The sequence below is a fragment of the Corynebacterium sp. HMSC078H07 genome (genome assembly GCF_001812805.1).
Classification (GTDB): Bacteria; Actinomycetota; Actinomycetes; order Mycobacteriales; family Mycobacteriaceae; genus Corynebacterium.
The window spans coordinates 99,632-140,333 of the sequence record NZ_KV810490.1 but is presented as its reverse complement, the minus strand read 5'-3'; the positions used below and the strand labels follow the sequence as shown (position 1 = coordinate 140,333).

The window sequence follows — 40,702 nt, the reverse complement described above, 5'->3', positions numbered from 1 at the left end:
TTTGATATGACCGACCCGGCAGACCGCGACAACACTGACGGTGGCGATATTCCCTTCTAGAAGGTTGGGCCGGCGATGCGGCTGGCTTGCTCGTCGAACTAAACGACGACGATGAAGCGGGTGGGAACCCGGCGAAAAAGTGAGACTTGGAAATCGGTGATTTTTCCTATCATCGTCAGAAACGACGAACCCATGCTTCGCCAAAACGATTTGAGACAAGCGAGCTGATCGTCGTTTAATACGACGTCGGGGTTGGTCTTGTGGTTAGGGTTTCGCGCTACCCCCAATGAAGGATTCTCCGGGTGACATTCGCCTGCCGTCCAAGTGGTAGTGGCCGTGGCCCTCTTTTTCGTCGAAAATGACGACGATTGGGGTCGCGTCCCGCAATGGTGCAGTATCCGATTTTCTTTGATGATTCATGGTCGATTTAGCTGATGCGTGAGGATTTGAGCTTCTGCCTTTTAGTGAACAGTTTCGATAATGTTCCGTACATAAGCATACTTTTACCTCGTGGCTGACAGTGCTTGGCGTTGCTTGCGGAAAACATCGATTTAAGAAAAATACTCGCTCAATGCATCGACCGAAAAAGCCCAGCTCATCTACTTTCACTATTGTAATTCGGGGGTACCCGTTTAGATTTTTGCAAATTAGATCCATCTAATTCTTCCGGCCGGATGGTTGTCTGTGTCACAGTGTCTAGCCAGCACCTATTGGTTAAATTTCTAATAGTATTTATTGATAATTCTCGTCGATTGAGCAAATTCTTAAGTAGTTCATAGATTCTGCCGAGACAGACCGTGGTTTTTCGTGCATTCTTGTTTCCGAAGCCGCTCACGGAGTCCGCTCCGGAAGGTGGCTTCGAAAAGTCAGAGAGATTGGTTGAGAAGGGAAACCATGAAGCGAATCGGGGGCCTTGTGCTGGTGGCGGCTTGTATGGGGGTGCTATCGAGCTGTGCATCACTGCAGGGTCTGGGTGTTCGTTCTCATGGCGTTGGTACCGGGGGTTCTCACGATTTCTCTGATGTTAAGGATGGCGGTGACTCAGCGGTCTCGGGGGTCGCTGATGTCACCGCCACGGGGGAGAGGGGGAATGAGACTGCAAGTGGGGTGGGGCAATCGGGAGGTGGGGTGCTGCCGCCACTCGGATCTTTTGATCGAACTCAAGCTGGATTTAGGGTCTTTGACCCGTGTGAAGAAATATTAACTGAAGCTCTTGAGCCGTTGGGCTTGGAGCGGTCAGGAGAACCTCGAAAAAGAAGTGGTTATCGATCTTGTGATTTCGCTTTTATCTCGGGGGCAAGCACGGCGAGCGTAACGGTAGAAGCTCGTCAAGAAACAATGGATGAAATAAAGAATGCATTTCCAGAATCGTTTAGTGCGGTTCAGTTCAGGACTCCTAACGCATATGGAGTTGAAGATGAATTCATACCTAACGCAACCTGCACGGTATTTATTGAAACGATTCGAGGAATAGTTTCGGTTTCTTGGACTGAAATACGTGCTGATAAGACTATGTCAGAAAAGTGCTTGTCGGCCGATCGAATCCTTTTTTCGTTAATGTAAGACAAGAGGTAAGATGAATATTAATCAAGAAAGTTTTGAAAGTCAGATTCAAAATGTAAATCGCCTCAGCAGAGAGATTACTATTTTAGGGCAAGGTACGCATAGCCCGCTTGACGGGGGATTTTCTACAGTTACAGGCCTAAGTGAAGTCGGTGCGATCCACCAGCGTGTGTTGGCGACGGATCCGGGTTCTGCGCGAAATTCGCTTGACGGATTTAGGAGTCAGGTCGCATGGTTAGGGGACACACTGCAAACCGAGCTAGCTGGCTTCTCGTCGCAGGATGAACTGAATAGCCGTGGGCTCGACGTCGCGGATGCTGGAGGCGGCGGTGGAGCGGAAGCAATGCCTATCGTGGAACAGCCGGACCCGGGGTACAGCCCGTTTGGGTTCACGATGCCGGTTGTGGATCCGGGTCCTTCGATTATGGGGCTGGCCTCCGATTTGTTCACTACGAGATTTTGGGATGTCTCGGAAGCACAAGCGCGCTGGAGTTCGTTGAGCACGGAAGTTGGGGACATCGTTGAGGGGCTCCATGCTTCGGCGGCGTCGTTGGAGTCGGAGAATGACTCTGAGCCAACGACGAGGGCGGCAGCAAAGATCCGCGAGGTTGCCCAAGCTGGTACGCACTTCATTGCGAATTCCGCGGTGATGCAGCAGAAGCTCTTCGGCTTGCAGGCCCGCATCATGAGTACCCAGGCAGAGGCAGTTGCGCTTGCCTTCGAGGTGATGGCTATCCCGGAGCCTGCTACGCGCGCAGCGGCGGAAGAGGCAGCGTTACTTTATATGCAGGGGCTGCTGCAAGAGGGCGTTGTCATGGCGATGCCGTACCAACACGCACTGATGGATGCAGCCCCGCCGTCTGGTGGTGGCGATGTAAGCACGGAATTCGGAGCAGTGGCTGGGGATGGAACGCAGTACAACACCGACGGTGTTACCTGGCCCAAGCAGATAGCAGAGGCTATTGAGAACGGCGAGGTTGGTCCAGGTTCTTTTGACGCTGCGAAAGGGCAGATGAAGGGGCTGTCGGAACTGGGAATGGACGCGGCAGAGGCTGCGCAGTTCCAGTCAGATTTGCGCAACCGAGGGCGCAGTATCTTGAGCGAGCTGGGGTTTGGTGAGGCGCTTGAGCCTATCGACGCCTCACAAATGGACACTTCAGCAGCCACCGCTGGGGTTAGTTCCGTGAATCCATTAGGCGGCGTTCAATCGGGAGTCGGACAAACCCTGTCGGCGGCCGGCTTGGGAAGCGGCACCGGTGTGGGAGCATCCGGTATGGGAGCCATGGGGCTGCCTGGAGGCCGTGGCGGTACGGCAGGTTCGCGGGCAGGCGGAATGCCGAGCGGCATGAACAGTGGTTTGGGCAGAGGGCTTGGTCGTATTCCTGAGAATCCAGCGACCTCGGCAGCAGGTCTCGGGGGATTGGGAGCATCTGGCACCGCGCCACAAACCGGAACACATCCCGTTATCGGCGGACTGCCGGGAGCAGCGGCGACTGGTGGGGCGAAGGATGGAAGGGCGTCGGCAAGCGCAGGCGGAGCTGGTGGATCCGTCACTGGCCCTATTGGGGGTGCGGTTGGAGGCGCAGGAAACAGTGGCGCCGGCGTAGCAGCTAAGACTGGGGCACAGGTGGCGAAGGGCGCTGCGGGCCTCCGCATGATGCCCATGATGGGCGGCGCGGCCCGTGGAGGAGAGAATGAAAAGCGGATCAAATCCGTGACCACGCAGGTTGAGCGAGATCCCAACAAACGTGACCTGCTTGGAGAATCGCCGGCGGTGCTTCCGGGCGTGATTGGGGAATGGGCACGGGACGCGGACTAAGCTACGACGAGCAAAACGCAAAAAGCGGCACCACAACAATCGTGGTGCCGCTTCGGCGTGAAGCTAGTTGGTTACAACTTCGGAGCCAGTCGCAGGGGCAACTTCGGTGGCAACCTCGGTCACGGTTTCGGTTGCGGTTTCCTCGGAAGCACCGGCGCCCGGAGCCTCACCCTCGAAGGTGACAGCAGTATCGACTTTTTCATCGGAATCTTGCTGGCTCGGCGGGTGGCAAGCGGCGAGAGTAAGGCCAGCGGTGACGGCCAGACCGGCAGCGGCGAAACGAGTGAACTTCTTCATGGGATAGAACTCTTTCTCAGAAAACGGTGATGTAGAGCAGTATAAGTTAGGACTGGCGCGGCGTGGCGGCCTTTGCAGAATCATACGGTGCTGCAGAGACCACGGTGACTGACAAAGTCTTGCCGTTCGGAGCGGTGTATTCGCGGGTCTCGCCCTCGGCGGCGCCCAGCAAAGCGGCGCCCAGTGGGGACTGCTCGGAGTAGGTTTCCAGATCCTTGTTGTCGGAGGCAGCAGCGCGGGTACCGATGAGGAAGGTCTCGCGGTCGTCCTCATCGCCGTTGTAGTAGACGTGAACAACGGAACCGATGTGGGCGACACCTTCCTGGACGGCGGTGCGCTCGGTGGTGGAGTTAGCCAGAACCTCAGAAATCTGCTTGATGCGGGCCTCTTCCTGGTCCTGCATCTCACGCGCGGCATCGTAACCGGCGTTCTCCTTGAGGTCACCCTCCTCGCGGCGCTCGTTAATCTCGGCAGCGACGACCGGGCGGTGATCAATGAGGGCCTGCAGTTCGGCCTCGAGCTTGGCCTTGGTTTCCGGGGTGATGTACTGCTTCTGCGGCTCAGCCATGGTGCAACCTTCCGTTTACGGATAACTTCTCAAAAGAATGGGTGCAAAAGCGCTGGTGGCGCGGCCCATTCAGAACGCTCAACATACTAGCATAGCTGGGCTTTTAGCTATCTGTTGCCTCACCCGTGAATTCGACAGAATCCATGGTGTCGATGTCCAAGTATGAAGGGATATTGCCGGAACAACCGTAGGCGCCGCCAGCTACCGCGCGGTGGTTCGTAGGAACGTCGATAGCCACGCGCTGGGCTTCCTCACCGCCAGCGGGGACGGCGATTTCGCGGCGGCCGACCTCGGCCTTGGAGTAATCGAAGGCCTGAACAATGCAGTACGCGGGTTCTTCCACGCGGTTGCGGGTAATGTCGACCCAGATTCGGGCCGTGTCATCAGAAAGAATCTCGTGCGAGACATAGGAAATGTTCGCATTGACCTTTTGCTGAGTGCGGAAATACTGCACGCCAAAGAAAACCATGGCGATGAAAACAGCTACAAAAACAAGGACGATGGCGCGGTTCGTCCATGAACCCTTGCTCTTAGTGGAAGAGCCATAACGGGACTGGGAACGGGAGGCAGGACGAGCGGAACCAGCGGAAGACATGAATCTGATTCTAGCCAACCTTCGACCAGAACAAACTATCCACTAGACTGAGCCATTGTTTAAGACGACGGTAAAGGGAGATGTATCACCTAGTGACTACCAAGCGCCTGTTAGCTATTCACGCGCACCCAGACGATGAATCCTCGAAAGGTGCCGCCACCACCGCCAAGTACGCCGCCGAAGGCGCAGAGGTCCTCGTAGTGACCTGTACCGGTGGTGAGCGAGGGGACATCATTAACCCAGCCATGGATCGTCCCGGGGTCCTGGAAAACATGGGCAGCATCCGCCGCGAGGAGATGGCCGAGGCTGCGGCAGCATTGGGTGTCCAACACAGGTGGCTAGGTCATATTGACTCCGGTTTGCCGGGTAATCCTCTAGCCCCCAATATTAAGGACCTGCTCCCTGAAGGTTGCTTCGCCCTCATGGACGACGATGATGTGGCGCAAGAACTGGTGAAGATCATTCGCGAGTTCAAACCACAGGTCATCATCACCTATGACGAGAATGGCGGGTACCCCCACCCGGACCACCTTATGGTGTATCGCTCCTCCATGATTGCGTGGGACAAGGCTGGGGATGAGTCCTACCACCCCGAGCTTGGTCAGGCCTGGGAGCCTCAGAAGCTGTACTACAGCCACGGGTTCGTGTACCAGCGCATGAAGATCTTCCACGATTTGCTGCTGGAGGAAGGCAAGGTGAGCCCCTACGAGCCTATGTTGGCGCGCTGGGACACAACGTTTGGTGACATTATGGCGCGCGTGACCACCCAGGTGGAGTGCGCGGACTACTTCCAGAACCGTGAGGACGCTCTTCGCGCGCATGCCACTCAGATTGATCCCGCAGGAGCATTCTTGGCGACGCCCGTGGAGGTCCAACAACAGCACTGGCCTACGGAAGAATTTGAGTTGGCTAAGACGCGGGTATCCACGGAGCTGCCCGAAAATGATTTATTTGCAGGAATCCCGGAAGTAGGGGAGTCTTAGAAGCATGAACGCTTTGTACTTCGCGGCACACGACGTCGCCCTTTTGGCCCAAGGCGCGCAAAGCGGGCCGGTGGGGCCGGAGTTTGGTAAGGCGTCTCCCATCGGCCTGTTGATCCTTGCGCTGATGGGCGTCGCAGTGCTGTTTGCCGGTTGGAACTTCCACCGCCGCTACTCCCGTTTCCGCCGCCGCACCATGTTTGCGGAGGACCATGGCATTGATCCTTTCGATGATGAGGCTGTTGACGCCGCTATGAAGGAAGCGGGCATCCTCGATACCAGTAAGAAGTCCATCTTCTAACGCGGAGGGCGAGACCGTGACATTCCTCAGCCAAGCGCTTTACCCCCTGTATGAAGCGCGCCTGACGCGAGAGATTAAGGGCAAGCCGCAACCACGGCACGTGGCCATCATGGCGGACGGCAACCGCCGATGGGCGCGGGAGGCTGGGTTCACGGACATTAGCCATGGTCACCGCCAAGGCGCGCGGAAAATCAGTGAAATGATTTCGTGGTGCGATGGCACCGACATTGAAGTCGTGACCATCTACCTGCTGTCCACTGAGAACCTCAAGCGCAGCCAGCAGGAGGTACAGCTCCTTTTCGACATCATCTCTGATGTAGTCACGCACCTGTCACAGGGTGAGCTGGATTGTCAGATTCGCCTGGTGGGGCATCTGGATTTGCTTCCAGAAAAGGTCACCGAGAAGATGCGCTGTGCCGCTGCAGCTACGGAAGACCACAAAGGCGTTATCGTCAATATTGCGGTGGGTTATGGAGGGCGTCAGGAGATTGTCGACGCTGTCCAGAGCCTCATCCGCAGTGAAGCGCAGAAGGGGTTGAGTGCTGAAGCGATTGCGGAGAACGTGACCGCGGAGGCCATCACCAGCAACCTGTATACCAAGGGCCTTCCGGACCCTGACCTGGTTATTCGCACGTCGGGCGAGCAGCGCTTGTCGGGCTTTTTGCTGTGGCAGGCTGCTTACTCTGAGATCTGGTTTACGGATACCTACTGGCCGGCTTTCAGACGCGTGGATTTCCTGCGCGCATTGCGAGATTATTCACAGCGCTCGCGCCGTTTTGGACGCTAGCTGCCGAATCTAAAGTTTGCGCATACGGACTCGGTCCACCAAATGGTGAGAACCTTTGCGTAGCACGAGGGACGCGCGCACGCGCGTCGGCAGGATGTTCTCCATGAGGTTGGGCAGGTTAATGGACTGCCAAATCTCACGGGCTTGCTCGTATGCTTCCTCATCGGTCATATCGGCGAAGGACGCGAAGTGCGCACCCGGCTCGCGGAAAGCCGTGTGGCGAAGCTTGAGGAATCGCTCGATATACCAGCGCTCAATATCGTCCACGCGGGCGTCCACGTAGACGGAAAAGTCAAACAGATCAGAAACCATGAGCGTGGGGCCGGTTTGGAGAACGTTGAGGCCCTCCAAGATGAGGATGTCTGGTTGGTGGACTTCTTGGTATTCGCCGGGAACGATGTCATAGGACACGTGTGAGTACAAAGGTGCCTTCACCAGTGGTATTCCGGACTTCACGTCGGTGACAAAGCGCATCAGTGCGCGGCGGTCATAGGACTCGGGATAACCTTTGCGCTGCATGAGGCCGTGCTCTTTGAGGTAAGCGGTGGGGTAAAGGAAGCCATCGGTGGTGACAAGGTCCACCTTGGGGTGGGAATCCCAGCGCTGCAGCAGCACTTGGAGAAGACGCGCCGTGGTGGATTTTCCTACGGCCACCGAACCGGCCACCCCAATGACGAAAGGTACGTGGGTAGGTGGGTTGCCTAAAAAGGCTTCGGTGGAGGCAGTGAGTTCTTGGCGGGCCTTGACCTGCATGTGGATAAGGCGAGACAACGGCAGGTACACCTCGGCGACCTCCGTGAGATCGATGCGATCATTAAGGCCGCGGAGTTTCTGAACCTCAGTCTCTGTCAGCACCTGCGGCATGGATTTACGCAGGGCGCGCCATGTATCACGGTCAAAGTCGAGGTACGGGCTCCCGTCGGTCATTCGCGCCATGCCGACCATTGTTCCATTCGCCCGACCAGTGCGTGCAATCAGTGGGAAGGAAAAATCCCCCGCGCGGGGGAGGTCGGCGTTAGGATGTAGAACTAGCTTCGGCGACTTTCCACAGGACCATCTTTGAGAAGGGACTCTACGTTTCTATGACCACTTCGAATTCTGCTGACGTGCGCTACCAAGAGATGCGCGAGCTCGACCCAGAGGTCTTCGGCGCCATCACTGGTGAGATTGCTCGCCAGCGCGACACCCTGGAGATGATCGCTTCCGAGAACTTTGTTCCGCGTGCGGTCCTGCAGGCCCAAGGCTCTGTTCTCACCAACAAGTACGCAGAGGGTTACCCAGGGCGTCGTTACTACGGTGGCTGTGAGCACGTGGACATCGTTGAGGATCTGGCTCGCGATCGTGCCAAGTCCCTCTTCGGTGCCGAGTTTGCCAACGTTCAGCCCCACTCCGGTGCCCAGGCTAATGCCGCGGTTCTGGGTTCCCTGATTAACCCGGGCGACAAGATCATGGGTCTGTCCCTCGCCCATGGTGGCCACCTTACCCACGGCATGAAGCTCAACTTCTCCGGCAAGCTGTACGAAGTCGCTGCCTATGAGGTGGACCCCGAGACCATGCGCTTGGACATGGACAAGGTCCGTGAGCAGGCACTGGCCGAAAAGCCGCAGGTCATCATCGCTGGTTGGTCTGCTTACCCGCGCACCATTGACTTCGAGGCTTTCCGCTCCATCGCTGATGAGGTTGGCGCCTACCTGTGGACGGATATGGCCCACTTTGCTGGCCTCGTAGCCGCCGGTCTGCACCCCTCCCCGGTCCCGCACTCTGACGTTGTGTCCTCCACCGTGCACAAGACCCTCGGCGGCCCGCGCTCCGGCCTCATCCTGGCAAAGCAGGACTTTGCTAAGAAGATCAACTCCAACGTCTTCCCAGGCCAGCAGGGCGGTCCGCTCATGCACGTGATTGCGGCGAAGGCCATCGCGCTGAAGATCGCTGCTACTGAGGAGTTCAAGGAGCGTCAGCAGCGCACCATCGAAGGCGCACAGATTCTGGCAGAGCGCCTCACCGCTGAGGATTGCACCAAGGCCGGCGTGGACGTGCTTACTGGTGGCACCGACGTGCACTTGGTCCTTGCGGACCTGCGCAACTCTGAACTCGACGGCCAGCAGGCCGAGGATCTCCTCCACGAGGTAGGTATCACCGTCAATCGCAACGCTGTGCCGAATGATCCGCGCCCGCCGATGGTCACCTCTGGCCTGCGAATCGGTACTCCGGCCCTGGCTACCCGTGGCCTGGATACCGCGGCCTTCACCGAGGTTGCCGATGTTATCGGTACGGCACTGGCTAACGGTAAGAACGCGGACGTCGCCTCTCTGCGCGCCCGCGTTGAAAAGGTCGCCGCGGACTTCCCGCTGTATGACGGCCTTGAGGAATGGAAGCTGGTTTAAGCCTCGCTACTCTTTTCCGAGCGCTCCTCAGCGTGTGCCTTACGAGCGGCTTCCAGCCATTCGGGCATTGCGCTGAGGAGTTCTTTGATCTCTGCGGTGGTGAGCGGGCGATCCATGTCGTTCTTCTTCAGCGCGGTTACGGAGATGCCCAGCTTTTGCGCCACGACTGGGCGCGGATGGGGGCCTTCGCGGCGTAGTGTAGCGAGCCACTCGGGTGGGTTCTCTTGAAGCTCACGCAGCTCCGCGTGTGTTACAGCATTAGCCTGAAAGTCTTCCGGGGCGGCGGGCAGGTAAATACCCAGCTTCTTGGCCGCAGTCTGCGCGCGCATGGCAGTGCCGGAAGGCTCGGTCGCATTGGTACGTGGGGTATCAGTCACGCTCACCACGGTAGCAGCACCGTAGGATGAGATGCATGCTCCGCCTTGTCTTTTCCACTGGTACCGAACCCGGCAAATGGTTTCGCCGCTACCGTGATATGCATTCTGCAGAGTCCCTTGTCACGCTCGACTCAGATGATGCCACAGCTGTGCTTTTGGCAGGTGACGCACATGTGGCGCTTACTCGTCTGCCCGATCCGCGCATCGATGAGAGCTTCCATATTGTCCGTCTCTATGAGGAAGCACCGGGCATCGCAGTGCCCAAAGACTCCGTCTACGCTGAGGTAGGGGAGGACCTCGACCCTGAGGATGTCGCTGAGGAGATTGTGAATTACAGGATTGGGGCTGACGCGCTTGTCGACGTCCCCTCGGTCCGCACCGCACTCCAAGTCGTCGCCGCCAACGTGGGAATCGTGGTGGCGCCACGTCCGCTGCTTAAAGTGCTGAGCAAGAAACAAGTAGTTGCGCTCGGCTTTAATGACCCCTCCGTTCCTCTGACGGGAATCGCCCTCGTATGGCGCAAGGATGACGACAGTGATGAGATTCAAGACTTCGTGGGTGTGGCTAAGGGAAGGACGAGGAATACCTCACGCAACAACGTTGAAAAGCGCAGTGCACGGGACAAAGCAAAGGCCAAGCAAGCACGCAGGCAGTCCCAAGGAGCCTCGAAAACAAAACCGTTACCGAAAAGATATAGGGGGTCTCAGCAGCGGAAACGGCGTTGATCCTTCAATTTTGTTGTCAAATCACACGATAAGTGGTGGCTAAAAAATTTTTACGAACCTACGGTGGAGTCCGTTCTCAACAAAAGTTTATGAGAAAGGAATAAACAATGAAGAAGATGACCCGTCGTTTCGCTGCTGGTATCGCTGCCGCCACCCTGTCCTTGGGCGTTGTAGCATGCTCCGACGCTGAGGATGCTGCTAAGGAGGCTGGCGACGCTGCCCAGTCCGCAGCTTCCGACGCCACCGATGCTGCCGGCTCCGCTGCCAACGACGCTAAGGATTCCGTAAAGGGCTCCAAGGATAAGGACGCCGACGCTGACGCTTCTGACTCCGCTGATGCTTCTGACTCTGCAGATTCTTCCGACTCCGCTGATGCTTCTGACTCTGCTGATTCCTCCGAGTCTTCTGACTCGGAGGGCGGCAAGGAGTCCATCGAGACCGCTAACGGTGAGGTTGAGGTTCCGGCCGACTTTGCCAAGGCTATTAAGGAGAAGGCAGCTGAGTGGGGCGACCCGCAGTCCGTCGAGACTTCCGGTGACGGCAGCATCGCTACCTTCGCCAAGGACAAGCTGCTTGCCTTCAGTGAGGATGCTGGCTCCCAGCCGGTCATCGGCAAGATCGCTGAGACCTGGACTAAAGAGGGCGGCCTGGACAGCGAGATCGGCCTTCCAACCGCACCGGAGAAGGCCGAAGGCAACGGTTGGATTCAGGAGTTCACCAACGGCACCATTTCTTGGATGAAGGGTGACTCCGGCAAGTACGAGGCCACCATCAACTAAGAACTTCGTGGCTAAGAACTAGTCTTAGTATCTTTCCCGGCGTTCATGCCACCCCCACGTTGACTCGTGGGAATGGTGTGACGCCGGGGGTTGTCGTTTTAATACTGTTCATCTTGCACCCATGTAATTTCAACCTTCGGCCTCTAGTTTGGGCAGTGTTCGGAGGTTTCCATAGGACCTCCGGATAGTTCACAACACACCCGCTTCACCACGCCGTCCCAGGTCGATGAGTTGGGTCGGCACCACAAGGGAGAACCCTGACGCTATGACCAATCCTTCCGTCCTCACTGAGCAGTCGAATGAGGCCACCGTGGCCACTAAGACGTACGTCATTGATACCTCTGTCCTCCTCTCCGATCCCTGGGCGCTGCGTAAGTTCGCCGAGCACGATGTGGTTCTGCCCATCGTCGTCATTTCAGAGTTGGAAGGAAAACGTCATCACCCGGAGCTTGGCTGGTTCGCCCGCCAAGCTCTTCGCTTTTTGGAGGACCTTCGCGCCACCTACGATGCACTGGATCAGCCGGTTCCAGTAAGCGCAGAAGGTGGCACGCTGCGCGTGGAGCTAAACCACCAAGACCAGTCCCTGCTCCCCGCCGCATTCCGTGGTCCTGAGGGGGACCACCGTATCCTCGCCTGCGCGCTCAATCTGCAGCACGAGGGCAAAGATACTGTCCTTGTCACTAAAGATGTGCCGCTGCGTGTGAAGGCCGGTGCCGTGGGCCTGCAGGCAGATGAATACCACGCCCAAGACGTCGTGCTGACCGGCTACACCGGCATGGCTACGGTCCACACCACAGCAGACGTCATCGATGAGTTATACAGCGAGGGCGAGGTGCTTATCGACGGATCAGTGACCACCGCCGGAACTCGCGTCGAGGACCTGCCGGTGCATTGTGGCGTCACGCTGCAAGCAGGTGCACAGTCCGCGCTCGGCCGAATGACCGCTGAAGGCGCCGTGCGTCTCGTGCGTGGCGATGCCAATGTATTCGGCCTGCAGGGCCGTTCCGCCGAGCAGCGAGTGGCACTGGATTTGCTGCTTGATCCCTCGGTGGGCATCATGTCCATCGGCGGCCGCGCTGGTACTGGTAAGTCGGCTCTTGCGTTGTGCGCAGGTCTTGAGGCAGTGCTCGAGCGCGGTGAGCACCGTCGCATCGTGGTCTTCCGCCCGATGTATGCGGTGGGCGGCCAGTCGCTGGGTTACCTTCCGGGCTCAGAGAGCGAGAAGATGAACCCGTGGGCGCAGGCGGTGTACGACACCCTTGAAGGCCTCGTATCCGAAAACGTTATGGATGAGGTTCAGGACCGCGGGCTTCTTGAAGTGCTTCCGCTGACCCACATCCGTGGTCGCAGCCTTCACGATTCTTTCGTCATCGTCGATGAGGCCCAGTCCCTTGAACGCAACGTTCTTCTCACGGTGCTTTCCCGACTCGGCCGTGGCTCGCGCGTTGTGCTGACGCATGACGTCGCCCAGCGCGATAACCTGCGCGTGGGCCGCCATGATGGTGTTCAGGCAGTTATCGAGAAACTGAAGGGGCACGAACTGTTTGCGCACGTCACCCTGCAGCGTTCGGAGCGTTCCGCCATTGCGGAGCTCGTCACCGATCTGCTCGAGGGTGAGAATTAGCGCGTTCGCAGGTGGCGATCACCGCTGCGTGTAGCTTGGCAGAAATGTAGTAAGCCCAGTAATAATGGTGCCCATGAGCGAAAACGCGAAAGACAAAAAGAAGGATTTCCGCATCCGTCCGTTCACTGCAGCGGACTACCCACAGATGCGTGAGATCTACGAGCAGGGCCTCAACACGGGTCACGCCACCTATGAGACCCGCTCGTTGACCTTCGAGGAGTTTAAGAACGTCAAAATTATGGCTTCTGTCTTCGTTGCCGTTGAGGCAGAAGATGACTCGAAGGTGCTCGGCTGGGTCTGCGCCGCCCAAGCGTCCACCCGCACCGTGTTCCACGGTGTGGTGGAGGACTCCATCTACTTGAGCAAGGAAGCCCAAGGCCGAGGCATTGGCGGCGCCTTGTTGGACCAACTCATCGAGGTGTGCCGCGACCTCCACAAGTGGGCTATCCACTCGTGGATCTTCCCTGAGAACGAGGGCTCTGCAGGGCTTCACAAGTCTCGCGGCTTCGTGAAGGTGGGAACCTACTCCCACATGGCAAAGATGACCTATGGTGACCTCGCCGGCCAGTGGCGCGACACCGATGTCTACGAGTTGCTCCTGCCGAAGCCGGAGGAAAAGAAAGCAGAAATCGCGGACAAGCGGAAATAGGTGCCACTAGGCTAGAGAATGTATTTGTTCCTCTAGCCTTTGTGGGTGAACCATGTCTCTACGCACGTCCGTGCTCTCCCTTACCACCGCCGCAGTCGTGGCAACCGGTGCTTTTGCTGCACCTGTCGCAACGGCTGCGGATTTTCCATCTGCAGGCTCGGTTCCTGTAGCTGAGCTCGACGTTAACCATCCTGATGGTGCTCTTGCCTACGTCTTCGCTGAGCCAGTCATGCAGTCTGAAATTGATGTGGTGACCCGTCAGGTTCGAGAGCTTCGCGCCAAAGCGTGGGACGCAAATCTGCCCTTCGATGGTGGCACTCTTCAGCAAGCTGCGCGAGCTAAGGGATATGATTCCCGTGAGGCTTATGCGAATAGCATCTCATGGGATCGGGGACTCGAGCATGCGGCTCTGCAGCGCGCGGCGGAGTCAAACTTCTTGTTCGATCACGTTCGCGCTGTTGGTTCAAAAACTCCTGACCCTCTTGACAACTATAATGCGATGGAAGTTCTATCCACCGCCGATATGGAACATGCAGTTCAATCGTGGTCGACGGATCGCATCAATGGGCCGAGCGAATGGGAAAAACTCATTAGTGAGAACGGCATGTGGGCTCATGGCAATGGTCACCTATACACAATTCTGAATCCCAAATACGTCAAGTTTGCCCAGGCTGAGGTAGGGGAAATCACGACGGGCCTGTATTCAGCTGAAGACAAACCTTTTGAGCCAAAGCGTCTAGACTCCGGCCGCCACGCGTTCCCGATCGTCGTGTCTGAGAGCGCAGTTCGAAATGCTGAACTGGTTACTTCGGGCGGTATGAGTGTTGGGAGTTCCGGAAGCTTGGGGCTGAGTACTGAGGGCTTCTGGGGAGCACAGCTGGGGGTTCCGGTGGCGTCGCCAAGCTCAAGCGATCCTGAGGTGCTCAAAGTCAACGAGGACGGTACCTACGAGGCCAAGTCCGAGGGCACTGCAACAGTCACGTTCACTACCTATGAGCTGCGCAATGGGCAGCCACAGGTATCGGATAACCACCTGACCAAGACTGTAAAGGTGACGAAGAAATCCCTCGGTGGAGACTTGAGTTCTGGCGGCATGAGCGCCGGGACAATCGTGGCGATTATCTCCGGCGTGCTGGCGCTCATTGGAGTGGCTGCACAGGTGGCGCGCCAATTGGGAATCCTGCGTTAGACCCCTCGGGTGATTAGGAGATGGTCTCCTTGAGGTGCTCCTCTCGTACCGGCAGGATGAGCAGGAGAGCGATGATGGCCATCGGAACCATGAGCAGAATGACCGGGGTCAGGCCGTCGTTGTAAGCGTTGAGGATGACTTCCTTGATGGGATCCGGCATCTGCGCCACGAGGGCCGGGGTCAGGTTGGAGGAACCGCCCTCGGCGCTAGCAAACTTCTCCGCGAAGGGCTTGCCGGCCTCACCCATGGACTTGATGGCGGCAGGCATGTTGGCGGCCATCTCATCCTTCATATTGTGGATGAAGAGGGAACCCACCAGCGAAGCACCGATGGCGGAACCGATCTGGCGGAAGAAGTTGTTTGCCGCGGTAGCGGTTCCGACGAGAGCAACGGGGAAAGAGTTCTGGACGATGAGGACCAGAACCTGCATGACAAAGCCGAGGCCGATGCCGAAGACAAGGAACTCCGCGCCGAGCTGGGTTAGAGAGGTGTCTGCAGTCAGCTTGGACATCCAGAACAACGTACCGGCGGTGATGGCTAGGCCGATGATGGGGTAGCGCTTGTAGTGGCCGGTACGGGCGATAATGAAGCCAACGGCTGTAGAGGTGCCGATCAAGCCGACCATCATCGGGATCATCATGAGACCCGCCTTCGTTGGGGTCAGGGTGTGGACCATCTGAAGGTAGGTCGGCATGTAGCCCAGCACACCGAACATAGCCAAGCCCAGAACCATGCCGGCAGCGGTGGTGAGAACCATGTTGCGGTTCTTAAATAGCTGCACCGGGATGAGCGGCTCCTTGGCCTTAGACTCCACAAAGATGGTGATGATGGCGCCGATGACCACGGTGATGCCCAGGCCGATGATGATCGGATCGGACCACTCGTACTGAGTTCCGCCCCAGGTCGTCATGAGGATAAGGGACGCGGTGGTAATGGCGATGAAGATTGCGCCGAGGACATCAAACTTACGCAGGTCGGTATCGCCAACGCGCAAATGGAGAACCAAGGTGCAGACCGTGATGGCGAGCAAACCCAGCGGGATGTTCATCCACATACCCCAGCGCCAGCCCGGGCCGTCTGTAAACCAACCGCCCAGGACTGGGCCAAGGACGGAGGACAGGCCGAAGACGCCACCCATGATGCCCATGAACTTGCCGCGCTCACGGGAAGTGGTGACCTCCGCAATGATGGATTGGGAGGAGATCATCATGAAACCAGCACCGAAACCCTGTACCGCACGTCCAATAATGAGCAGATTCATGGTGTCGGCGAAGCCGCCAAGCGCGGAACCGATAACAAAGATAGCAATGCCACCAATGTAGAGCCACTTGCGGCCCATCATGTCGCCGAGCTTGCCGGAAATCGGCATGGCAATCGTCATCATGACCAAGAAAGCGGAGATGACCCAGCTCATGTGGTCGACGCCGCCGAGCTCACCCACGATGGTGGGAAGGGCAGTGGCGAAAATCATCTGGCCCAGGGAGCTCATCAGCATGGTGAGCACGAGGGCAGAGAAAACGAGGGCAAGGTTGTTCTCGGGCTTGCTGTTGTCGGCCTGAGAGGCCGGCTGAGCCGCGGTATCTACCATGTCAGTCCTTTCGAAAAATCGTTAATGAGTGTGAGCGCAGATTCAAAGCGTTGCTCAAAGGGGATGTCGCAGCTGAAATCCGGCGATGCTGTGGCTAACCAGAAGGCTTCCCTAATTGCGGAGGAAATGAGAATGGCCTCCGTCTCAGCAGCGATAGAGGGCATGAGTTGCAAGTCAGGATCTTTACGTAGACGCTCTGTGATAAGTCCTAGGATTTCGTTGGACATGGCGCGCTTTCGGCTTAGCGACGCCGCCGCGGCGTCAGCATCACCGGAAATCCGGCGGCGACGTTCCGTAATCACGTTATCGACGTGTTGACCAACGAGGTGGTCCTTGACAAGGTCAACTACCAGCTTGAAGACGCTGTCCGTGGGAGTGTTGAGGAATGTGCTCTTCTGTTCTTTCGTGAATTCGTGGCTCGGGGCACCGAGCACGGCGGAATCCTTGGAATCGAAATAGTTGAAAAAGGTGCGCCGAGAAATCCCCGATGCGTCACAGATCTCCTCGACAGTAACGTCGGCGAATCCACGCTCGTCCACTAAGCGGGTAGCGGCGTCTTCGATTCGCAGGCGCGTCTTGAGACGCTTCTGCTCGCGTAATGACATTTCTTCTTGCACAGAGTGCAACAGTACACCGAGTGCAAGTTTGCACCAAGTGCAATCACGGTGATGTTTGAGAAAATGTAATGAATTTATGGCATAGGACACCAAGGTGGTGTGCGGTTGGCAAAACGACGAAGCCGCCCTCTCAAAGGAGGGCGGCGCCGTGAGCGGTGCGGGACCTTTTAGAAGTCGTCGCGGTCGCGGTTGGTCATGGTAAGAACGTTGAGGCGCTCGTCGAGCTCTTCCTCAGTGAGATTCTCGCCATCCACGAAGCCGAGGTCGATGACTGCCTCGCGGACAGTGATCTTCTCGTGCAGTGCGTGCTTAGCGGCCTTGGCGGCGTTCTCGTAGCCAATCTTGGAGTTCAGCGGGGTCACGATGGAAGTGGAGGACTCCGCGAACTTCTTCATGCGCTCCTCGTTTGCCTCAATGCCGTCGATGCACTTCTCAGCGAAGACACGAGAGACGTTCGCCAGCAGGCGGGAGGACTCGAGGACGTTGCGGGCCATCATCGGGATGTAGACGTTGAGCTCGAACTGGCCGTTGGAGCCACCGAAAGCAACAGCTGCGTCATTACCGATAACCTGGCTGACCACCATGGTGGCTGCCTCACACAGAACGGGGTTGACCTTGCCCGGCATGATGGAGGAGCCTGGCTGCAGATCCTTGAGGTGGATCTCTGCCAAACCAGTCAGCGGGCCGGAGCCCATCAAACGGATATCGTTGGCAATCTTGTTGAGGGAGATGGCCACGGTGCGCATTGCGCCGGAGAACTCAACGAGGGCATCGCGTGCAGCCTGTGCCTCGAAGTGGTTCTTGGCCTCAGACAGCTCCTTCACGCCGGTAAGCTTGACGAGCTCCTCGGTAACCTTTCCGCCGAAGTCAGCGGACGTGTTGAGACCAGTACCGGTGGCGGTGCCGCCGATGGCCAGCTCGCCCAAACGCGGAAGGGTAGCTTCGATGCGCTCGATACCGAGTTCAATCTGGCGTGCGTATCCGCCGAACTCCTGGCCCAAGGTGACCGGGGTGGCGTCCATGAGGTGGGTACGGCCGGACTTGACCACATCGGCGAACTGCTTGGCCTTTGCCACGAGGGACTCGTGCAAGACCTTGAGGCCCGGAATGAGGTCATTGACAGCAGCTTCGGTAGCAGCCACGTGGGTAGCAGTAGGGAAGGTGTCATTGGAGGATTGGCCCATGTTCACGTGGTCATTCGGGTGAATCTCCACGCCATTGTTGTGAGCAATGGAGGCGATGACCTCGTTGGTGTTCATGTTGGAGGAGGTGCCGGAACCGGTCTGGAAGACATCGATGGGGAAAGCGTCATCGTGCTTGCCTTCAGCAATCTCGGTCGCAGCAGCGATGATGGCATCGGCCTTCTCCGCATCCAGCTTGCCGGAGTCCTTGTTCACCTGAGCGCATGCGGCCTTGAGAAGGCCAAGCGCGCGAATCTGTGCAGACTCCAGGCCGCGGCCGGAGATTGGGAAGTTCTCCACTGCGCGCTGGGTCTGGGCGCGCCACAGAGCGTCAACCGGAACCTTGACCTCGCCCATGGTGTCGTGCTCAATGCGGTATTCAGTCATGAAGTCACCTTTTCTTGTGAAGTGAAATGAGTTGGGGGATTAAGTGTGTGCCGTGGCACGGCATTGACCGCTACCGTAGCACTCTTATGCGGCGTGTGGACTAGCTTTCCTCATCGTGCGGATTGGTGTAGTCCACAACGGAGTATTCCTGCAGCTTGGCAAGCTTATGGATGGAGTCCACGTAACGGATGGTTCCGGACTTGGAGCGCATAACGAGGGAGCGGGTAGTCGCACCATTCTTGCGGTAGGACACGCCACGCAGCATGTCACCATTGGTGACGCCGGTGGCGGCGAAGTAGCAGTTCTCGGAGGAGACGAGGTCGTTGGTGGTAAGCACACGGTCGAGGTCGTGGCCGGCCTGGCGGGCCTTTTCTGCTTCCTCTTCATCCTTCGGCCACAGCTTGCCCTGGATTTCGCCACCCATGCACTTCATGGCGCAGGCGGTGATGATGCCCTCCGGGGTTCCGCCAATGCCCATCATGAGGTCAATAGAGTTACTGTCCTGGCAGGTAGCGATAGCACCAGCTACGTCACCATCCATGATGAGACGGACCTTCGCACCGGCCTCACGGATCTCCTTGATGAGCTGCTCGTGGCGCGGGCGATCGAGCACCACAACAGTCAGGTCGGAGGCCTTAATGCCCTTGGCCTTGGCCACGGACTTCACGTTCCAGGCAACGGACTCGTTGATGTCAATGGAACCGACGGCATCCGGGCCCACGGCAATCTTCTGCATGTAGAAAACAGCGGACGGGTCATACATGGTGCCGCGCTCAGCAGCGGCGATGACAGAAATAGCGTTCGGGCGGCCCTCTGCCATGAGGCGGGTGCCGTCCACGGGGTCCACGGCGATATCCATTTCAGCGCCCTGGCCGGTGCCGACCTGTTCGCCATTAAAAAGCATCGGGGCTTCGTCCTTTTCACCCTCACCAATGACAACGACACCGTTCATTTCAACGGAGTTGATGAGCTTGCGCATGGCATCCACCGCAGCGCCGTCGCCTTCATTCTTCTGTCCGCGGCCAACCCAGCGACCCGAAGCCAAAGCAGCAGCCTCGGTGACGCGCACCAGCTCCATGGCTAGGTTGCGGTCGGGGATATAAGACGTGTTATCGGACATGTGTGATTGGTCCCTTTCTTTTCAGGTGGCTCAGCCCGGGGTGGGGGAATTACCCGGCATACATTTTCTATTCTTCCACTTTTATGGTGAATCCAAGCCCGAATGCCTCCCCCAGATGTGGGATTGGGGGTGATAGTGACTGAAACTGCAGGTGGATGGCCGGTGTCGCGTTCGTGGGAGGCGGCGTGCGATACTAAGCGGGTGGCTGCTGAAGAGAAACCAAAAATTTTCGAGGGCGCGCGTGACATCACCCTGAGCGTCGGCGTCATTCTCATCATGATGTTCGCCGCGGTGGGCGCAACGGGCCTGTGTTCGATTAACCCGGAAAAGTCGGCGCCGGTGCAGGACGTCGACGCCGCGACCTTCCTAGAAATGGAAGCACGCGGAAGCGGTGCCGCTATCCGTGAACCGGCGTTGCCGGAGGGATGGCAGCCTAATGCAGCGCGCCGCACGCAGATGGGCGCTGAGACTGGCTCCGTGGTGAGCTGGCTGACCCCGAGTGAAGGGTACGTTGAGTCGGCGCAGACACAGCTGGAGCTTGGCGACGTCCCCTCGGCCTACGACTCCCACTATCGTGCTCACTCCGAGCACCGAGAGGTAGCTGGCCACGATGTTGAAATCCTGAGCAGCGATGATAAAGATGTTCGCCCTCTATGGATTACTGATTTGGGCGATGCCCGCCTCGTCCTGACGGGTTCTGCCTCGGATGCCGATTATGAAACGGCCTTGACTGCCTTTGCGGAGGCGGAGCCGCTTAAGATTGCCGAAGACGGCAGCGTCATCAGCGGAAACTAACGCGCTGAAGCGTACCGTTCCAGTTCACGTCGACACTTTCGCCGACTGCCTGGTTAAGAGATTCTTGGTCGAGACCACTCAGGCGCGTCTTGGCTAGGTAGACATCGACCTTTTCGTGCTGTGACTTGCCGGGGAAAAGGGTAATCTCAGCGAGTTTGTCCTGAACAAAGCGCAGAACAATCGAGCCCGAGAAGTAGCTGATCTCCTCGCCATGAGCCGTATGCGGGGCGCCGAAGAACTCCTCGGCGAGGTGGCGGGGGTCACCAAAAGCCAAGGAACCTGCGCCACCGGACTTAGAGACGAAATCGACACGATCGCCCGGGTATCCGTAGATCTTCACTTAGGCTTCCTCTACTTCCACTTCTGCTTCTTCTTGTTCGTTGTTCTTACGCAGTGCTTCCTCCACGCGCTTGGAGGCACCATCCAGGTGTGCCTCGCAGGCTTTGGCTAGAGCTTCACCGCGCTCCCAATATTTCAGGGACTCATCGAGGCCCATCTGGCCCAGCTCGAGAATCTTCACGGTTTCAATAAGTTCATCACGAGCCTGCTCATAACTCAGTTCCTCAACGGGCGGGAATGCGTCTTGGCCGGGCTGCCCAGTGCCAATGGTGTCAGTCATGGTTGTTCCTATCTGTTTCTTCTTGCGTTGTGTGCGTATGTCGTTTGTGCTCAGTGTAGGGAGGTTAGTCTGCTGGTTGAGAAGCCATCGCTGCTGCGGTGATGGAGCCATCTCCCACACGGATGCGCAATTGCGAGCCCGGTGGTGATTGCTCATAACTCGTGACCACGTCGGGTCCACTCCCGTCGCGCGGGACGACCTGCACGATGGCATAGCCGCGCTCTAGGGTGGCCGAGGGACCCAAAGCAGAGACTCGTGCGCGCAGCGAAGCTACTTGGTTGCTTTCCCGATCTAAGTGATGCGTAATGACGCGCCGGATGAGCGACACATGGCGCTCCAACTCCTCGCGGCGGGCGTTAATGGGCACCATAGGGTCCGCCAGAACCGGACGCGAGCGGATGTTTTCCAGCCCTCGGCGCTCACGCTCGACCCACCCACGGAGTGCGGCCGCCATGCGGGAGCGGGCTTCATCAATGAGCGCGAATTCCTCGGCTGCGGAAGGGACCACGCGCTTAGCGGCATCAGTCGGAGTAGCAGCGCGGAGATCGGCGACATCATCAAGCACGGGGTGGTCTGGCTCGTGACCGATAGCTGACACCACGGGAGTTCGGGCCTCCGCAACCGCACGCTGGAGGGCTTCCTCAGAAAAGGGGAGGAGGTCTTCGACCGAGCCGCCGCCGCGGGCGATGATGATGACATCGACCTCCGGGTTGGCGTCGAGAGTCCGCAACGCATCCACGACCTGCGTCACGGCCGTAGCGCCTTGCACCGCAGTGTTGATGACTTCGAACTGTACGGCCGGCCAGCGGTCCTGCGCCACGGAGAGAACATCGCGCTCGGCATGCGAACCACGCCCGGTAATAAGGCCGATCTTTTTCGGTAAGTAGGGCAGAGGCAGCTTGCGGGAAGGATCGCACAAACCCTCCTGGCGCAAGCGTTGGCGCAGCATCTCCACGCGAGCCAGGAGATCACCGATGCCCACGTGGCGAATCTCGGTGACCCATAGTGAGAAGCTGCCGCGACCGGCATAAAAGGCCGGTTTGCCGTAGACCACAACGCGGTCACCATCCTTGAGCGGTGACGGGGAGTTGCGGATAAGCGAGGTATTACACGTGAGCTGTACGGACTTCTCCTGCTCCACATCGCGCAACGTGATGTAGGACAGCTTCCACGTCGGTTTCATATTGAGCTGGGTAATCTGCCCCTCAACCCAGAGAAAACCGAGGCGCTCAATCCAGCCTTTGACCTGGTCATTGACTTTGCCAACGGGCCACGGTGCCTCCGCGGAATTAGCCGGTTGGTTCACGCGTAGTCCTTCCTTCGTGCTGTGTTCTGCGTACAGTCTAGGAGGTGCCTCGGACATTCACTGCCAGCGGGCAGGGATGCTAGGGAGGTAACTACAGTATGCGGCGGTTTTTCGATACTCTTGGTGCCATGACTGAAACTGCCAAGAAGGTGCTCCTGGCGGCTCCACGCGGCTACTGTGCCGGCGTCGACCGTGCAGTTGAGACTGTAGAAAAGGCGCTGGAGAAGTACGGCGCGCCCATCTACGTGCGCAAGCAAATTGTGCACAACCGCTTTGTCGTGGAATCGCTAGCCAAGCGTGGCGTCATCTTCGTCGAGGAGGCCTCCGAGGCTCCCGAAGGCGCACATTTGGTCTTCTCTGCCCACGGCATTGCCCCGAGCGTGCGTAAGGAAGCGCAAGAGCGCAAGCAGCTGACGCTTGACGCCACGTGCCCGCTGGTGACCAAGGTCCACAAGGAAGCGCAGCGCTTTGAGCGCGATGGCTACCACATTCTCCTCGTAGGCCACGAAGGCCATGAAGAGGTGGAAGGTACCGCCGGTGAGGCACCAGATGTGACGCACTTGGTGGATGGTATCGAGGGCGTCGATAAGCTGCCTGATTTCCTGCAGAACGAGAAGTTGATCTGGCTTTCCCAGACCACTTTGTCGGTGGATGAGACCATCGAGATTGTCAATAAGCTGCGCGAGCGTTTCCTGCACTTGGAGAACCCGCCGTCAGACGATATTTGCTATGCCACCCAGAACCGCCAGGAGTCGGTTAAGGCGATTGCCCCGAAGTGCGACCTCATGATTGTTGTCGGCTCCCAGAATTCCTCGAACTCCAAGCGCCTCGTGGAGGTGGCGTTGGAGGCGGGATCGAAGGCGTCCTACCTCGTGGACTTTGCCACCGAGATTGAGGAGGCATGGCTGGAGGGCGTTAACACTGTGGGTGTGACCTGTGGCGCTTCTGTTCCGGAGCTGCTCGTGCGTGAAGTTCTCGAGTTCCTTGACGAGCGTGGCTATAGCGATGTGGAGCAGGTAACGACCTCGACGGAGACCATTACTTTCTCCCTGCCGCGTGATCTGCGTCCGGCACGTACTGGGCGCTAATTCCCTGCGTTAGTCCTCGTAGAGGTTCTCGTCGAGCTTCTGCTGAGGACGCCTCTGTGTGCGGCGCGCGTTCTCCGCGGATTCGGCCGCAGCGCGGAGGAAATCCTCGCGCTCATCGGTCTCGGGGGAAGCTTGACGGCGCTTTTCGCGCTCCTCTGCCTGCAGGCGCCGGCGTTCCTCGCGGTCGCGTTCACGAACACGGGTGTTCTCGCGTGCCACAAGTTCAGCCACGGAGAGACGCTCGGAGCGGTTGCGCTGATCCGCGGCAAGGTCTGCGCGGCGCTTCTGTTGGGCCGCAGCTTCGCGGCTCTTGGCGTCGTTGCTGCTGCGCCATACACGCAACACTGCGAGAAGCGCACAGGCGAGCACCGTCACGATGAGGACCGGAAAGTGCTGGACAAGAGGGAACGCGGAGGTCAGTAGCGCCGTCTTAGAAAATGGCGACGCGCCTTCCGGCAACGCGGCGGTGGAGTTGATGAAGCCAGCGCCGACTGTGCCGAGAGCATAGAGCAACGGCACGCTGATGACCGTCATGTAGAGGCCGCGGGTCTCCACGAGCCACGTGACGGCGAGCGAACCAAGACCAAAAATCAGCGCAAAGGGCAATCCAACGCGGCCCAGCACGCCGGAGACTGCCATGGCCACGAGGACCACGACGAGCGCTACAAGAAGCGCTCGAACGGTGGGCATACCGCGGCGGGGTGGGCGGCGATGATTTTTGGCAACTGACACGCCGAAAGAGTTTACCGGGATCGGAGCCGGAAACGTTAGTCATTGTGGGCGCGCCGCGGCCATGACTCGACGCTTCGCGGTTCGCGGGGCTGGCGGTCCACTCGGGCGGGGATGTCCATCTCTTTGAGCCGGCGAGCGGTGACGCCGACGCGCGAATCCAGGCTGGCCAGGCTAGCGTTATAAGCTTCGACGGCACGCTCCAGACCGCGCCCCACCTTGTCATAGTGCTCGTTGAGCGTATTGAGCCGTGTATAGAGCTCACGCCCCAAGCGTTGAACTTCACGGGCTTTGTCGGAGATCTCCTCGTGCTGCCAGCTCACCGCCACAGTGCGCAGCAGCGCAAAAAGCGTGCTGGGAGTAGCGATGACTATGTTGTGCTCGAAGGCGAACTCGAGCAACTCTCCATCAACGGTCAACGCCGCATCCACGAACGTGTCTGCGGGAACAAAAAGGACAACGAACTGAGGGGTGGGAGAGAAGGCTTCAACGTAGTCTTTGCCCGACAGGGCCTGCACATGGGCGCGCATGAGGTGGGCATGGCGCCGAAGGAAGCCAGCGCGATCCTCAGGGTCTTCGCTATCCATAGCATCGAGGTAAGCACTGAGTGGAACTTTGGCATCGACAACGATGCTGCGCCCGCCGGCTAAGTGAATAACCAGGTCGGGGCGCACAGCTGTGCCGTTGATATAGGCGGTGACCTGGGAATCGAAGTCCACGTGCTTGCGCATACCGCCGAGCTCGACGACGCGCTCCAGCTGCACCTCGCCCCAGCGCCCGCGCACATTAGGTGAGCGCAATGCGCCAACGAGTTTGTCGGTGCGGTCAGACAAGCGTGTAGAGGTACGAGTAACTGCTTGGACTTGGCTGCTGAGCGCGGCAAGCGAGGTGGCGCGGTCTTCTTCGATCTCTTGGAGCTGAAGCCCTAGTCGGTCCATGGCCTTCTCCAGTGGTGCGAGCTCTGCCTGACGGCGTTGTGATTCCTGCAGGGCGCGGTGCTCTTCGGAGGGCTGGGAGGACTGAGTAGAGTAGGCGCGGGCCAGCCAGCCCAGAACAGCGCCGATGATGAGGCCAAGGAAAAGGAGCAGCACGGGAAGAGTGGACGTCATGCCTGTCATCATGGCATGCGCCGCGGACATCGAGTGCTAGTCTTTATCCTTCGACTGCAACATGTGTTCGAGAGCCCCAATGGCACGCTTGATTCCAGCGCGGGCGCCGCTTTCTCTCGCGCTCAGGTCCGCGTCGACATCGACCTTGCGGTCTAGAGGGCTGGTCCCGTCGGTCGCCACATCATCCGCAGCTCCCTCGGGTGCAATGTGGTCAGGGATGGACAGCCATTTCTCCCGTTTGCGGTCACCTTGCTCTTGGGTATAGCGCCCGATAAGGAACCCTGCCACGGTGGAGAACTGCAGGTCCTCTGCAGTGCGCTCACCGGATTGGAGCATCATCATGTCCTGGAAGTAGCGGTAGACTACAGCGATGGTAGCCGCAGCCGGTACGGCAAGGAAGCCGCCGACGAGGCCGAAGAGAGCAGAGCCCACCGTGACCGAAATAAGCACGATAACTGGGTGCAGGTTCATGGCCTTCGACTGCAACCAAGGGGAAAGCACATTGCCCTCGAGCTGCTGGACCAACAGGACAAGGCCGAGCACGAGAAGCGCTTTGGTGAATCCCAAAGACACCAGCGCGATCGTCACGGAGAGCGCACCAGCCACAATTGCGCCGACAAACGGGATAAACCCAGCGATAAACGTGATGATCGCCAGCGCCATAGCCAAGGGAACACCGATGAGTGCGAGGCCCAGGCCGATGAAAACAGCATCGACGGCGGAGACCACCGCCTGCGCGCGCACGAAACCGCCCAACGTCGTCCACACGCGGGTCAGCAATTCAGTGAGGTGCCAGCCAGTACGGCGGCCGGTAGCGTCGCGCAACCACGGCAAGAAGTTATGGCCGTCCTTGAGGAAGAAGAAGGTAAGCACCACGATGATGAACAACGTCACCACGATGGAAGTTGCCGTACCGATTCCGGTGAACACGGAACCCGCGATGGAACCTGCCTGGCGTTGCAGCCACAAGGCGACTTCGTCGATATAGACGCCAATTTCATCCGGGTCAAGGTTGAGCGGCGGACCTTGGGCCCACAGCTGTAGGCGTTGAATGCCTTCGACCGTCTGCAGGTACAGCGTCTGGGATTGCCGTGCGAAGTCAGGCGCGATGAACACAAAGAGTGAACCAACAGCGGTAAAGGACACCAAAATAGTGATCGCTGCCGCCAGCGCTGAGGGCAAACCTTTTCGGCGTAGGGCACTCGCCACAGGGGCCAGTACGGTACAAATGATGAGCGCGATGAGCACGGGCAGGATGCCACGCCAGAAATTGCCCAGCATCTGGAAGGAGGCATAAAGGAAGAGCCCGATGATGAACAGCCGCAGCGCCCACAGTGAGGTGGACTTGATAACCTCACCGACCACCACGGAGCGGTCCACCTGATTGCCGGGTGGGTGTGGGGAGACGTCGTCAAGCGTGGCGGCGTCGACAGACTCGTCGAAGCGCCCGCCGAGCGCTGCCTCCGCAGCGGCGAGCTCGGGGGAGGAGTGCTGAGGGGTTGACTGATCGGAACTCACCCCACCATCTTGCCTTAAAAGATTCGGGGTGCGTTAGGATTGGCCCCGTGAGTCTTACACTAGGAATCGTCGGCCTGCCCAACGTGGGCAAGTCCACGTTGTTTAATGCCCTGACCCGTTCCGACATTCTGGCTGCGAACTACCCGTTCGCCACCATCGAGCCGAATGTTGGCCTCGTTGAGCTTCCTGATTCCCGCCTGAACCGCCTTGCGGAGATCTTTAGCTCCGAGCGTATCCTTCCTGCCACCGTGTCCTTCGTGGATATCGCAGGCATCGTTGAAGGCGCGTCCAAGGGCGAAGGTATGGGTAATGCCTTCCTGGCAAACATCCGTGAAGCAGATGCCATCTGCCAAGTCGTGCGTGCCTTCGCTGATGAAAACGTGATCCACGTCGATGGTGAAGTTAACCCGGCGCATGACATCTCCGTGATCAACACCGAGCTCATCCTTGCAGACCTCCAGACTATTGAGAAAGCCTTGCCGCGTCTGGAGAAGGAAGCCAAGAAGAACAAGGAGCTGACGGAGACTGTCGAGGAAACCAAGAAGGCGCAGGCCATCCTGGAGGATGACCGTACTCTCTTCGCCGCCTCCAAGAGCAATGAGATTGACCTGGCTCTGTTGCGCGACTTGCACCTTATGACCGCGAAGCCTTTCCTGTATGTCTTCAATTCTGACGAAGCAGTGTTGACTGATGAGGCCAAGAAGGATGAGCTGCGCCAGCTTGTCGCTCCGGCGGAGTGCGTCTTCCTCGACGCTCAGACTGAGACCGAGCTTCTTGAGCTCGACGAGGCCGAGGCGATGGAGCTGCTGGAGTCTGTAGGCCAAGAGGAGCCTGGTTTGGCGACGTTAGCCAAGGCCGGTTTCGCTACCCTCGGCCTGCAGACCTACCTGACCGCCGGCCCGAAGGAAGCCCGCGCATGGACTATCAAGCAGGGCTCTGCCGCACCTCAGGCAGCCGGTGTTATCCACACCGACTTTGAGAAGAAGTTCATCAAGGCCGAAATCGTCTCCTTCGATGACCTCGACGCCGCCGGTTCCATGGCCGAAGCCCGCAATGCCGGCAAGGTCCGCCAAGAAGGCAAGGAATACATCATGCAGGATGGCGACGTCTGCGACTTCAAGATCGGCGGTTAACTAGCTCTCCATTGCGGACTGCAGAACGGAGAGCACTGTACGCCGCGCATCAGAATCGTCGAGGTGTGAATCCACCAGCGTGACGAGTGCTTCAAGGACGAGTAGGAAGGCCACGCGAGAGGCGTCGGCAAGCTCGGCTCGGAATGTCCCATCGGGGGAGGGGATAACCAGCGTGAAGGCAGCCAGCTCCGCTAGCGGTGATGACGTAAACGAGGTCAGCGCAATGATGGTCGCTCCCGCCTCATGAGCTGCAGTAGCGGCGTTGAGCGTGAGCGTGGTGGCCCCAGAGCCAGAGACAACGAGACACACGCACTCGGAATCGAGCTGTGTTGCTGCGATGTGCTGGCCCATGGCTTCGCCCACAAACTCAGCTGGACGTCCAATGCTGGTGAGTCGCAGTGCCGTGGTGTGCGCCAGAGGCGCGGAAAGACCGTTGCCTACGACAAGGACGCGCTTCGCGCCTGACAATGCGGCAACCGTGGACGAAAGCTCTTGTTCATCGAGGAGCGCAGTAAGCCCGTGGAGATAATTGCTGAAGGCGGCAATCTCGGCGGACATACGGCCGACATGAGTGGAATCGGAGTCGGGAAGCGGCTGAGGGCGCTGTGCAATTTCCTGAGTGAGAGCCACACGTAGCTGCTGGTAGCCGTCGTAGCCGAGTGCCTTCGCCGTGCGGATGACTGAGGTGCGGGAGGTACCGACCTTAGCTGCCAGCTGATCAGCGGTGGCGTGGAGGACATAGTCCATGTCCTTCAGGATGGCCTGGGCAACGCGCTGCTCGATGGGCTGCAAGCTGGGCATGCGCGTGGTGATGTGCGCGGAGGGCGGGGCAGTGTTAGTCATAGGGGGTAGAAATAAGGCTTAAGTAAACTTAGCAGCCACGATTCGGCGGCGGATGGCACCGGAGATGGCGTCGATAGACATGGTGATGATGACGACGACGATGAGCAGGACGCCCACGACGTCCCACTGACGGTACTGTGTATAGCCGGTCAACATGTCGCCGATTCCGCCCACACCGATGAGGCCGAGAACGGCGGACGTACGCACGTTAATCTCAAAGCGATAGAGTGCTAGGGATGCCAGCTCAGGTTGGACGATAGGCCATGTTCCCCAGCGGACCATTTCTGCAAGAGTACCGCCAGAGGCTTTGACGGCCTCGGCCGGACCGGTCGGCGCGGTTTCAATCGACTCATAAGTCCACTTTGCATGCGTACCGATGCCGCCGATAGCCAAGGCGAGAGCGCCCGTAAAGGGCGTGAGGCCAGTGACCGTCAGGATGATGATGGCGATGATAATTTCTGGTACCGCGCGGATGATGGCGAAGACCGCGCGCAGCGGCAGGCATACCCAACCGGGGGAGACAGTATTCGCAGCGAGTACGCCGAGGATAGTGGACAGCACGACGCCGAGGAGGGCACCAATCCATGCCATGGCCACGGAGCGCCACGTTTGAAGGAGTGCTTCACCAAGTTTGGACCAGTCTGGGTTCGAGAACATGAGCACAAGGTAGTGCCAGATATTGGCAGGAAGATCCTTGAGCGCGGAGAGGTTGACGTCGATATAACCGAATGACAACGCCAGGATGACAAGAATTACGGCCCAGGCGGCCCCAACGCCCCATCTAGGCGAGCGGGAAGGCAGTGCGGATGGCAACTGTGTTGGAATCGCAGTACTCATCGCAGCCTCTTTCGTAGGTTGACTGACACGATTTCAAGGGCGATGACCACGACGAGTAGCTCTAGCACGATGGCGGAAAGTGCATCGTAACGGTAGAAGCCGCGGACCTCATCGATGAGCAAGCCAATGCCACCCGCGCCCACGAGACCCAATACCGCGGAGATACGGACGTTGAGTTCGAGAGAGTAAATGACCTGGCTGGCAAAGGCGGGCCAGGTTTGTGGGAGAGCAGTCACGCGATTGATCTGATTCTGCGTACCACCAGCGGCGCGGCCGGCTTCCATGTAGGAGTCATCAGCGGAGTCGATGGATTCGGAGACCAGTTTGACTACAATGCCGACGTCGAAAAGCACCAGCGTAATGATGCCTGGTAGGGCGCCTACACCGAGCATAGCGACGAGGATGGTGGCGTAGACTAGGTCGGGCACTGCGCGGACGACGTTGATAATGCCGCGTACCAGTGTGCGCCACGGCGTCGACGGGTTAGTCGGACGTGCGGCCCACAGCGATAGCGGAAGTGCAATGACTGCGGAGATTGCAGCACCAACGACCGCCATGGCTAGGGTTTCGAGCATGGGCTCCCACGTGCGCGGAAGGATGGACCAATCCGGGGTGAACATCTGGGCCAGTCGGTCTGCGCCATTGCGCCAATTGCGCGCGATCTGGCCTAGGTCTATCTCAATGCCGCCCCAAGCAGGAATGCACGTGGCGATGGTGAGCGCGAAGAACGCGGTCAGGCCGCCGATTAGTCCGGGCCAATTGCGTGTGCGCGGGGGAAGAACAGCGGTCATTGGGCGCTCCCCAGCTGATCCTCCTCGCGGATGCGGCGGCCATAAATTGCTTCGAAGTCTTGGACGGTGGAGCCTTGGGCAGCTCCGTCAAAGACGATTTTTCCATGCCGGATACCGATGATGCGGGTGGCATAGTCTTGCGCCAAATCGACGAGGTGCAAGTTCACAAGAGTGGTGAGGTCGCGCTCGGCGTTGATGCGGCGCAAGTCCTTCATGACGGAGTGCGCGGTGGGTGGGTCGAGGGAGGCTACCGGTTCATCGGCTAGCATGATGGCCGGTTTTTGAGTCAATGCGCGGGCAATGGCCACGCGTTGTTTTTGACCACCGGACAAGGCGCCGGCTTTGTTCCATGCCTTGTCTAGGATGCCAACGGAATCGAGGGCCATGGCGATGATCTCCTTGTCCTCTTTGGTGGAGATGCCGAGCAATGTGTGCCAACCAGGGTTGTGGGAGAAACGGCCAACGAGGACATTGGAAAACACACTCGCGCGATCTGCCAGGTTGAATTCTTGGAAAATCATTCCGATGCGCCCGCGAAGCGTACGCAGCTGGGAACCCTTCGCTGCGGAAATTTCGTGTGGGCCGACAAAGATTTTTCCGGAGGTCGGCTGCACGAGCCCGTTGACGCAGCGGATGAACGTGGATTTTCCGGAACCAGACAGGCCGACGATGACGACGAATTCACCGGGGGCAATGTCCACGGAGACGTCGTCAAGCGCCAGCGTTCCGTTTGGGTAGCGCACTGAGACATTCTCGAAACGAATGCCCCAGGCCTTCTCCTCCGTCATGGCGAACCTTTCTGAGTGGGAGATGGAAAGTCGAGGACGGCAAACCTACTGTGCGAAGCGTTCGTTGACCTTGCGCGCCATGTCGATGGACTCCTTCTTGGCCGGAACCCAGTCGGTGATATCGAAAATGGCGGACATGGTGTCTGGGTCTACTTCAGAGAAACCATCCATGAGGTCGGTGATTTCCTTGCGGCGTTCCTCCGGAACATCATCAGAAATCACGACTCCGCCGTTTGGGTACATGTCTGTGTATCCGAAGACGACGAGTTTCTCAGCCAAATCAGGGGCCTCGGAAGAGTCGATAGTGGAGCGGGCGTCCCAGAAGCTGAAGCCCACTTCAGCGTCACCGTTGTAGACGGCCATGATGGAAGCATCGTTGGAGGTCACCGGGACCTTCTTGAGGCTGTCAACATCGATACCCTGAGATTCCATGGCCATGACCGGCAGCTGGTAGCCGGCCGGGGAGGTAGCGCCGAGCATGGCGACAGTGGTCTCTCCATCAATCTTCTTGAGTGCTTCAAGGCCCTTCGGGCCTTGGCCTTTGTTTTCTTCCGGAGTAGCGGTGCCGTTGCAGTAGAGGTAGTCAGTGTCGTTGGCTGCATACGTTGAGGCAACCGGCTTGTCCTTGCAGTACTTGTCCGGGTTGTTAGTGACGAACTGGCCGGCGTAGGAATCCGCGCCGAAGCGTTCGTCCTGCAGTACGGCGTGAGCACCGTACATGTCTTCGGCAGAGGCCAGCTGGGCGGCGGAGGCGATGGCGATGTCTGCTTGGCCGGAGCCAATGGCTTCGACGGCGGCTTGGTAATCCTTAGTGACAACGCCTTCGACCTCGACGCCGAGCTCCTTAGACAGGTAGTCGGTCAACGGCTTTGCGGTGGTGACGAGGTCATTGACCTTCTCGTTCGGAATTAGTGCCAGGGTGAGCTTTTCGGCGGATCCTTTGGCGGAATCTGAATTGTTCTCAGAGTCGGACGAGCAGGCGGTCAGGGAAAGAGAGAGAGTCAAAGCGGTGGCGGCGAGGGCAGTGAAACGGCGCATGGTGAGAATCTTTCTGTGTGGTTACAAGCTGGCGGTGAGCTCGGGAAGGATGTCGGTGACGCGCTGTACGCGCCAAGTTGGGTTAGCTCCTGGGGAGTCGGCGAATGGCGAGTCAACGAGCACGGTGCGCCCGCCCATAGCAGCCACGGGTGCGAGGTCAAACTCCCAGATATCGCCGAAGGAAACAATGGTGGTCGGATTTGTCTCGGCAAGAGCGGTGGAGAGGAGGCGGGTCAGGCCCTGCGGCTTACCTACCCTGGTGAAAATGGAATCAAACGACTCCTTGAGATCAAGAGTGCGGAGAGCTGCGTCGAGACCAATCTCCGGAGAGTTAGTGGCCAGGATCGCGCGGCCGGGGTAAGACGCGAGAAACTCGGAGAGCCCTTCTGGAGCCCTAATGCCGGTGTCAGCGAGGTTCTCCCGAGACGCCATGTAGGCCTCCTGGCAGGTCTCTTCCGGCACGTTTAGTTCGGCAGCGAGGGTGCGCACCAGGTGGTAGCCGTCGCGCGCTTTACCGACGTCACCGGACCGTAGCCGAGCTTCTGCGTCGTCAACGATGGATGGATGGCCAGACTTCTCAGCGATGCGGCGGGCATAGACCAGTACGGGGCCGTGGCCGAGGCTGATGGTGCCGTCGAAATCAAAGAGAAGAACTGGTGGAGTTATGTCTATGGACATGAAGTACAAACTAACGCCCCTTTATGTACTTTTCGACCACAGGTGGTAAACACTTGGTGAACAGTGCGTGCACACTCGCCTTTGGTAACCTCAAGGGCTGTAGAAATCTCTCTTCGAAAGCTGACGCCATGTCTCTTCCATCCGAGCAACTGCTGCTCGAGCGCTTCATGAAGCTCTCTATCGCCACCGCCGTGGCCACGATTGCGCTCAAGGTTATCGCGGCTGCGGTGACGGGATCGGTGGGCTTTCTTTCCGACGCCCTCGAATCCGGAGTTAACCTCGTCGCCGCCGTTGTGGGGTTTGTGGCTATCAAAATTGCGGCAAAGCCAGCCGATGCGAACCATCAGTTCGGTCACGGTAAGGCCGAGTATGTGTCTGCGCTGGTCGAGGGTGTGATGATCTTCGTCGCGGCGGCGATGATTATCTACACGGCCGTTCGCCGATTTCTGGATCCGCAGCCGCTGGAGCAGCCTGGGCTTGGACTTCTGCTGTCGCTCGTAGCCTCCTTGCTGAACTTAGGCGTGGGCCTTTTGCTGGTGCGCGCGGGCAAGCAGCATCGTTCGGCCACCTTGCAGGCGGACGGAAAGCACTTGCTTACCGACGTCTGGACGTCCGTCGGCGTCCTCCTCGGCATCGGCGCGGTCAGCCTCACGGGTTGGTTGTGGCTCGACCCAGTCATCGCGTTTGCCGTGGGCCTCAATATTTTGTGGACGGGCTACAAACTGCTCAAAGAATCACTGAGCTCCCTGTTGTCAGAGTCCCTACCTAAGGAAGAGCACGCGCAGCTTGATGTCCTCCTCAACGAACTAGAGGAGCGCCATGATGTGGAATTTACCTCGCGCCGGACTGTTGCCTCAGGCCGCAACCGTTTGGTGTATCTCACGATGGATGTTCCCGGCCAGTGGACGGTGCTGCACTCGCACACCATCGCCGACCGCATCGAGGATGTCATCGACGATCTATTCCCCGGTGCTGAGGTCTTTATTCACGTCGAGCCTGCAGGAACGGTTCATCGCCGTATTCTGCGGATGCCGTAACGCTTGCAGCTAGCGCAGGCTGGCCACGCCGCGCCCGCCTTCCATGACCCACGGCCAACTCAGACCGTTCTTGGTGAGGACATTGACGCGGATCTCATCGGGGACAATCCAGTCCTTGTTGGCATAGCCCAGCAAGTATTCGTCGAACGCAGGCAGCTCGAGTCGTAGTTCTAGGGCAGTACGGATGTCCTCCGCGGTGACGTCTTCCTGCCAGGAGGCCATCCAGAAGTCTTGACCATCGTGGCGAGTGAGTCGGGCATCTGCCGACTTCAAAGCTGTGGTGGCTTGAGTCTTGCTGAGCTTTGACCACGCTTGGAGGTCTTCTGCCGAGACCGGACCATGACCTGAGATATACCGTTGGCCAAGTTCGTGCAGGGGATGCGCAGGCTCGTGCTGGGCAACGGGAAGTGCATCGACGTGAAGAAAGGTTTCCTGGTTGCCGTCCTTGGGGCCTTGGACGAGGTCACCTGCACCACCGAAGGCACGCAGTAAGTGGGAGCCGCGACCTTCTGTGGGATCCACGCCTGTCTCGGTGAAAAGCTCATAGACCTGCGCGCGGGTTAATGGTGAGGTCGCTGCGTTGTGGAGAGCCTCAGAGCACGCCTCAAACATCTCTTCGCTGAGTCCTAGGCTGGGGCGCCGAGACTTCTGACTGGACGCGATGCGCGGATACAGCAGGCGAGACATCCAGCGGACGTCGGCAGCCGGCATGAAGTGCAACGTGCCGCGCTGCGGCCAGCAGCGCACCACGCGATAGCTTTTTATCTCCTCCAAAACCTTGTCGTCGTCACACCCGGCGCGCAGGGAAAGTGCACGAACACCAGCGTCGTAGGTCTGTCCCTGCAGGGCGAGGAGCTGTTCGGCGACGTCAAGTGCCGAAACGGCCTGTGGGCGGGCTGCCGATGGCGCTAGCCCTTGAGCAATGAGCCGGCGTGCTAGGAGTTCGTCACGAGTAAGTTCGTACATGCCGTCTACCTTAAAGCCGGAATGTCTTCATTAGCTGCATGCCCGTGGAAACCAAGGTACGGAAGCGCTCTGGCGAGATGTACTCCGACGGTGCCAAGGGATGCAGTCGCTGTTCAGCCACGGTGCGCTCGTTGGCCCATAGGCGCATGCCGGTGATGCCATGACGGTGGTTAAGTCCTGACTCCTTGACGCCGCCACCGGGGGCCGCGATGGAGCCGTAGGCGGCAGCAAAGCCCTCGTTGATGTTGACCATGCCGGCCTCCAGCTGGGAAGCGACCTTCCACGCGCGACGGGAATTGCCGGACCAGACGGAGGCGGATAGACCGTAGGTGGTGTCGTTGGCGCGCTGGATGGCTTCGGCATCGGAGCTCACCGGGTATACCGCCAGAACTGGGCCGAAGGTTTCCGCGGCATAGAGGTCCATTTCTGGGGTGACGTCCGTGAGTACGGTGGGTTCGTAGAAGAAAGGCCCAAGGTCTGGGCGGTGCTTGCCGCCCGTGACCACGGTGGCGCTTTTGTCAACGGCGTCCTGTACATGGGCTTGCACCGCGTCGAGCTGGCGCTGCGAAGTCAGCGAGCCGATGGTTGCGGCATCGGAGAAGGAAGCCCCTAAAACCTGCTGTTCTAAAGCGTTCGTGAGTTCCGTTAGGAACTCGTCGAAGACGCTCTCGTGCACATAGGCACGCTCGGCGGACATGCACAGCTGCCCAGAGGAGGAGAATGCGGTGCGCACGGCGCCCTGGGCGGTGGGCTTCAGGGGGGCGTCGTCAAGCACCAGCATCGGATTCTTTCCGCCTAGCTCTAGCATGGTAGGGATGAGGCGTCCTGCGGCCTGGGTGGCAATCGACTTGCCCGCCTTCGTCGAGCCAGTGAAGGAAAGACCATCGACGAGGGGAATGAGGGCATCACCCACCTCCGCACCGTTTCCAGGAACGAGTTGCCAGGCGGCCTCCGGAAGACCAGCTTCGACGGCAAGCCGTCTCAGCAGGATGGCTGTCAGCGTGGTTTGAGAATCTGGCTTGTGCACCACGGCATTACCTGCGGAAAGCGCGGCCAGCACGTCGCCCACTCCGAGTGAAAGCGGATAGTTCCACGGCGAGATGAGTCCCACCACACCCAACGGGTAGTGCTGGGTGCGGGTTGTCGTAAGCACGGGTAGTGCGCCCGAGTGGCGGTCGTTTCCAAAAGCCTTGCGGATGTTGACGGCATAGAAGCGTGCGCAGTTATAAAGGTCCATGAGCTCGTCGTAAGCGTGGGCGCGGGATTTGCCATTCTCTGCCTGAATGAGGTCGAGGATGAGCTCCTCGTTCTCGTGGACGAGGTCGTGCAGGCGTAACAGGATGGCAGCCCGGTTGCCTTGGCCCACGCCAGCACGGGCATACTCGACGGCCCGTTCCACGTCGTGCGCGGTAGCGGTAGGGAAGCTGAAAAGCTCCTCGCCAGTGAAAGGAGCGTGGGCGTGGTGCTCTTCGCCGGTGCCGCGGACATCGCGGGCTGGGTTGGTATCGAGGAAATTCTGGACGCGCTGGGGGAGACGTGTCTGGGTGAAAGTTTTCATGGTGACCATTGTCCCAAAAATATTTCGGATCGCTACATGTTTTTCGAGAGTTGGCTCACAAACCTAAATCTGAGTGGTTAGGATAACTTCATGGCAATCCTTTCCACTATCCCCAGTCGGGACGTTCGGTCAGCGATAGAACCGCTCGTGCGATCGGGCAAACGCTCGGCGCCTTGTGGAGTCATTGACCTTGAGGCCTTTGATTACAATGCCCAACAGATGCCGCGGCGCGCCGGGGGACTGCCCATTCGCGTCGCCTCCAAATCGGTGCGCAGCGTAGCGGCGTTGCGCCGAGCGCTTTCACACGACGGTTACCAAGGGATCCTTGCCTACTCGGTACCCGAAGCGCTTCACCTAGTCGCAGAAGGTTTCAGGGATATTGTCGTGGCCTACCCGAGCGTAAATCGGAGGGCGCTGGCAGAGCTTGCCGCCTCCGACACCGCGCGTGAGGCTATCACGGTCATGGTGGATAGCGGTGAGCTCCTGGAGCTACTTCCAGGCCCTGTGAAGGTGGCCATTGATATCGATTGCACGCTCCACCTGCCGGGTGTCGTTGTAGGTCCGCGCCGCTCGCCCATACGGGAACCGGAACAGGTCACGGAACTTGCAGGGAACATCATTCGCCGTGGTCACCGGCTCGTAGGCCTCATGGCCTATGAGGGGCAGGTGGCGTCAGTCGCGGATGGCCTTCCCGGTCCGGTAGGTGCGGTGAAACGTTGGTTGCGCACGCGTTCCATGGCAGACCTGGCACCGCGTCGCCGCGCCTGTGTGGAGGCTGCGCGGGCGGTCGCTGATATTGAATTCGTCAACGGAGGCGGCACCGGCAGTCTCCAGGAATCGGCGGCCGAGGGGACGCTTACTGAGCTCGCCGCGGGTTCGGGCTTTTATACCCCGGCAATATTTGATGATTTCACAGGTATTAACCACAAGGCTGCTGCCTTTTTCATCTGCCAGGTTTCCCGCGTCCCTGCTTCCGGTTGGGCCACGGTCAACTCTGGTGGCTGGATTGCGTCGGGGCCGCCCGCCAAAGATCGAGCACCGGTCCCCGTGTGGCCGCAGGGCCTTCATTACTCCAGCACCGAAGGCGCCGGGGAGGTGCAGACGCCCCTGCGTGGCATGGACATGAACGTCGAAGACCTGGTGTGGTTCCGCCATGCCAAGGCCGGAGAAATGACAGAAAACGTTGACTACCTCCTCGCAGTGGGGGAAAGCGGCGTCGAAGAATGGGACACCTATCGAGGACAAGGATGGACACTGCGATGACCACAACCACTTTCACTAACTGGGCCGGTTCGGTCACGACGAAACCGGCGGAGTTCCTCCAGCCCACTCGTATTGATGAGATTCCAGGCATCATTACCCGTTCCCGCAGCGTACGAACTGTCGGTGCGGGACACTCTTTTTCTCCCGTGGCAGCAGGGGAGGAGACGATGCTTAATCTGGACCACTTGCGTGGCTTGGTGGGTGTCGATAAGCAGCGCAAACGCGTCCGATTCCTCGCTGGCACTCGGCTTCGTGATGTCCCAGCCCTTCTTCGTCCCTATGGGTTGGCGCTGGCCAATCAAGGTGATGTCGATCCGCAGTCTCTTGCCGGTGCTATTTCGACGTCCACCCACGGCACGGGCATCAATTACACGGGGTTTGCCGGCACGGTGACGGGCCTGACGCTTATCGACGCCGACGGTAACACCCGCACCTACTCCCTCGATGAGGACCCCGATCTGCTCCATCTGGTCGTCGTGAGCATTGGCGCCCTTGGCGTGGTTGTGGAGATTGAGATGCAGTGCGTCGATGCTTTTGACCTGCAAGCGGAGGAAACCGGCATCGATTTTGACGAGCTCATGGACAATTGGGAGGAGCTGTCACGCGGCGTCGACCACTTCGAGTCCTACTGGTTCCCGCACACCGACCGCGCCATGGTCAAGGCCAACACACGCTTGGAACCGGGGGATGAGCGCCGCCCGCGCCTCAAGCAGTTCATCGATGACGAACTCATTGGTAATGGAGCTTTTGCCGCTGCCCTGGCGCTAGGTCGGTGGGTACCCGCAGCCATCCCGGCCCTCAACCGCTTTGCCACTGCGGTCATTTCCCACAATCGGTATCGCGCCCCTGCCCACGAGGTGTTTGTGAGCCCGCGACGCGTGCGTTTCCACGAGATGGAATACGCCGTGCCGCTTGCCGACGGCCCCGCGACCGTCCGCGAGATTCGCCGCTTTATCGACGCTCAAGACTGGCGCATCGGATTCCCCATGGAGCTGCGCACCACTGCGGCTGACGACGTCGCGCTCTCGACGGCTAATGGCCGGGAATCGATGTACATTGCTTTCCACATTCCCCGAGTGCTTAATCCGCAGGACTATATGCCGAAGATTGAACCCATCCTCCGTGCCGCGGGCGGGCGACCGCACTGGGGCAAAATGAACACACTCGGCCGTGAGGACTTTGCTCAACTTTATACAAGATTTAATGAGTTCTGTGAGCTGCGTGAAGCTATGGACCCGCAGTGGCGATTTGGTTCTCCCTACCTGCAGAAAGTATTTGGGTAGCGCTTTCTGAGTGATTCTTTCCGGGCGTTCTTAAGTTCGAAAGTATCTATGATCTTTGATAGCGTTATGGAGTCCAAATTCCATAGCGCTGCCTAAGAAGGTGTCTCAAACGTCCTCTGAATCCCAGTCCCTCATTACGCCGACATTCGTGTTTGCATGGTTGGTAAATTTCGCCCAATTTACGGTTTTCTATCTGCTCGTGACCATTATGGCGCTCTATGCCATTGAGCAGTTTCAGGCGTCTGATACGGCTGGCGGGTTCGCGTCGAGTGCCTTCGTGGTTGGGGCAACTATTGCCCGCCTTTTCTCTGGTTATATCGTCGACGCAGTGGGACGCAAGCGAACTCTTGTGGTCTCGCTCATCGTTGTCACAATAGCTATGGCCTTGTATTTTCCAGCTCAGTCTCTTCCACTTCTTTTCGTGGTCCGCATCTTGCACGGTTTGGGCTACGCGATTGCCTCTACAGCTGTTATGGCCGTAGCGCAATCAGTGATTCCAGACCATCGCCGCGCCGAAGGTACAGGCTACTTCGCGCTGGGCACTACGTTAGCTACCGCATTTGGCCCTGCAGCAGGTTTGGCGATTGCACACAACGCAGGCTATAACGCGGTGTTCACCGTGGCGTTGACGTTGACGGCCGTAGCCCTCGCTTTGGGGCTAGTGGTTAAAGCGCCTGTTCAGGAGCAACGTAGCGTTAGCTTTTCCCTGGGCAATATCGTGCACCCAAGAGTCGCTCCATTCGGTGTCTTTATCCTCTTTATTGGTGTGGCTTACACCGGCATTATTACCTTTCTTAACGGCTATTCTTCCGAAACCGGCCTTGAGCGAGGAGCAAACTACTTCTTCCTAGCCTATGCAGTGGTCAGCCTCATTCTGCGCTTTGTCCTGGGTAAGCTCCAGGACCGCCGTGGCGACAACATCATTATCTACAGCTCTCTTGTGTTCTTTATCGCGGGTCTTGCCGTGCTTGCCTCGGCTTCCGCGGATTGGCAGGTCATCCTGGCGGGCGCCCTAGTGGGCCTTGGATATGGCTCCATTCTCCCCGCAGGCCAAGCTATCGCCGTGCGTTTGGTGCCGATGCACGAAATGGGCGCCGGTATCTCGACTTTCTTCCTGCTTCTGGATGTCGGTATTGGCTTTGGTCCCATTCTGCTGGGACAAGTTATCTCTGCGACGAGTTACTCCGCAATGTACTGGCTGTTGGCAGCGCTCATGCTTGTGGCGTCTGTGGTCTACTTTTTCGTGCATGGCCGAAAGGACGTCGCGCGTGGCGACGTCCGCTACGAGTAGAGCTGACTTTCTTACCCCCGTTGTTTTATATGTGTGAAACCTATACCCCCAGCTCGGCAAGAGTCGAACACATAACCTAAAGCACTGCTCGACACCCCCATGCTTCTTGGTTTGTGAAGTTTACCCCTGCAGGCTATAGACCTATTGTGGCGCCACCGCTAGGATTGGTTGTAGAACACTTCTTCTAACTAGATTATTTTCGGGGATACGCCAATGAGCACCACCACCATCCTGCCGGACGCCTTCTTTAGCATTACCAACCCTCATAACCCACATGCTGTTGCCCGCAGTATTGCCAGGAAAGCCACCTTTCAGGCCTGGCTTAGTGGTAAACCACAGCTTGAAGACGATATTGATACCACAGCCCTGAGCCTGGTTAACGCCTGGGCGCTGACCGAAGGACACATCAAAGCAGGCCTTAGAGCCCTCCACCGCCTGGATACCCTGCCGAAGGTCAAAGCCTTGCAGGAAGAGCACTATGTGCTTGATATCGAATCCCTTA

42 protein-coding genes and 1 pseudogene are annotated in these 40,702 nt (G+C 58.6%); 19 read left to right on the top strand and 24 right to left on the bottom strand.

Features of this window, described 5'->3' with window-relative positions; translation table 11 throughout:
* The coding region (locus HMPREF2875_RS13835; RefSeq protein WP_210388173.1) for a hypothetical protein at positions 1-219 on the bottom strand (219 nt) is incomplete at its 3' end.
* Between the two features lie 675 nt (positions 220-894).
* Here HMPREF2875_RS13835 and HMPREF2875_RS13260 point away from each other — a divergent pair.
* Together HMPREF2875_RS13260 and HMPREF2875_RS08160 are read left to right on the top strand one after the other, a co-directional pair.
* A complete protein-coding gene (locus HMPREF2875_RS13260; protein ID WP_083311890.1) occupies positions 895-1,563 on the top strand; it encodes a DUF3558 family protein in 669 nt (222 codons plus the stop codon).
* 343 nt (positions 1,564-1,906) lie between these two features.
* Positions 1,907-3,382: a hypothetical protein gene (locus tag HMPREF2875_RS08160; protein ID WP_070671992.1), complete on the top strand. Its 1,476-nt coding sequence runs from the start codon at positions 1,907-1,909 to the stop codon at positions 3,380-3,382.
* A 63-nt stretch (positions 3,383-3,445) separates the two neighbouring features.
* On the opposite strand, the gene HMPREF2875_RS08155 is transcribed toward HMPREF2875_RS08160, so the two are convergent.
* The 3 genes from HMPREF2875_RS08155 to HMPREF2875_RS08145 all read right to left on the bottom strand — a co-directional run bounded on the left by HMPREF2875_RS08155 (position 3,446) and on the right by HMPREF2875_RS08145 (position 4,842).
* Positions 3,446-3,679, bottom strand: a complete 234-nt coding sequence (locus HMPREF2875_RS08155; protein WP_070671965.1) for a hypothetical protein — start codon at positions 3,677-3,679, stop codon at positions 3,446-3,448.
* A 46-nt stretch (positions 3,680-3,725) separates the two neighbouring features.
* Positions 3,726-4,247: a transcription elongation factor GreA gene (gene greA, locus HMPREF2875_RS08150; RefSeq protein ID WP_070671962.1), complete on the bottom strand. Its 522-nt coding sequence runs from the start codon at positions 4,245-4,247 to the stop codon at positions 3,726-3,728.
* A 103-nt stretch (positions 4,248-4,350) separates the two neighbouring features.
* Entirely contained in the window at positions 4,351-4,842 is a 492-nt protein-coding gene (locus tag HMPREF2875_RS08145) for a DUF4307 domain-containing protein (RefSeq protein WP_070671959.1), read from the bottom strand.
* An 80-nt stretch (positions 4,843-4,922) separates the two neighbouring features.
* Here HMPREF2875_RS08145 and mca point away from each other — a divergent pair, with 80 nt between their 5' ends.
* Genes mca through HMPREF2875_RS08130 form a run of 3 tightly spaced genes read left to right on the top strand, consistent with a single transcriptional unit; the run spans position 4,923 to position 6,910 of the window.
* Positions 4,923-5,825 (top strand): mycothiol conjugate amidase Mca, encoded by a 903-nt coding sequence (mca, locus tag HMPREF2875_RS08140; protein WP_371327565.1) that lies wholly within the window; start codon positions 4,923-4,925, stop codon positions 5,823-5,825.
* A gap of 4 nt (positions 5,826-5,829) precedes the next feature.
* Entirely contained in the window at positions 5,830-6,123 is a 294-nt protein-coding gene (locus HMPREF2875_RS08135; RefSeq protein WP_039674700.1) for a hypothetical protein, read from the top strand.
* Positions 6,124-6,139: 16 nt separating this feature from the next.
* The gene (locus HMPREF2875_RS08130; protein ID WP_070671957.1) at positions 6,140-6,910 is read left to right on the top strand and encodes an isoprenyl transferase; all 771 of its coding nucleotides are present in this window, start codon (positions 6,140-6,142) and stop codon (positions 6,908-6,910) included.
* A gap of 9 nt (positions 6,911-6,919) precedes the next feature.
* Here the strand turns inward: HMPREF2875_RS08130 and coaA are convergent, their stop codons facing one another.
* Complete coding sequence (coaA, locus tag HMPREF2875_RS08125; RefSeq protein ID WP_070671987.1) at positions 6,920-7,846, bottom strand: type I pantothenate kinase; 927 nt, start codon at positions 7,844-7,846, stop codon at positions 6,920-6,922.
* Between the two features lie 146 nt (positions 7,847-7,992).
* On the opposite strand from coaA, the gene glyA reads away from it, so the two are divergent.
* Positions 7,993-9,294, top strand: a complete 1,302-nt coding sequence (gene glyA / locus HMPREF2875_RS08120; protein ID WP_070671955.1) for a serine hydroxymethyltransferase — start codon at positions 7,993-7,995, stop codon at positions 9,292-9,294.
* Here the strand turns inward: glyA and HMPREF2875_RS08115 are convergent.
* Entirely contained in the window at positions 9,291-9,623 is a 333-nt protein-coding gene (locus HMPREF2875_RS08115; protein WP_115024283.1) for a DUF5997 family protein, read from the bottom strand. The two genes, glyA and HMPREF2875_RS08115, sit on opposite strands and share 4 nt — an antisense overlap.
* Positions 9,624-9,706: 83 nt before the next feature.
* On the opposite strand from HMPREF2875_RS08115, the gene HMPREF2875_RS08110 reads away from it, so the two are divergent.
* The 5 genes from HMPREF2875_RS08110 to HMPREF2875_RS08090 all read left to right on the top strand — a co-directional run bounded on the left by HMPREF2875_RS08110 (position 9,707) and on the right by HMPREF2875_RS08090 (position 14,637).
* Positions 9,707-10,396 carry a LysR family transcriptional regulator substrate-binding protein gene (locus HMPREF2875_RS08110; protein ID WP_070671951.1) on the top strand — a complete coding sequence of 230 codons (690 nt, stop codon included), beginning with the start codon at positions 9,707-9,709 and terminating at the stop codon, positions 10,394-10,396.
* Between the two features lie 107 nt (positions 10,397-10,503).
* Positions 10,504-11,175 carry an LGFP repeat-containing protein gene (locus HMPREF2875_RS08105; protein WP_070671949.1) on the top strand — a complete coding sequence of 224 codons (672 nt, stop codon included), beginning with the start codon at positions 10,504-10,506 and terminating at the stop codon, positions 11,173-11,175.
* Between the two features lie 265 nt (positions 11,176-11,440).
* Positions 11,441-12,799: a PhoH family protein gene (locus HMPREF2875_RS08100; RefSeq protein ID WP_070671947.1), complete on the top strand. Its 1,359-nt coding sequence runs from the start codon at positions 11,441-11,443 to the stop codon at positions 12,797-12,799.
* Positions 12,800-12,872: 73 nt separating this feature from the next.
* Positions 12,873-13,448: a GNAT family N-acetyltransferase gene (locus HMPREF2875_RS08095; RefSeq protein ID WP_070671945.1), complete on the top strand. Its 576-nt coding sequence runs from the start codon at positions 12,873-12,875 to the stop codon at positions 13,446-13,448.
* A 52-nt stretch (positions 13,449-13,500) separates the two neighbouring features.
* Positions 13,501-14,637, top strand: coding sequence for a hypothetical protein (locus HMPREF2875_RS08090; RefSeq protein WP_070671943.1), 1,137 nt, complete (start codon positions 13,501-13,503; stop codon positions 14,635-14,637).
* A 13-nt stretch (positions 14,638-14,650) separates the two neighbouring features.
* On the opposite strand, the gene HMPREF2875_RS08085 is transcribed toward HMPREF2875_RS08090, so the two are convergent.
* The 4 genes from HMPREF2875_RS08085 to glpX form a co-directional block, all read right to left on the bottom strand.
* Entirely contained in the window at positions 14,651-16,225 is a 1,575-nt protein-coding gene (locus tag HMPREF2875_RS08085; RefSeq protein ID WP_070671941.1) for an MDR family MFS transporter, read from the bottom strand.
* Positions 16,219-16,830 carry a TetR family transcriptional regulator gene (locus HMPREF2875_RS08080; RefSeq protein ID WP_141754601.1) on the bottom strand — a complete coding sequence of 204 codons (612 nt, stop codon included), beginning with the start codon at positions 16,828-16,830 and terminating at the stop codon, positions 16,219-16,221. Before HMPREF2875_RS08080 ends, HMPREF2875_RS08085 begins: the two co-directional genes overlap by 7 nt.
* 179 nt (positions 16,831-17,009) lie before the next feature.
* On the bottom strand, positions 17,010-18,410 hold the full coding sequence (locus tag HMPREF2875_RS08075) for a class II fumarate hydratase (RefSeq protein WP_070671936.1): 1,401 nt from the start codon (positions 18,408-18,410) through the stop codon (positions 17,010-17,012).
* Between the two features lie 100 nt (positions 18,411-18,510).
* A complete protein-coding gene (glpX, locus tag HMPREF2875_RS08070) occupies positions 18,511-19,530 on the bottom strand; it encodes a class II fructose-bisphosphatase (protein ID WP_070671935.1) in 1,020 nt (339 codons plus the stop codon).
* A gap of 135 nt (positions 19,531-19,665) precedes the next feature.
* Here glpX and HMPREF2875_RS08065 point away from each other — a divergent pair, with 135 nt between their 5' ends.
* Positions 19,666-20,325 carry a DUF4245 domain-containing protein gene (locus tag HMPREF2875_RS08065; protein WP_246817075.1) on the top strand — a complete coding sequence of 220 codons (660 nt, stop codon included), beginning with the start codon at positions 19,666-19,668 and terminating at the stop codon, positions 20,323-20,325.
* Here the strand turns inward: HMPREF2875_RS08065 and HMPREF2875_RS08060 are convergent.
* From HMPREF2875_RS08060 to xseA, 3 genes are all read right to left on the bottom strand, one after another.
* Entirely contained in the window at positions 20,312-20,665 is a 354-nt protein-coding gene (locus HMPREF2875_RS08060) for a hypothetical protein (protein ID WP_070671932.1), read from the bottom strand. The genes HMPREF2875_RS08065 and HMPREF2875_RS08060 overlap by 14 nt on opposite strands.
* Positions 20,666-20,944 carry an exodeoxyribonuclease VII small subunit gene (locus HMPREF2875_RS08055; protein WP_070671930.1) on the bottom strand — a complete coding sequence of 93 codons (279 nt, stop codon included), beginning with the start codon at positions 20,942-20,944 and terminating at the stop codon, positions 20,666-20,668.
* Positions 20,945-21,008: 64 nt separating this feature from the next.
* The gene (xseA, locus tag HMPREF2875_RS08050; protein WP_070671928.1) at positions 21,009-22,250 is read right to left on the bottom strand and encodes an exodeoxyribonuclease VII large subunit; all 1,242 of its coding nucleotides are present in this window, start codon (positions 22,248-22,250) and stop codon (positions 21,009-21,011) included.
* Positions 22,251-22,378: 128 nt separating this feature from the next.
* Here xseA and HMPREF2875_RS08045 point away from each other — a divergent pair, with 128 nt between their 5' ends.
* Complete coding sequence (locus HMPREF2875_RS08045; protein ID WP_210388172.1) at positions 22,379-23,338, top strand: 4-hydroxy-3-methylbut-2-enyl diphosphate reductase; 960 nt, start codon at positions 22,379-22,381, stop codon at positions 23,336-23,338.
* 9 nt (positions 23,339-23,347) lie between these two features.
* Here HMPREF2875_RS08045 and HMPREF2875_RS08040 read toward each other — a convergent pair whose 3' ends face one another.
* From HMPREF2875_RS08040 to HMPREF2875_RS08030, 3 genes are read right to left on the bottom strand one after another with little or no spacing between them, the layout of a single operon-like run.
* Complete coding sequence (locus HMPREF2875_RS08040) at positions 23,348-24,070, bottom strand: DUF6542 domain-containing protein (RefSeq protein WP_246817074.1); 723 nt, start codon at positions 24,068-24,070, stop codon at positions 23,348-23,350.
* Between the two features lie 35 nt (positions 24,071-24,105).
* On the bottom strand, positions 24,106-25,206 hold the full coding sequence (locus HMPREF2875_RS08035) for a DNA recombination protein RmuC (protein ID WP_246817073.1): 1,101 nt from the start codon (positions 25,204-25,206) through the stop codon (positions 24,106-24,108).
* A gap of 6 nt (positions 25,207-25,212) precedes the next feature.
* A complete protein-coding gene (locus HMPREF2875_RS08030) occupies positions 25,213-26,694 on the bottom strand; it encodes an AI-2E family transporter (RefSeq protein ID WP_070671923.1) in 1,482 nt (493 codons plus the stop codon).
* A 47-nt stretch (positions 26,695-26,741) separates the two neighbouring features.
* On the opposite strand from HMPREF2875_RS08030, the gene ychF reads away from it, so the two are divergent.
* Positions 26,742-27,827 (top strand): redox-regulated ATPase YchF, encoded by a 1,086-nt coding sequence (ychF, locus tag HMPREF2875_RS08025; RefSeq protein ID WP_070671921.1) that lies wholly within the window; start codon positions 26,742-26,744, stop codon positions 27,825-27,827.
* Here the strand turns inward: ychF and HMPREF2875_RS08020 are convergent, their stop codons facing one another.
* From HMPREF2875_RS08020 to HMPREF2875_RS07995, 6 genes are read right to left on the bottom strand one after another with little or no spacing between them, the layout of a single operon-like run.
* A complete protein-coding gene (locus HMPREF2875_RS08020; protein ID WP_070671919.1) occupies positions 27,828-28,670 on the bottom strand; it encodes a MurR/RpiR family transcriptional regulator in 843 nt (280 codons plus the stop codon).
* A gap of 18 nt (positions 28,671-28,688) precedes the next feature.
* Positions 28,689-29,507, bottom strand: a complete 819-nt coding sequence (gene phnE / locus HMPREF2875_RS08015; RefSeq protein WP_070671917.1) for a phosphonate ABC transporter, permease protein PhnE — start codon at positions 29,505-29,507, stop codon at positions 28,689-28,691.
* Complete coding sequence (gene phnE, locus HMPREF2875_RS08010; RefSeq protein ID WP_070671915.1) at positions 29,504-30,298, bottom strand: phosphonate ABC transporter, permease protein PhnE; 795 nt, start codon at positions 30,296-30,298, stop codon at positions 29,504-29,506. The genes phnE (HMPREF2875_RS08015) and phnE (HMPREF2875_RS08010) overlap by 4 nt, the downstream gene beginning before the upstream one ends.
* Positions 30,295-31,086, bottom strand: coding sequence for a phosphonate ABC transporter ATP-binding protein (gene phnC, locus HMPREF2875_RS08005; protein WP_070671913.1), 792 nt, complete (start codon positions 31,084-31,086; stop codon positions 30,295-30,297). Before phnC ends, phnE (HMPREF2875_RS08010) begins: the two co-directional genes overlap by 4 nt.
* Before the next feature lie 45 nt (positions 31,087-31,131).
* Complete coding sequence (locus HMPREF2875_RS08000) at positions 31,132-32,124, bottom strand: phosphate/phosphite/phosphonate ABC transporter substrate-binding protein (protein WP_070671911.1); 993 nt, start codon at positions 32,122-32,124, stop codon at positions 31,132-31,134.
* Positions 32,125-32,145: 21 nt separating this feature from the next.
* A complete protein-coding gene (locus HMPREF2875_RS07995; RefSeq protein WP_070671909.1) occupies positions 32,146-32,802 on the bottom strand; it encodes an HAD family hydrolase in 657 nt (218 codons plus the stop codon).
* Positions 32,803-32,930: 128 nt separating this feature from the next.
* Here HMPREF2875_RS07995 and HMPREF2875_RS07990 point away from each other — a divergent pair, with 128 nt between their 5' ends.
* Positions 32,931-33,839 (top strand): cation diffusion facilitator family transporter, encoded by a 909-nt coding sequence (locus HMPREF2875_RS07990; protein ID WP_070671908.1) that lies wholly within the window; start codon positions 32,931-32,933, stop codon positions 33,837-33,839.
* 9 nt (positions 33,840-33,848) lie between these two features.
* Here the strand turns inward: HMPREF2875_RS07990 and HMPREF2875_RS07985 are convergent, their stop codons facing one another.
* Both HMPREF2875_RS07985 and HMPREF2875_RS07980 read right to left on the bottom strand, forming a co-directional pair.
* Positions 33,849-34,805: a DNA glycosylase AlkZ-like family protein gene (locus HMPREF2875_RS07985; RefSeq protein WP_070671906.1), complete on the bottom strand. Its 957-nt coding sequence runs from the start codon at positions 34,803-34,805 to the stop codon at positions 33,849-33,851.
* A 10-nt stretch (positions 34,806-34,815) separates the two neighbouring features.
* A complete protein-coding gene (locus HMPREF2875_RS07980; RefSeq protein WP_070671904.1) occupies positions 34,816-36,363 on the bottom strand; it encodes a succinic semialdehyde dehydrogenase in 1,548 nt (515 codons plus the stop codon).
* Between the two features lie 90 nt (positions 36,364-36,453).
* Between HMPREF2875_RS07980 and HMPREF2875_RS07975 the strand changes: the two genes are divergently transcribed.
* The 4 genes and pseudogenes from HMPREF2875_RS07975 to HMPREF2875_RS13720 form a co-directional block, all read left to right on the top strand.
* Positions 36,454-37,626 (top strand): type III PLP-dependent enzyme domain-containing protein, encoded by a 1,173-nt coding sequence (locus HMPREF2875_RS07975; RefSeq protein WP_070671903.1) that lies wholly within the window; start codon positions 36,454-36,456, stop codon positions 37,624-37,626.
* Positions 37,623-38,909, top strand: coding sequence for a D-arabinono-1,4-lactone oxidase (locus HMPREF2875_RS07970; protein ID WP_070671901.1), 1,287 nt, complete (start codon positions 37,623-37,625; stop codon positions 38,907-38,909). Before HMPREF2875_RS07975 ends, HMPREF2875_RS07970 begins: the two co-directional genes overlap by 4 nt.
* 100 nt (positions 38,910-39,009) lie before the next feature.
* Positions 39,010-40,200 (top strand): MFS transporter, encoded by a 1,191-nt coding sequence (locus tag HMPREF2875_RS07965; RefSeq protein WP_070671899.1) that lies wholly within the window; start codon positions 39,010-39,012, stop codon positions 40,198-40,200.
* Positions 40,201-40,413: 213 nt separating this feature from the next.
* A pseudogene (locus tag HMPREF2875_RS13720) lies at positions 40,414-40,702 on the top strand (HNH endonuclease); the annotation flags it as partial.

Bases quoted from the DNA above. Each gene is read 5' to 3' on its own strand.
- HMPREF2875_RS13260 (WP_083311890.1), top strand. From the start codon at position 895: ATGAAGCGAATCGGGGGCCTTGTGCTGGTGGCGGCTTGTATGGGGGTG.
- HMPREF2875_RS08045 (WP_210388172.1), top strand. From the start codon at position 22,379: ATGACTGAAACTGCCAAGAAGGTGCTCCTGGCGGCTCCACGCGGCTAC.
- coaA (WP_070671987.1), bottom strand. From the start codon at position 7,846: ATGGCGCGAATGACCGACGGGAGCCCGTACCTCGACTTTGACCGTGAT.
- HMPREF2875_RS07995 (WP_070671909.1), bottom strand. From the start codon at position 32,802: ATGTCCATAGACATAACTCCACCAGTTCTTCTCTTTGATTTCGACGGC.
- glyA (WP_070671955.1), top strand. From the start codon at position 7,993: ATGACCACTTCGAATTCTGCTGACGTGCGCTACCAAGAGATGCGCGAG.
- greA (WP_070671962.1), bottom strand. From the start codon at position 4,247: ATGGCTGAGCCGCAGAAGCAGTACATCACCCCGGAAACCAAGGCCAAG.
- HMPREF2875_RS08100 (WP_070671947.1), top strand. From the start codon at position 11,441: ATGACCAATCCTTCCGTCCTCACTGAGCAGTCGAATGAGGCCACCGTG.
- HMPREF2875_RS08075 (WP_070671936.1), bottom strand. From the start codon at position 18,410: ATGACTGAATACCGCATTGAGCACGACACCATGGGCGAGGTCAAGGTT.
- HMPREF2875_RS08110 (WP_070671951.1), top strand. From the start codon at position 9,707: ATGCTCCGCCTTGTCTTTTCCACTGGTACCGAACCCGGCAAATGGTTT.
- HMPREF2875_RS08095 (WP_070671945.1), top strand. From the start codon at position 12,873: ATGAGCGAAAACGCGAAAGACAAAAAGAAGGATTTCCGCATCCGTCCG.
- phnC (WP_070671913.1), bottom strand. From the start codon at position 31,086: ATGACGGAGGAGAAGGCCTGGGGCATTCGTTTCGAGAATGTCTCAGTG.
- HMPREF2875_RS08020 (WP_070671919.1), bottom strand. From the start codon at position 28,670: ATGACTAACACTGCCCCGCCCTCCGCGCACATCACCACGCGCATGCCC.
- HMPREF2875_RS07980 (WP_070671904.1), bottom strand. From the start codon at position 36,363: ATGAAAACTTTCACCCAGACACGTCTCCCCCAGCGCGTCCAGAATTTC.
- phnE (WP_070671917.1), bottom strand. From the start codon at position 29,507: ATGAGTACTGCGATTCCAACACAGTTGCCATCCGCACTGCCTTCCCGC.
- HMPREF2875_RS08080 (WP_141754601.1), bottom strand. From the start codon at position 16,830: ATGTCATTACGCGAGCAGAAGCGTCTCAAGACGCGCCTGCGAATCGAA.
- HMPREF2875_RS08145 (WP_070671959.1), bottom strand. From the start codon at position 4,842: ATGTCTTCCGCTGGTTCCGCTCGTCCTGCCTCCCGTTCCCAGTCCCGT.
- HMPREF2875_RS08160 (WP_070671992.1), top strand. From the start codon at position 1,907: ATGCCTATCGTGGAACAGCCGGACCCGGGGTACAGCCCGTTTGGGTTC.
- phnE (WP_070671915.1), bottom strand. From the start codon at position 30,298: ATGACCGCTGTTCTTCCCCCGCGCACACGCAATTGGCCCGGACTAATC.
- HMPREF2875_RS07990 (WP_070671908.1), top strand. From the start codon at position 32,931: ATGTCTCTTCCATCCGAGCAACTGCTGCTCGAGCGCTTCATGAAGCTC.
- glpX (WP_070671935.1), bottom strand. From the start codon at position 19,530: ATGTCCGATAACACGTCTTATATCCCCGACCGCAACCTAGCCATGGAG.
- HMPREF2875_RS08105 (WP_070671949.1), top strand. From the start codon at position 10,504: ATGAAGAAGATGACCCGTCGTTTCGCTGCTGGTATCGCTGCCGCCACC.
- HMPREF2875_RS08035 (WP_246817073.1), bottom strand. From the start codon at position 25,206: ATGTCCGCGGCGCATGCCATGATGACAGGCATGACGTCCACTCTTCCC.
- HMPREF2875_RS07975 (WP_070671903.1), top strand. From the start codon at position 36,454: ATGGCAATCCTTTCCACTATCCCCAGTCGGGACGTTCGGTCAGCGATA.
- HMPREF2875_RS08155 (WP_070671965.1), bottom strand. From the start codon at position 3,679: ATGAAGAAGTTCACTCGTTTCGCCGCTGCCGGTCTGGCCGTCACCGCT.
- HMPREF2875_RS08115 (WP_115024283.1), bottom strand. From the start codon at position 9,623: ATGCGCGCGCAGACTGCGGCCAAGAAGCTGGGTATTTACCTGCCCGCC.
- HMPREF2875_RS08085 (WP_070671941.1), bottom strand. From the start codon at position 16,225: ATGGTAGATACCGCGGCTCAGCCGGCCTCTCAGGCCGACAACAGCAAG.
- HMPREF2875_RS08090 (WP_070671943.1), top strand. From the start codon at position 13,501: ATGTCTCTACGCACGTCCGTGCTCTCCCTTACCACCGCCGCAGTCGTG.
- HMPREF2875_RS08000 (WP_070671911.1), bottom strand. From the start codon at position 32,124: ATGCGCCGTTTCACTGCCCTCGCCGCCACCGCTTTGACTCTCTCTCTT.
- HMPREF2875_RS08135 (WP_039674700.1), top strand. From the start codon at position 5,830: ATGAACGCTTTGTACTTCGCGGCACACGACGTCGCCCTTTTGGCCCAA.
- mca (WP_371327565.1), top strand. From the start codon at position 4,923: ATGTATCACCTAGTGACTACCAAGCGCCTGTTAGCTATTCACGCGCAC.
- HMPREF2875_RS07970 (WP_070671901.1), top strand. From the start codon at position 37,623: ATGACCACAACCACTTTCACTAACTGGGCCGGTTCGGTCACGACGAAA.
- HMPREF2875_RS08055 (WP_070671930.1), bottom strand. From the start codon at position 20,944: ATGACTGACACCATTGGCACTGGGCAGCCCGGCCAAGACGCATTCCCG.
- HMPREF2875_RS07985 (WP_070671906.1), bottom strand. From the start codon at position 34,805: ATGTACGAACTTACTCGTGACGAACTCCTAGCACGCCGGCTCATTGCT.